Annotated in this window: 60 protein-coding genes, 3 tRNA genes and 1 riboswitch (1 of these 64 cut by a window edge); of the genes, 53 read left to right on the top strand and 10 right to left on the bottom strand. The window is 45.8% G+C overall.

Annotation, left to right across the window (positions count from 1 at the left end; genetic code table 11):
- The 14 genes from INF29_RS03970 to galT form a co-directional block, all read left to right on the top strand.
- Window positions 1-928, top strand: the 3' portion of a protein-coding gene (locus INF29_RS03970; RefSeq protein WP_207728114.1) for a nucleoside hydrolase. The gene continues 17 nt to the left of window position 1, outside the view; the window shows 928 of its 945 coding nt (coding positions 18-945); its start codon lies beyond the left edge, outside the window; it ends in the stop codon at window positions 926-928.
- 198 nt (window positions 929-1,126) lie between these two features.
- Window positions 1,127-2,464 (top strand): acetyl-CoA hydrolase/transferase family protein, encoded by a 1,338-nt coding sequence (locus INF29_RS03965; protein ID WP_193484795.1) that lies wholly within the window; start codon window positions 1,127-1,129, stop codon window positions 2,462-2,464.
- Window positions 2,465-2,570: 106 nt separating this feature from the next.
- Complete coding sequence (locus INF29_RS03960) at window positions 2,571-2,732, top strand: hypothetical protein (RefSeq protein ID WP_159432887.1); 162 nt, start codon at window positions 2,571-2,573, stop codon at window positions 2,730-2,732.
- Between the two features lie 147 nt (window positions 2,733-2,879).
- Window positions 2,880-4,472 carry a response regulator gene (locus INF29_RS03955; RefSeq protein ID WP_193484793.1) on the top strand — a complete coding sequence of 531 codons (1,593 nt, stop codon included), beginning with the start codon at window positions 2,880-2,882 and terminating at the stop codon, window positions 4,470-4,472.
- Between the two features lie 8 nt (window positions 4,473-4,480).
- Window positions 4,481-6,289: a sensor histidine kinase gene (locus INF29_RS03950; RefSeq protein WP_084730651.1), complete on the top strand. Its 1,809-nt coding sequence runs from the start codon at window positions 4,481-4,483 to the stop codon at window positions 6,287-6,289.
- The gene (locus tag INF29_RS03945) at window positions 6,286-7,245 is read left to right on the top strand and encodes a substrate-binding domain-containing protein (RefSeq protein WP_193484791.1); all 960 of its coding nucleotides are present in this window, start codon (window positions 6,286-6,288) and stop codon (window positions 7,243-7,245) included. Before INF29_RS03950 ends, INF29_RS03945 begins: the two co-directional genes overlap by 4 nt.
- An 11-nt stretch (window positions 7,246-7,256) precedes the next feature.
- The gene (locus INF29_RS03940; RefSeq protein ID WP_193484789.1) at window positions 7,257-8,276 is read left to right on the top strand and encodes a galactose ABC transporter substrate-binding protein; all 1,020 of its coding nucleotides are present in this window, start codon (window positions 7,257-7,259) and stop codon (window positions 8,274-8,276) included.
- A 195-nt stretch (window positions 8,277-8,471) separates the two neighbouring features.
- On the top strand, window positions 8,472-9,509 hold the full coding sequence (locus INF29_RS03935; protein WP_087988982.1) for a galactose ABC transporter substrate-binding protein: 1,038 nt from the start codon (window positions 8,472-8,474) through the stop codon (window positions 9,507-9,509).
- 206 nt (window positions 9,510-9,715) lie between these two features.
- Window positions 9,716-11,215, top strand: coding sequence for a galactose/methyl galactoside ABC transporter ATP-binding protein MglA (mglA, locus tag INF29_RS03930; RefSeq protein ID WP_072851658.1), 1,500 nt, complete (start codon window positions 9,716-9,718; stop codon window positions 11,213-11,215).
- 17 nt (window positions 11,216-11,232) lie between these two features.
- On the top strand, window positions 11,233-12,252 hold the full coding sequence (gene mglC / locus INF29_RS03925) for a galactose/methyl galactoside ABC transporter permease MglC (protein WP_087988981.1): 1,020 nt from the start codon (window positions 11,233-11,235) through the stop codon (window positions 12,250-12,252).
- A gap of 91 nt (window positions 12,253-12,343) precedes the next feature.
- Window positions 12,344-12,589, top strand: coding sequence for a hypothetical protein (locus INF29_RS03920; protein ID WP_072851605.1), 246 nt, complete (start codon window positions 12,344-12,346; stop codon window positions 12,587-12,589).
- Window positions 12,590-12,604: 15 nt separating this feature from the next.
- Window positions 12,605-13,864, top strand: a complete 1,260-nt coding sequence (locus tag INF29_RS03915) for a galactokinase (RefSeq protein ID WP_193484787.1) — start codon at window positions 12,605-12,607, stop codon at window positions 13,862-13,864.
- A gap of 21 nt (window positions 13,865-13,885) precedes the next feature.
- Window positions 13,886-14,869, top strand: coding sequence for a UDP-glucose 4-epimerase GalE (gene galE, locus INF29_RS03910; RefSeq protein ID WP_072851600.1), 984 nt, complete (start codon window positions 13,886-13,888; stop codon window positions 14,867-14,869).
- A 14-nt stretch (window positions 14,870-14,883) separates the two neighbouring features.
- Window positions 14,884-16,383 carry a UDP-glucose--hexose-1-phosphate uridylyltransferase gene (galT, locus tag INF29_RS03905; protein ID WP_193484785.1) on the top strand — a complete coding sequence of 500 codons (1,500 nt, stop codon included), beginning with the start codon at window positions 14,884-14,886 and terminating at the stop codon, window positions 16,381-16,383.
- 109 nt (window positions 16,384-16,492) lie between these two features.
- Here galT and INF29_RS03900 read toward each other — a convergent pair whose 3' ends face one another.
- From INF29_RS03900 to thiS, 5 genes are read right to left on the bottom strand one after another with little or no spacing between them, the layout of a single operon-like run.
- A complete protein-coding gene (locus tag INF29_RS03900; protein ID WP_193484783.1) occupies window positions 16,493-17,071 on the bottom strand; it encodes a thiamine phosphate synthase in 579 nt (192 codons plus the stop codon).
- The gene (thiH, locus tag INF29_RS03895; protein ID WP_193484781.1) at window positions 17,064-18,278 is read right to left on the bottom strand and encodes a 2-iminoacetate synthase ThiH; all 1,215 of its coding nucleotides are present in this window, start codon (window positions 18,276-18,278) and stop codon (window positions 17,064-17,066) included. The genes INF29_RS03900 and thiH overlap by 8 nt, the downstream gene beginning before the upstream one ends.
- Before the next feature lie 13 nt (window positions 18,279-18,291).
- On the bottom strand, window positions 18,292-19,065 hold the full coding sequence (locus tag INF29_RS03890; protein WP_087988977.1) for a thiazole synthase: 774 nt from the start codon (window positions 19,063-19,065) through the stop codon (window positions 18,292-18,294).
- Window positions 19,066-19,098: 33 nt separating this feature from the next.
- Window positions 19,099-19,737, bottom strand: a complete 639-nt coding sequence (thiF, locus tag INF29_RS03885) for a sulfur carrier protein ThiS adenylyltransferase ThiF (protein WP_193484779.1) — start codon at window positions 19,735-19,737, stop codon at window positions 19,099-19,101.
- A gap of 2 nt (window positions 19,738-19,739) precedes the next feature.
- On the bottom strand, window positions 19,740-19,937 hold the full coding sequence (gene thiS / locus INF29_RS03880; RefSeq protein WP_072853801.1) for a sulfur carrier protein ThiS: 198 nt from the start codon (window positions 19,935-19,937) through the stop codon (window positions 19,740-19,742).
- Between the two features lie 183 nt (window positions 19,938-20,120).
- Window positions 20,121-20,226: riboswitch (TPP riboswitch) on the bottom strand.
- 140 nt (window positions 20,227-20,366) lie between these two features.
- Here thiS and INF29_RS03875 point away from each other — a divergent pair.
- The 6 genes from INF29_RS03875 (at window position 20,367) to hydF (ending at window position 27,272) form a co-directional block, all read left to right on the top strand.
- On the top strand, window positions 20,367-21,284 hold the full coding sequence (locus INF29_RS03875) for an AAA family ATPase (RefSeq protein WP_072853804.1): 918 nt from the start codon (window positions 20,367-20,369) through the stop codon (window positions 21,282-21,284).
- Window positions 21,284-23,002, top strand: coding sequence for a vWA domain-containing protein (locus INF29_RS03870; RefSeq protein ID WP_193484776.1), 1,719 nt, complete (start codon window positions 21,284-21,286; stop codon window positions 23,000-23,002). The genes INF29_RS03875 and INF29_RS03870 overlap by 1 nt, the downstream gene beginning before the upstream one ends.
- A 272-nt stretch (window positions 23,003-23,274) precedes the next feature.
- A complete protein-coding gene (locus INF29_RS03865; protein ID WP_072850641.1) occupies window positions 23,275-23,541 on the top strand; it encodes a TM1266 family iron-only hydrogenase system putative regulator in 267 nt (88 codons plus the stop codon).
- Window positions 23,538-24,599 carry a [FeFe] hydrogenase H-cluster radical SAM maturase HydE gene (gene hydE / locus INF29_RS03860; RefSeq protein ID WP_193484773.1) on the top strand — a complete coding sequence of 354 codons (1,062 nt, stop codon included), beginning with the start codon at window positions 23,538-23,540 and terminating at the stop codon, window positions 24,597-24,599. The genes INF29_RS03865 and hydE overlap by 4 nt, the downstream gene beginning before the upstream one ends.
- 42 nt (window positions 24,600-24,641) lie before the next feature.
- On the top strand, window positions 24,642-26,060 hold the full coding sequence (gene hydG, locus INF29_RS03855; protein ID WP_193484770.1) for a [FeFe] hydrogenase H-cluster radical SAM maturase HydG: 1,419 nt from the start codon (window positions 24,642-24,644) through the stop codon (window positions 26,058-26,060).
- A 15-nt stretch (window positions 26,061-26,075) separates the two neighbouring features.
- The gene (hydF, locus tag INF29_RS03850; protein WP_193484767.1) at window positions 26,076-27,272 is read left to right on the top strand and encodes a [FeFe] hydrogenase H-cluster maturation GTPase HydF; all 1,197 of its coding nucleotides are present in this window, start codon (window positions 26,076-26,078) and stop codon (window positions 27,270-27,272) included.
- Between the two features lie 40 nt (window positions 27,273-27,312).
- Here the strand turns inward: hydF and INF29_RS03845 are convergent, their stop codons facing one another.
- Window positions 27,313-27,843, bottom strand: a complete 531-nt coding sequence (locus INF29_RS03845) for an ECF transporter S component (RefSeq protein WP_191344885.1) — start codon at window positions 27,841-27,843, stop codon at window positions 27,313-27,315.
- Between the two features lie 161 nt (window positions 27,844-28,004).
- Here INF29_RS03845 and rbr point away from each other — a divergent pair, with 161 nt between their 5' ends.
- The 3 genes from rbr to INF29_RS03830 all read left to right on the top strand — a co-directional run bounded on the left by rbr (window position 28,005) and on the right by INF29_RS03830 (window position 30,506).
- Window positions 28,005-28,538 carry a rubrerythrin gene (rbr, locus tag INF29_RS03840; protein ID WP_072850722.1) on the top strand — a complete coding sequence of 178 codons (534 nt, stop codon included), beginning with the start codon at window positions 28,005-28,007 and terminating at the stop codon, window positions 28,536-28,538.
- Between the two features lie 37 nt (window positions 28,539-28,575).
- Window positions 28,576-29,265 carry a DNA/RNA nuclease SfsA gene (sfsA, locus tag INF29_RS03835; protein WP_193484765.1) on the top strand — a complete coding sequence of 230 codons (690 nt, stop codon included), beginning with the start codon at window positions 28,576-28,578 and terminating at the stop codon, window positions 29,263-29,265.
- A 65-nt stretch (window positions 29,266-29,330) separates the two neighbouring features.
- Window positions 29,331-30,506: a D-alanyl-D-alanine carboxypeptidase family protein gene (locus tag INF29_RS03830; protein WP_087988968.1), complete on the top strand. Its 1,176-nt coding sequence runs from the start codon at window positions 29,331-29,333 to the stop codon at window positions 30,504-30,506.
- A 56-nt stretch (window positions 30,507-30,562) separates the two neighbouring features.
- Here the strand turns inward: INF29_RS03830 and INF29_RS03825 are convergent, their stop codons facing one another.
- From INF29_RS03825 to INF29_RS03815, 3 genes are read right to left on the bottom strand one after another with little or no spacing between them, the layout of a single operon-like run.
- Complete coding sequence (locus tag INF29_RS03825) at window positions 30,563-30,985, bottom strand: hypothetical protein (RefSeq protein WP_087988967.1); 423 nt, start codon at window positions 30,983-30,985, stop codon at window positions 30,563-30,565.
- A 14-nt stretch (window positions 30,986-30,999) separates the two neighbouring features.
- Complete coding sequence (locus INF29_RS03820) at window positions 31,000-31,434, bottom strand: hypothetical protein (RefSeq protein WP_191344880.1); 435 nt, start codon at window positions 31,432-31,434, stop codon at window positions 31,000-31,002.
- Window positions 31,431-31,637, bottom strand: a complete 207-nt coding sequence (locus INF29_RS03815) for a helix-turn-helix transcriptional regulator (RefSeq protein WP_054329906.1) — start codon at window positions 31,635-31,637, stop codon at window positions 31,431-31,433. The genes INF29_RS03820 and INF29_RS03815 overlap by 4 nt, the downstream gene beginning before the upstream one ends.
- 188 nt (window positions 31,638-31,825) lie before the next feature.
- Between INF29_RS03815 and INF29_RS03810 the strand changes: the two genes are divergently transcribed.
- The 14 genes from INF29_RS03810 to INF29_RS03745 all read left to right on the top strand — a co-directional run bounded on the left by INF29_RS03810 (window position 31,826) and on the right by INF29_RS03745 (window position 43,725).
- Entirely contained in the window at window positions 31,826-32,440 is a 615-nt protein-coding gene (locus tag INF29_RS03810; protein ID WP_072850694.1) for a site-2 protease family protein, read from the top strand.
- Window positions 32,441-32,452: 12 nt separating this feature from the next.
- Window positions 32,453-33,217: a segregation and condensation protein A gene (locus tag INF29_RS03805; protein WP_147569710.1), complete on the top strand. Its 765-nt coding sequence runs from the start codon at window positions 32,453-32,455 to the stop codon at window positions 33,215-33,217.
- Window positions 33,214-33,771, top strand: a complete 558-nt coding sequence (gene scpB / locus INF29_RS03800) for an SMC-Scp complex subunit ScpB (protein WP_193484762.1) — start codon at window positions 33,214-33,216, stop codon at window positions 33,769-33,771. Before INF29_RS03805 ends, scpB begins: the two co-directional genes overlap by 4 nt.
- Before the next feature lie 113 nt (window positions 33,772-33,884).
- Entirely contained in the window at window positions 33,885-34,040 is a 156-nt protein-coding gene (locus INF29_RS03795) for a hypothetical protein (protein ID WP_193484759.1), read from the top strand.
- 271 nt (window positions 34,041-34,311) lie between these two features.
- Window positions 34,312-35,478 carry a D-alanyl-D-alanine carboxypeptidase family protein gene (locus INF29_RS03790; protein ID WP_193484756.1) on the top strand — a complete coding sequence of 389 codons (1,167 nt, stop codon included), beginning with the start codon at window positions 34,312-34,314 and terminating at the stop codon, window positions 35,476-35,478.
- A 65-nt stretch (window positions 35,479-35,543) separates the two neighbouring features.
- Window positions 35,544-36,266, top strand: coding sequence for a pseudouridine synthase (locus tag INF29_RS03785; protein ID WP_087988961.1), 723 nt, complete (start codon window positions 35,544-35,546; stop codon window positions 36,264-36,266).
- A gap of 156 nt (window positions 36,267-36,422) precedes the next feature.
- The gene (locus INF29_RS03780) at window positions 36,423-37,070 is read left to right on the top strand and encodes a histidine phosphatase family protein (RefSeq protein ID WP_087988960.1); all 648 of its coding nucleotides are present in this window, start codon (window positions 36,423-36,425) and stop codon (window positions 37,068-37,070) included.
- A 2-nt stretch (window positions 37,071-37,072) separates the two neighbouring features.
- Window positions 37,073-38,311, top strand: a complete 1,239-nt coding sequence (locus INF29_RS03775) for a BaiN/RdsA family NAD(P)/FAD-dependent oxidoreductase (protein ID WP_072850705.1) — start codon at window positions 37,073-37,075, stop codon at window positions 38,309-38,311.
- Window positions 38,312-38,325: 14 nt separating this feature from the next.
- Entirely contained in the window at window positions 38,326-38,997 is a 672-nt protein-coding gene (gene cmk / locus INF29_RS03770) for a (d)CMP kinase (RefSeq protein WP_072850707.1), read from the top strand.
- Window positions 38,998-39,008: 11 nt separating this feature from the next.
- Window positions 39,009-39,596 (top strand): lysophospholipid acyltransferase family protein, encoded by a 588-nt coding sequence (locus INF29_RS03765; RefSeq protein WP_072850709.1) that lies wholly within the window; start codon window positions 39,009-39,011, stop codon window positions 39,594-39,596.
- On the top strand, window positions 39,593-41,560 hold the full coding sequence (locus INF29_RS03760; protein ID WP_193484753.1) for a bifunctional 4-hydroxy-3-methylbut-2-enyl diphosphate reductase/30S ribosomal protein S1: 1,968 nt from the start codon (window positions 39,593-39,595) through the stop codon (window positions 41,558-41,560). Before INF29_RS03765 ends, INF29_RS03760 begins: the two co-directional genes overlap by 4 nt.
- A 149-nt stretch (window positions 41,561-41,709) precedes the next feature.
- The gene (locus INF29_RS03755; RefSeq protein WP_193484751.1) at window positions 41,710-42,147 is read left to right on the top strand and encodes a DUF3788 domain-containing protein; all 438 of its coding nucleotides are present in this window, start codon (window positions 41,710-41,712) and stop codon (window positions 42,145-42,147) included.
- 18 nt (window positions 42,148-42,165) lie between these two features.
- A complete protein-coding gene (locus INF29_RS03750) occupies window positions 42,166-43,206 on the top strand; it encodes a threonine aldolase family protein (RefSeq protein WP_193484749.1) in 1,041 nt (346 codons plus the stop codon).
- A 69-nt stretch (window positions 43,207-43,275) separates the two neighbouring features.
- Window positions 43,276-43,725: a zinc ribbon domain-containing protein gene (locus INF29_RS03745; protein WP_193484747.1), complete on the top strand. Its 450-nt coding sequence runs from the start codon at window positions 43,276-43,278 to the stop codon at window positions 43,723-43,725.
- Window positions 43,726-43,769: 44 nt separating this feature from the next.
- Here the strand turns inward: INF29_RS03745 and INF29_RS03740 are convergent, their stop codons facing one another.
- Window positions 43,770-45,359, bottom strand: a complete 1,590-nt coding sequence (locus tag INF29_RS03740; RefSeq protein ID WP_022364173.1) for a peptide chain release factor 3 — start codon at window positions 45,357-45,359, stop codon at window positions 43,770-43,772.
- Window positions 45,360-45,587: 228 nt separating this feature from the next.
- On the opposite strand from INF29_RS03740, the gene INF29_RS03735 reads away from it, so the two are divergent.
- From INF29_RS03735 to INF29_RS03660, 16 genes are all read left to right on the top strand, one after another.
- Complete coding sequence (locus INF29_RS03735) at window positions 45,588-45,968, top strand: RidA family protein (RefSeq protein WP_022254595.1); 381 nt, start codon at window positions 45,588-45,590, stop codon at window positions 45,966-45,968.
- A gap of 124 nt (window positions 45,969-46,092) precedes the next feature.
- A tRNA-Pro gene (locus INF29_RS03730) sits at window positions 46,093-46,166 on the top strand.
- A gap of 136 nt (window positions 46,167-46,302) precedes the next feature.
- Window positions 46,303-46,376: transfer RNA gene (locus INF29_RS03725), tRNA-Pro, on the top strand.
- Between the two features lie 135 nt (window positions 46,377-46,511).
- Window positions 46,512-46,585 (top strand) — tRNA-Pro (locus INF29_RS03720).
- A gap of 127 nt (window positions 46,586-46,712) precedes the next feature.
- Window positions 46,713-47,348 carry a sigma-70 family RNA polymerase sigma factor gene (locus INF29_RS03715; RefSeq protein ID WP_193484744.1) on the top strand — a complete coding sequence of 212 codons (636 nt, stop codon included), beginning with the start codon at window positions 46,713-46,715 and terminating at the stop codon, window positions 47,346-47,348.
- Window positions 47,345-48,442 carry an anti-sigma factor family protein gene (locus INF29_RS03710; RefSeq protein ID WP_193484743.1) on the top strand — a complete coding sequence of 366 codons (1,098 nt, stop codon included), beginning with the start codon at window positions 47,345-47,347 and terminating at the stop codon, window positions 48,440-48,442. The genes INF29_RS03715 and INF29_RS03710 overlap by 4 nt, the downstream gene beginning before the upstream one ends.
- A gap of 228 nt (window positions 48,443-48,670) precedes the next feature.
- Complete coding sequence (locus INF29_RS03705; protein WP_193484741.1) at window positions 48,671-49,789, top strand: ATP phosphoribosyltransferase regulatory subunit; 1,119 nt, start codon at window positions 48,671-48,673, stop codon at window positions 49,787-49,789.
- A complete protein-coding gene (gene hisG, locus INF29_RS03700) occupies window positions 49,782-50,420 on the top strand; it encodes an ATP phosphoribosyltransferase (protein WP_191344923.1) in 639 nt (212 codons plus the stop codon). Before INF29_RS03705 ends, hisG begins: the two co-directional genes overlap by 8 nt.
- 10 nt (window positions 50,421-50,430) lie before the next feature.
- Entirely contained in the window at window positions 50,431-51,714 is a 1,284-nt protein-coding gene (gene hisD, locus INF29_RS03695; protein ID WP_193484737.1) for a histidinol dehydrogenase, read from the top strand.
- On the top strand, window positions 51,711-52,784 hold the full coding sequence (gene hisC / locus INF29_RS03690; protein ID WP_193484734.1) for a histidinol-phosphate transaminase: 1,074 nt from the start codon (window positions 51,711-51,713) through the stop codon (window positions 52,782-52,784). Before hisD ends, hisC begins: the two co-directional genes overlap by 4 nt.
- Entirely contained in the window at window positions 52,781-53,368 is a 588-nt protein-coding gene (gene hisB / locus INF29_RS03685) for an imidazoleglycerol-phosphate dehydratase HisB (protein ID WP_087988950.1), read from the top strand. The genes hisC and hisB overlap by 4 nt, the downstream gene beginning before the upstream one ends.
- Entirely contained in the window at window positions 53,368-53,985 is a 618-nt protein-coding gene (gene hisH / locus INF29_RS03680; RefSeq protein ID WP_193484732.1) for an imidazole glycerol phosphate synthase subunit HisH, read from the top strand. Before hisB ends, hisH begins: the two co-directional genes overlap by 1 nt.
- Window positions 53,986-53,999: 14 nt before the next feature.
- Window positions 54,000-54,725, top strand: coding sequence for a 1-(5-phosphoribosyl)-5-[(5-phosphoribosylamino)methylideneamino]imidazole-4-carboxamide isomerase (hisA, locus tag INF29_RS03675; RefSeq protein WP_193484730.1), 726 nt, complete (start codon window positions 54,000-54,002; stop codon window positions 54,723-54,725).
- On the top strand, window positions 54,722-55,480 hold the full coding sequence (gene hisF, locus INF29_RS03670; RefSeq protein ID WP_193484728.1) for an imidazole glycerol phosphate synthase subunit HisF: 759 nt from the start codon (window positions 54,722-54,724) through the stop codon (window positions 55,478-55,480). Before hisA ends, hisF begins: the two co-directional genes overlap by 4 nt.
- A 15-nt stretch (window positions 55,481-55,495) precedes the next feature.
- Window positions 55,496-56,146, top strand: a complete 651-nt coding sequence (gene hisIE / locus INF29_RS03665) for a bifunctional phosphoribosyl-AMP cyclohydrolase/phosphoribosyl-ATP diphosphatase HisIE (protein WP_087988946.1) — start codon at window positions 55,496-55,498, stop codon at window positions 56,144-56,146.
- Window positions 56,143-56,961, top strand: a complete 819-nt coding sequence (locus tag INF29_RS03660; protein ID WP_193484726.1) for a histidinol-phosphatase — start codon at window positions 56,143-56,145, stop codon at window positions 56,959-56,961. Before hisIE ends, INF29_RS03660 begins: the two co-directional genes overlap by 4 nt.
- Window positions 56,962-57,112 lie beyond the last annotated feature (151 nt).

The following is a 57,112-nucleotide window of genomic DNA, read 5'->3' as shown; positions in this document are numbered from 1 at the left end:
TTTGGATACAGGCATTGATGACGCTATGGCGCTTGCCTATGCCGTTGGCAGCCCAGACTTGGAACTGATTGGTGTAACAGGTACTTACGGCAATGTGTATACGGAAGTAGGCGTACAAAATGTACTGAACCTGCTGGAAATGATGGGCAAACCGGAAGTTCCCGTTTTTCTGGGAGAGAAAAAAGCACTGACACAGGATGTTTTTGTCCGTCATGAAGTCAGCGCCAGAATCCATGGGGAAAATGGTGTGGGACAGGTGGAACTGCCTGTAGCTGCGGAACATGCGTCTAAAATGGATGCTGTGGATTTTATTATTGAATCTGTGAAAAAGTACGGAAAAGAACTGGTTATTGTGGCAACCGGCCCTCAGACCAATCTGGCGGCGGCACTGAATAAAGCCCCGGAAATCAAAGAAATCATGGGGAAAATCGTTATTATGGGCGGTGCGCTGACCGTTCCCGGCAATGTAAGTCCTTATGCGGAAGCCAATATTTCCAAAGACCCTCTGGCTGCAAAAATCCTTTTTGAAAGTGGTCTGGATGTGACCATGGTTGGTCTGGATGTAACACAGCGTTCTCAGCTGACATTGGAGGATTTGCAGGCTTGGAAAAACTGCGGTACATTGGCAGGGGAAAAATATGCGGATATGGTGGCATACTATATCAGTCAGCATGAACACAGCGGCGGTACTGCATGTTATCTCCATGATCCTTCCGCTGCTGTCTGCGCTGTACATCCCGAATGGTTTACCATGCTTCCCATGCATATGACCGTTGTCACAGAAGGCGAAGCAGCAGGATGTACCATTGGTGATCCCATGAAACTGCGGGAAGCAAACCCCAATGTGAAGGTTTGTATCGGTGTGGACTCTCCAAAATTGGAGGCACATTTGAAAGAAATCCTCATGCGTGCTTTTCTGGGCAACTGAAGGGAATGCTTTTGCAAGAAAAGAAATGTTAGCTTAAAAAATATATAGCCGGAATCCTTGAATAATAAAAAGGATTCCAGCTATCATTTTTGAATAGCAGTGCTATCCTAAAGAAATTTATGTAAGGATTCTATTTTTTGCTTTAACTTCGTGCATCATGCGTGAAATATGTTTCAGTATCAAGATGGGAGTGAAAGAATGAATTTTGCAGAAGAATATAAAAGAAAACTGAAAACACCGGAAGAAGCGGTGAAACTGGTGAAGGACGGCGACTGGGTGGATTATAGTGTGGGTATCGGTTTCCCTGTGCTGCTGGATGCAGCACTGGCAAAACGCAAAGATGAATTGAGAGACATCAAGATTCGCGGTTCCCTTGCTATGCAGCCCATTCAGGCAGTAGAACAGGATAGAGAACGGAGAACATTTACCTATAACAGCTGGCATTGCTCCGGTTATGAACGGAAATTGTGCGATGAAGGTCTTTGCAACTATATTCCTATGATTTTCCGTAATATGGCGTCTTATTACAGACGGTATCTGACCGTAAATGTGGCTATGATTTCCGTGGCACCCATGGACAACAAGGGATTTTTCAATTTCTCCATGGTAAACTGTACCACCAGAGCCATTCTGGATGCGGCAGACCTGATTATTTTGGAAGTTAACGAACATATGCCCCATGTTTATGGCGGACAGGAAGACTGCATCCATATTTCTGAAGTAGATGTGGTGGTAGAAGGGGAACATAAACCTCTGGCACAGCTGCCTGTTCCTCCAGCAACAGAAATTGATGAGAAAATTGCATCACTGCTTTTGCCTCATATTCCCGATGGCGCTACTATTCAGCTAGGTATTGGCGGTATGCCCAACTCCGTGGGCAAACTCATGGCAGAATCCGATCTGAAGGATTTGGGCATGCACACAGAGCTCCTTTCCGATGGTTTTGTAGACTTGTACGAAGCTGGTAAACTGACAAACAGCCGCAAAACACTCCATCGCGGGAAAGGTGTATTCGGCATTGCATTGGGTTCCCAGCGGCTTTATGATTGGGTAGGAGAAAATCAAGGACTTCTTTCTTTCCCTATGGACTATGTGAATCAGCCCAGCGTTATGGCACAGATGGAAAATATGATTTCCATTAACAACTGTATCGCCATTGACCTGTATGGACAGGTTTCCTCTGAAAGCGCAGGCACACGCCATATTTCTGGTACTGGTGGACAGCTGGACTTTTCCACAGGGGCTTATGATGCGCCTGGCGGCAAAGGCTTTATCTGCATGACATCTTCTTATCGGGATAAGACCGGTAATCTGAAATCCAGAATCCTGCCCAAATTTACAGAAGGGGATATCATCACAACCCCCAGAACACAGGCGTTCTATATCGTAACAGAATATGGCATTGTGAATCTGGCAGGCAGAAGCACATGGGAAAGAGCGGAATTGCTTATTTCTTTGGCACATCCTGATTTCAGGGATGAACTCATTGCAGCAGCGGATAAGCAGAAAATCTGGCGAAACTCCAATAGAATCTAATTTGTATACAAAACAGGGATTTCTGATGTTTTCAGAGATTCCTGTTTTTTGTTGCCAGACACATAAGGGAAAAAAGTGCATACAATAGAAGTAGGGGGTGACGCCTGTGGGCAGAAAATGTGTGAACCAATGGAGAAAACGATGGATCGGTTCTCTGATGATTGCGTTGGGAACTGGTGTGTTTTTGGCTTTGCTGCTGCCGGGGTGCATGTTTCTGGTGGCTGTCCTGCTCATTTGCGGTGGCGCTTGTCTACTCTATAAAAGTTAAGATAATTCACGCATGTTGTTCTTTGGATTGAAAAGAGTGACATGCGTTTTTTGTTGTATTACAAAATATGTTTTGCAGGCTTTTCCGTTTTTCCCCTTTTTGTTATAATTTAATGAGAGAAAGATTAAATACGCAGGGGATGAAAATATGAATGAACCATATAAAATTTTGCTGGTGGATGATGAGGCGGAAGTCCGCACCAGCATTATTCGAAAAATAGATTGGTCTGCCGTTGGCTTTCAAGTGGTAGGCGATGCAGAAAACGGCGTGGATGCGCTGGAAAAAATTGAACAGTTGGAGCCGGATGTGGTATTGACGGATATTCGGATGCCTTATATGGATGGTCTGGAAATGGCAGAGAGGTTGCGGGAAATCCATCCTTCCATCAAAGTGGTGCTCTTTTCAGGCTTTGATGATTTTGAATATGCCCAGAAGGCCATTAAACTGAATATCATTGAGTATATCTTAAAGCCTGTCAACGCAGAGGAAATGATGGAAATTTTGCTGCGTATCAAGGGCACATTGGATGAGGAAATCCAGCGTTTGCGGGATTTGACAAACTTACAGGAAAGTTTCCGGAAAAATCTGCCCATCCTGCGAGAGAAATTTTTGAGCAATCTGGTGAAGGGCAATGTGGGCAAGGAGGATATTCCTGTCCTTATGGAGGAATATGGTCTTTCCCTTTTGGAAGGAAATCGCTGGGTAGCGGCAAAGGTTATGGCACAGGAAATGGACAATGCCGCTTGGAACAGTTGGAACCTGTTGGCTGTATCTGTACAGCGTTTGCTGGAGGACAGATTCAAGGGCTTTGGCAATTATAGCTGTTTCCAGCGACCATCTGGCATTTGTGTCATTGCTGCCATGGAAAGTGAAAAAGACCTGATGCAATTGACCACTTTTTTCCGGGAATTGTGCAAAGAAGTCAAAAAGATTTTAAATTGTACCCTGATTGTGGGAATTGGACGCGTGGTGGAGAACATCGAAGATATTTCTCACAGCTATGCGGAGGCAAGGGAAGCCGTTGCCTATAGCCGGACTGCCGGTGAAGTGGTCTTTATCTCCGACGTGGAACCACAGAAGGATACTTTGCTCCATTTGGACGAAAAAGATGAAAAGGAACTGAGTTATGTATTGAAGTTCGGCGATGAAGAAATGATACAATCCTGTGTGGAAAGCATTTCCGGCAGAATGCGACAGACAAAGGCGATACAAAGCAGTTTTCAGGCATATATCATCGATATTTTGAGTGTCATTTTGCGCGTAGTACAGAAAAATGGCTTGGAAGAAAACATCGTCTTTGGTAAATACACTGACTACAACGGTGTGCTCACGGGCATCCGGGACAGCGCGGATATGCAGGACTGGCTTTGTGAAGTCTGCTTTGCCATCAGCGGCAAATTGTATCGGGAACGTGTGGGAACCACCCAGACATTGATTGAAAAGGCAAAGAAATATATTGGGGAAAATTATGCCAATTCTGCCCTTTCACTGGAAATGGTATGCAGTTATCTCCATATCAGTACAGCTTATTTTTCCACCATATTCAAAAAAGAAGTGGGGGAAAGCTATATTTCCTATCTGACGGGCATCCGCATGGAAAAAGCGGCTGCGCTGCTGAAGGAAACCGATGAAAAGACATACCAGATTGCCGCAAAGGTTGGCTATGACGAGCCGAATTATTTCGGCTATGTATTCAAAAAGAAATTTGGGGTTTCTCCGAATAAGTTTCGTGGAAAGTGAGGAAAGCCATGGGTATTTTTCAAAAGGGAAAAGAATATCTGCAGCAGCGGTTTTTGGATGGCAGCAAGCATATTGAACTGCGGAAACTGCTGTGGGTTTCCTTTACGCTGACATCTGTAGTGGCAACGCTTTTGATGGGGATTTCTTTCTATTATCGTTTTGCGGCACAATCTGCCCAAACCACATGGGAAGGAAACGATACTCGCATAGAAGATGCGGCAGAACAGGTGACAGCCCATTTTCGTAATATGATCAAAGTGTCGGATACCTTATATTACCGCGTTATCAAGGGGACAGATTTGCAGCAGGATACCATTTCTGATGATTTTCGGCTGATTTATGAAATGAATAAAGATAATGTGGAAAGCATTGCCCTCTTTTCCATTGACGGCAATTTGATTTGTGCTACACCCAATAGTCATCTGCGACCCAATTTTTCATTGCAGAAAGAAGCTTGGTATGGCAGTGCTTTGGATACAGAGGAAAATATCCGCTTTGGGGCACCGCAGGTTTCCCGGGTATTCCGGGCAGAAGGCGATGGCTATACACGGGTGATTCCTATGAGCCGTATGGTACAGCTGACCATGGGAGATCAGACAAAGCGTGGCGTGCTGCTCATCAATCTGCGATATGATGTATTGCAGGATATGCTGGAAAATGTCATGGTAGGGGAAGAATCCTATGTATATCTGGCAGGAGAAAATGGTAATCTGCTGTATCATCCCATGCAGGACCAGATTGCGGCAGGCACCATGAAAGAGGAAACATTGCCGCTGCTTATGTCCTCTCTGGAAGGAGATGTGCAGGCAAAACCCTATACGTTCCTGCATAAGACCATTGGCTATACGGGCTGGCATATGGTGGGGGTATCCAAAGGGGATACGCCGTCTTTGCATAACTGGAAAACACGAAGTTTCATCCTGTTTTTGCTGGCGTTTTTCCTCAATGCCATGATGCTCATCAACTTTTATGTTTCCAGAAAAGTCACAGAGCCTATGCATCGACTGGAAGGTGCTGTAAAACGAATTCAGGCAGGGGATTTGAATACGAAGATACAGGCTTCCGGTGTGTATGAAATACAGAATCTGTCCAACGCCATTGAGGAAATGGAACGGAATCTGAAACAGCTCATGGAAGATATTGTGCAGGAACATGAAGCCAAGCGAAAAAGCGATTTGATGGTACTGCAAAATCAGATCAACCCCCACTTCCTGTATAATACGCTGGATGTTATTGTGTGGATGATCGAAAATGAAAAAAGCGGCGATGCCGTCAAAGCGGTGACAGCACTAGCACGATTTTTCCGTATCAGTTTGAGCAGGGGTAAGACCGTTATTCCTGTTTCTGATGAAGTGGAGCATGTGCGAAACTATCTGATGATACAGGAAATGCGTTTCAAAAATAAATTTACTTATGCCTTTGATGTAAAAGAAGAAACAAAACAGCTGGGAACTGTGAAGCTGATTTTGCAGCCATTGGTGGAAAATGCCATTTATCATGCCATGGAATTTATGGATGATGATGGAGAATTGACCGTAAAAGGTTATCTGGAAGGGGAAGAACTGATACTTTCTGTAACAGATAACGGCTGCGGCATGACAAAAGAGCGAGCAGAAGCCCTTCTGCGAGGGGATTTTGTCCAGACCGGAAAAGGCTCTGGCGTAGGGCTGCGGAATGTGCAGGAGCGAATCCAGCTTGTCTTTGGGGAGAAATATGGTCTGCGCATCCTTTCGGAACCGGATGAGGGCACTTGTATCGAGATTCACCTGCCAGCCATTCCCTATGAAGAAATGAAAGAAAGGGGGATGGTATCATGACCATAAAACAGAAAATCTTTCTTTTTGTGGACATCCTCATTTTGGTTGTACTGTTTCTGATTTCCTCTACAGATTATATCTGGAAGGAAAGAAAAGTGGATGTGTCCAATATTTCTGTTATTGTAGACATCCCGCAGGACAGCATCAATATGAATCTGCGGGAAGGAGCAAAAAAGGCTGCCCAAGCCTATCATGCAGACATGCATTTTCTCAATCTGCGGGATTATGAAGCACAGCAGATGGATATGCAGACATTGGTGCAGCGAGAATTGGATGCGGGTTGTGAAGGTATTGTGCTCCAATGTGGAAGCAGCAGAGTTACGGAAGAAATTCTGGAACAGATTCCCGTAGGTGTTCCTGTGGTGCTGTGGGATACAGAAGCGGAATCTCCGCGGGTGAAATCTTCGGTATCCTTTGATCGAGAAGCCATTGCAAGATTGCTGGTGGAAAAAGTATCTGAGGCAAGAGATAAAGGACAAAGTGTAACATTGGTGTCTCATAAAGACAGCAGCGATCAGGTGCAGCGTATGCATGATCTGTTGGAAGAATTGTTCCCCCAGGCAGGCATTATGGTACGGCGTGTGGAACTTGCGGATTATGCAGAAGCAAAAGCGCTTGTCAGTGGTCTTGCAGCACAGGGGGGCAATATGGTTGTTTCCTGTGATACACAGGCACTGGAAGCCATGGCGCAGGTCTGCGAAAATAATGGATGCGAGTTACCTTTGTTTGGTATGGGTTGGAGTGGAATGATCCGAGAACAGCTTGAAAAAGAAAATATTGCTGGCGTGGCTGTGATAGATGCTTATGGCGCAGGATACTTTGGTGTGCAGAAGCTGACCATGATTATGACTGGAGAAGATCAGAATGAAGAAGAAAGGATTTTTCAGACAATCTGGGTGACCGGTGAAAATATGTATGATCGAAGTCGGGAAGCAATATTGTTTCCTTTTGCGTGAGGTGAGAACAGATGCAGATAAGAAAACAAGCAATCGGTATTTTTTTAGGTGTGATTTGTGTGGTCCTGGCAGTGGCTTGGCTATGGATGCCTCGCACAAAGGAAAAAAAGGAATTGAAAATCGGTGTTTCTCTTTATTCGGAAAGTGACACATTTGTAGACAGCATTGTATCTTCTATGCAGGAACAGGCAGCTGCTTATGAAGCGGAAACGGGCTGCCCTGTAACTTTAAATATTTCCCGTGCCAATGGTTCCCAACGGGAACAGTATGATCAGGTGGAGCAGTATGTAGCGCTTGGATATGACGCTGTTTGTGTCAATCTAGTAGATCGAACAAACGCTTCCAGTATGGTGGATCTTGCTCAGTCGGAAGAAGTACCTTTGGTGTTTTTCAACAGAGAACCTGTGCGGGAAGATATCCTGCGTGGGGATCATGTGTATTATGTAGGTACAGATGCCAGAGAAACGGCAAGAATGCAGGGAGAAGCGGTGTTGCAGAGCTATGCTGCTTCTGCGGAAAAAATGGACAAGAATGGTGACGGCATTTTGCAGTATGTGATGCTGGAAGGAGAAATGGGGCATCAGGATACCATTCTCCGTTCTGATTATGTACTCCAAACCATTGAAGATGGCGGTGTGAAACTGCAGAAGCTGGATGCGGAAACAGCTGACTGGATGCGCAGCCGCGCAGATGCCATCATGGAACAATGGATTGCGGAAATGGGCGATGAAATTGAATTGGTATTATGCAACAATGACGATATGGCGTTAGGAGCCGCGGATGCTCTAAAAAGAAAAAATTCTACAGCAGCAGTATTTGGTATTGATGGAACACCGGCAGGGCTTGAGGCACTGGAGCAGAAAGTGCTTTGGGCAACGGTTGACTGTGGTGCAAAAGAACAGGGAAAAGCCGTCTTTGGCATTGCTTCAGCTTTGGGTATGGGCAAGGAACTGCCTGAGGATATGGAACTGAGTGATGGCAGATATGTTCGGGTCCCTGTACAGGCACGGATACATGAGTCCATATTCTGAACAGTTTTTTCGACAAAAAAAGAAAAAAATTATAGGTTTCGCCAAATGAAAAAGAATAAATTCCATGTAGATATAAAAAAATCTCTATTTTTTGCCTGGTATAGATTTGATATAATGTTATTAACAACAGGGAGATTGTTGTGTTACATGTGTTTCGGTCTTGGACTGGACAAAATCTAAAGGAGGGTTTATACAATGAAAAAGAAATTTTTGGCGATGCTGATGGCATCCGTGATGGTGTTGGGCCTTGCAGCCTGCGGCGGCGGCTCCAGTGATGCTGCAACAGAAGGCGACGCAGCAAGCGGCGACCTGCCCACAGTCGGTGTATTGATCTACAAATACGACGATACATACATCTCTACCGTAAGAAATTCCCTGCAGGCAGCTTTGGAAGGCAAAGCAAATGTAGAAATGCAGGACGGTAAAGGCGACCAGGCTACACAGAACGACCAGCTGGACGTTATGATTTCCAAAGGCGTTGACGTACTGTGTGTAAACATGGTTGACGCAAAAGCTGCAAGCGGCGTTGTAGAAAAAGCATCCGCAGCAGGTATTCCTACTATCTTCTTCAACAGAGAACCCGATACAGAAGTAATCAAATCCTATGATAAAGCATGCTTTATCGGTACAAACGCAATTGACGCCGGCAAAATGCAGGGTGACATCATCAAAGAACTGTGGGATGCACATCCTGAATATGACCTGAACGGCGACGGCAAAGTACAGTATGTAATGTTCCAGGGCGAACCTGACAACCCCGAAGCGATCGCTCGTACACAGTACAGTGTTGAACAGGCAACTGCTAACGGTCTGACAATGGAACAGGTTGGCGAAACACAGGTATGTAACTGGGATACAGAAACAGCTCAGAAAGCAATGGAAGCTATGCTGGCTGCTAACGAAGGCAAAATCGAACTGGTTATCGCAAACAACGACGGTATGGCTATCGGTTGTGTAGCTGCTCTGTCCAACATTGGCTACAACACAGGTGCTGAAGGCGCTCCTTTCATCCCTGTAATCGGTGTTGACGCTACAGACGCTGCAAAAGACGCAATCGCAAAAGGTCAGATGAGCGCAACTGTTCTGCAGGATGGTGACGCAATGGGTAAAGCAATCGCAGCTGCAGCTCTGAACGCAGCAAGCGGCGCTGAATTCCTGGATGGCACAGAATATACCTACGATGACACAGGTATTGCAGTTCGTATCCCTTACGCTCCTTACACAGGAGAATAATCTCTGATTTTCAGTAATAGATAGGAACAATTGGTTCGCACAGTGGGGTTTTTCCTCACTGTGCGTTCTTATAAGAAAAGAAAGTCCGTGACTGAGAAACATTTGGAAGCACAGCAGCTTATGTTTTAAGAGAAAAAGCTGTCGTTGGGGAAGTTTTAACAAAGAGAAGTTGGCACAACAGACGATTAGGAAGTGTGGTGAAGGCAGTGAGCCAAGAAAAATATGTACTGGAAATGACAGATATCGAAAAGCAGTTCCCCGGGGTAAAAGCTCTGGATCACGCAATGCTCAAACTGCGTCCCGGTACTGTACATGCGCTGATGGGCGAAAACGGCGCAGGGAAATCAACATTGATGAAATGTCTTTTCGGTATTTATAAACAGGACGGTGGTAAAATCGTCATCGATGGTCAGGAAACAGCGTTTTCCGGACCTAAAAATGCGCTGGACAACGGTGTAGCAATGGTACACCAGGAACTGAATCAGGTATTGAAGCGCAGCGTTATGGAAAATATTTGGCTGGGTCGTTTCCCCAAACAGGGTGGACTGGTCAGCCATAAGAAAATGTATCAGGAAACACAGAAAGTATTCGAGGAACTGGAAATCCCCGTTAACCCTAAGACAATCATCGGCAAACTGAGCGTATCCCAGAGACAGATGGTAGAAATCGCGAAAGCCGTATCATATAATGCAAAAATTCTTGTATTGGACGAACCTACATCCTCATTGACCCATGAAGAAGTAGAGCATCTGTTCCGCATCATCAATAAACTGCGTGACAGAGGCGTTGCAATGGTTTACATCAGCCATAAGATGGAAGAAATTTTGCAGATTTCCGACGAAGTTACCATCATGCGTGACGGTAAGTGGATCGCAACAGAAAATGCAAAAGATCTGACAACAGATAAGATCATTCAGCTTATGGTAGGTCGTGACCTGACAGACCGTTTCCCGCCGAAAACAAACAAACCCGGCGAAGTCCTGCTGGATGTAAAAAATCTGACAGGGAAATATATGCCTACCTGTATGGATGTAAGTTTCCAGCTGCGTAAAGGCGAAATCCTTGGCGTGGCAGGTCTGGTGGGCAGCAGAAGAACAGAACTTTTGGAAACCATTTTCGGTATTGCCCATCATCAGAGCGGCGAAATGTACATGCATGGCAAAAAAGTTGTGAATAAAGACGCAAAGACAGCCATCAAAAATGGCTTTGCGCTGCTGACAGAAGAACGTCGTGCCACAGGTATTTTCGGCGGCATGAGCATTCAGTTTAACTCTGTCATTGCCAATATCAAAAATTATCGGAAGGGTCTTCTGCTTTCCAATGCGAAAATGAAAGAAGACACCAAGTGGGTTATTGACAGTATGCATGTAAAAACCCCTAGCCAGAAAACCCATATCCGTTCACTTTCCGGCGGTAACCAGCAGAAGGTAATTTTGGGCAGATGGCTGCTGACAAAACCGGAAGTACTGCTTCTGGACGAGCCCACCCGCGGTATTGACGTAGGTGCAAAATACGAAATCTATCAGCTGATCATTGATTTGGCGCAGGAAGATAAAGGCGTTATCGTGGTTTCTTCTGAAATGCCGGAGCTGTTGGGGATCTGCGACAGAATCATGGTTATGAGCAATGGTCACTTGGCTGGTATTTTGGATGTCAAGGACGCAACACAGGAAGAAATCATGCGTCTGGCAGCAAAATATGTATAATGGGGAGGTAAAAAAGAATGGAAAAATTAAAGAGTTTCAAAGGGGATAAAACCTGGCAGGAACTGCTGCTGGACTATGCTCTGTACATCATCCTGATCATTATGATCATCGGTGTAATTGCGGCTGACCCTACATTTTTGTCTAAGAATAACTTTTTGAAAATTTTGGCACAGGCTTCCACCAGAGGTATTCTGGCGCTGGGTGTTGCTGGTATGATCGTATTGGCAGGTACTGACTTGTCTGCTGGTCGTATCCTGGGTTGTGGTGCTGCAATCTCCGCATCCTTATTGCAGAGTGTTACATATGCATCCCGTATGTATCCTCAGATTACAGAACCCCTGCCACTGGTTCTGCCTCTGCTGCTGTCCATCGTGGTTTGCGTGGCTTTCTGTCTGCTGAATGGTTTTGGCGTGGCAAAACTGCACATGCATGCATTTATTATTTCGTTAGGTACGCAGCTCATAGCATATGGTGCTCTGTGTCTGTACATCGATAGCCAGAAGGGCGGCGCACAGCCTATTGCCAGCCTGGACCCTAGATATATCGAACTGGTAAACGGCTACTGGCTGGGTATTCCTCATCTGGTTTACTTCATGGTAATTTGTGCGGTAATTATGTGGTTTGTATGGAATAAAACCACTTTGGGTAAAAACATGTTCGCTATCGGCGGTAACCCTGAAGCGGCTGCCGTATCCGGTGTAAACGTAGCGAAAAACATCATGATGATTTATCTGGTAGCTGGTATCCTCTACGGTATCGCAGCTTTCCTGGAAGCTGGTCGTATCCAGAGCGTAACAACAGCTACAGGTACCAACTATGACCTGGACGCGATCTCCGGCTGCGTTATCGGTGGTGTATCCTTCTCCGGTGGTGTTGGTACCATCCCCGGTATCCTGATTGGTGTTATCATCCTGCAGGTAATCAACTACAGCCTGTACTATCTGGGCGTTAACGCATATCTGCAGTACATCATCAAAGGTCTGATCATCATTCTGGCCGTTGCCATCGACGTACGTAAGTATATTGCAAAAAAATAATTTTTTCGGTAAGATGTGATAGGAAAATTCCCCCGTTTGACTACGGGGGAATTGTTGCAATTTGAAGCCATAAAAACAAAGGAGGGATTTTGTGACAGATACACAAAAACCTGTAAACCCGGAGGAACTGGAGCAGCGGATACATGAACTGGAAGAACGGGAAAAAGCTCTGGAAGAAAAAGAAATTGAACTGAAACAAAAAGAAAGTGCTTTTACAGGTGCGAAATATAACCTGTATTCCCATATCAATGTTTCCTTAAAGACCATGAATATTGTGGTGGCAGTCATTGCAGTTGCTTTGGTCGTTGCCATTGCGGCAGGGGTTATTTATCGATAAAACAGGAGGAACACCATGAAACAAACTTGGAACAAAGAAAGCCTTTTGGCAGCTTATCCCCGTTTTGAAGCACAGCCGGATTTTTATCTGGGACGGATGGCAGATGCAGAAAAAGGCTTTGCAGATACATTTGGCAAAGAAGCAGAACGTTTTTTCAGCGCACCCGGCAGAACGGAAATCGGCGGCAACCATACAGACCATCAGCATGGATGTGTATTGGCAGCAGCAGTCGATTTGGATATTTTCGGCGCGGCAGCAAAAAATGACAGCCGCATCATCCGTATTTTCTCCGAAGGCTACGGCATGGAGGAAATTTCTCTGGATGATCTGGAAGTAAAAAAAGAAGAAATCAACACAACAGCTTCTCTCATTCGTGGGGTGGCTTCCAAAATCACACAGATGGGCTATACATTGGGCGGCTTGGATATGTATACCGTTTCCAATGTACTGAAAGGCTCTGGCATTTCTTCTTCTGCGGCTTACGAAGTGCTGGTGGGAACAGTCATCAACGCACTGTATTGTGAAAATAAATTGACACCTGTGGAAATCGCACAGATTGGTCAGTATGCGGAAAATGTGTACTTTGGCAAAATGAGTGGTTTGATGGACCAGACAGCCTCTTCCGTAGGCGGCGTTGTTGCCATTGATTTCCGGGATAACGCAAATCCCATCGTAAGAAAACTGGATTTTGATTTCACAAAAGCAGGCTATGCACTGTGTATTATTGACAGCGGCGCAGACCATGCGGATTTGTCCGATGAATATTCCGCTATTCCCATGGAAATGCGTCAGGTAGCGGCACACTTCGGCAAAGAAGTGCTGCGGGAAGTGGCTCTGGCAGACTTTTTGACAGATATGGCTGCTGTTCGGGAAAAAGCAGGCGACCGGGCAACACTGCGCGCCTACCATTTCCTGAAAGACAATCAGAGAGCCATTGACGAAGCAGCAGCTCTGGAAGCAGGAGATTTTGACAAGTTCTTATCTCTGGTAAAAGAATCCGGCTATTCTTCTTTCATGTATCTGCAGAACGTGTATGTTTCCGGCAGTGTACAGCATCAGGAAGTTGCATATGCTTTGGCAGCTTGTGAAGCGGCATTGGCAGGTAAAGGTGCTTACCGTGTTCATGGCGGTGGTTTTGCCGGCACCATTCAGGCTTTTGTGCCTCAGGAAATGCTGGCAGGTTTTGTGGAACAGATGGAAAAAGCTGTGGGTAAGGGCAGATGCCATGTGCTGTCCATTCGTCCCGCAGGTGGTACAGAATTGATGAAGGTTTGAGAAAAACAGGAGGGATGCTCTATGGCAATTTTGGTATTGGGTGGCGCAGGCTATATCGGTTCTCATACGGTGTATGCTCTGTGTGAAGCAGGCAGAGAAGTAGTAGTTGTGGATAATCTGGAAACAGGACACGCAGAAGCGGTACATCCTGACGCAAAGTTCTACAAAGGCGATATTTCCGACAAACCTTTCTTAAACGATGTATTCCAGAAAGAAAATATCGAAGCGGTTATTCATTTTGCTGCTTATTCTCTGGTAGGGGAAAGCGTGGAAAATCCCCTGAAATATTATGAAAACAACCTGAGCAAAACAAGAGATATGCTGGAAGTTATGGTGGCTAATGGCGTGGATAAATTTGTGTTCTCCTCCACAGCTGCTACATATGGCGAACCTGAACGGGTACCCATTCTGGAAAACGACCGTACAGAACCCACCAACCCTTACGGCGAAACAAAACTGGCAATGGAAAAAATGTTCAAATGGACAGGCAACGCAACAGGTCTGCGTTATGTATCCCTGCGTTACTTCAACGCTTGCGGCGCCCATGTCAGCGGCAATATCGGGGAAGCACATAATCCCGAAAGCCATTTGATTCCCCTGATTTTGCAGGTGCCTAACGGTCAGCGTGAATTTATCAGCATTTTCGGCAATGACTATCCCACACCCGATGGCACATGTATCCGTGACTACATCCATGTAACAGACTTGGCGGATGCGCATATTCTGGCTGTAGATTATCTGCTGAAAGGCGGTCAGAGTGATATCTTCAATCTGGGCAATGGCGTTGGTTTCTCCGTAAGAGAAGTTATCGAAACCGCAAGAAAAGTAACAGGTCATCCCATTCCTGCCAAAGAAGTGGCACGTCGTGCCGGTGACCCCGCACAGCTCATTGCTTCCAGTGAGAAAGCGAAAAAAGTGCTGGGCTGGAACCCTCAGCATGACAGTCTGGAAGAAATCATTTCCACAGCATGGAATTGGCACAAAAATCACCCCAATGGTTTTTGAGAAAGGGGAAAGACATGGTATATAAAGCAATTCGAGATTTGGCGCTCTACGGCGTCAGAACAGGGCTGATTACAGAGGCAGATGTGCCTTATGTCATCAACCGCTTGATAGACGAAATGAAACTGGATGCTTATGAAGAACCCACAGGCGAAGCGGAAACAGATTTGGAAACCATTCTGGCTGTTCTGTTGGAAGATGCCTGCAAACGGAAACTGATTCCTGACAGCATCGTATATAAAGATTTGTTTGATACAAAACTTATGGGTGTCATGACACCTTTCCCCAGAGAAGTCATTGGGAAATTCCGTGAACTTCATGCAGAAAACCCGGAAAAAGCAACAGACTGGTATTATGACTTTAGCTGTAATACAGACTACATCCGCAGATACCGCATCAAAAAGGATATGCGTTGGAAAACCATGACAGAATACGGTGAAATCGACATCACCATTAACCTGTCTAAGCCGGAAAAAGACCCCAAAGCCATTGCGGCAGCGAAACTGGCTCCTCAGAGCGGTTATCCCAAATGTATGCTTTGTCGGGAAAATGAAGGTTATGCTGGTCGGGTGAACCATCCCGCCAGAGAAAACCACCGCATCATTCCTTTGCGGATTGCGGGAAATGACTGGTTTTTCCAGTATTCTCCCTATGTGTATTACAATGAACACTGCATCGTGTTTAATGGACAGCATGTACCTATGAAAATCGACAGAAATGCTTTTGCGAAAATGTTCGATTTCATTAACTTCCTGCCGCATTACTTTGTAGGCTCCAACGCAGACCTGCCTATCGTAGGCGGTTCTATCCTGTCCCATGACCATTTCCAGGGCGGACGTTATACCTTCGCTATGGAACGGGCAGAAGTGGAACGGAAAGCAGTCTGCAAGGGTTTTGAAGATGTGGAAATGGGCGTTGTGAAATGGCCTATGTCCGTTATTCGTATTTCTCATAAAGACCATCATCGTTTGATTGACTGCGCGGATATGATTCTGAAAAATTGGCGTGGTTATACAGACGAAGATGCCTTTATCTTTGCGGAAACAGATGGAGAACCTCATAATACCATCACACCTATTGCAAGAAAACGCGGTGACAAATACGAACTGGATTTGGTACTGCGCAATAACATCACCACAGAAGAACATCCTCTGGGTGTGTACCATCCTCACAGCCATCTGCACCACATCAAGAAAGAAAACATTGGCTTGATTGAGGTTATGGGTCTTGCGGTACTGCCTGCCAGACTGAAAGAAGAAATGCAGTGCCTGAAAGAAGCCATCCTTTCCGGCGCTGATCTGGAAGCAGACGAAAAAACCAGCAGCCATGCCCAGTGGGCACGGGAATTCCTGAAAAAATATGATACTGTGACAGCGGAAAATCTGGACAGTATCATTCAGGAAGAAATCGGTCTGGTATTTGCGCAGGTTTTGGAAGATGCCGGCGTGTATAAGAGAACAGCGGAAGGTCAGGCGGCATTTGACCGTTTCCTGCGTTACTGCGGCGCGGAAATCTGATTCCTTCAGTAAAAATAAAATAACAGATAAAAAACAGAAGAGCAGGGGTGGAGAATCCCTGCTCTTCTGCTGTCTTGGAATATGTTATCAAATATTTGAAAGTAAGCTATTATAACTGCATCATGCCAGACATGATGCAGCCGCCTTTGGCGCCGCAGTCTATGATTTCCCGTAACTGTTTTTCATTGATTTTGATGCCGCCAATGGCATAAACAGGAATGGATACTTTGCGGCAGACTTCTTCCAGAAACATAAGTCCTCTGGGAGCAAGCCCTTTTTTGCAGTCTGTGACGTAAATATGCCCAGCGGTGATGTAAGTTGCCCCCAGTTTTTCCGCTTCTTCTGCCTCTGCTGGTGCGTGAATGGAGGTTCCCACATGAGAGAAACTGGAAAGTTCTTCTTTGTGGGCACGGAGCAGGGGGAGGGGCAGATGAATGGCGTTACAGCCCAGTTCTTTTGCCGCACGGAAATAGGTGTGCAGGATACAGGAAACGTTATGACGCTGACAGATTGCCAATACATCTTTTGCCAGAGCGGTGTATTCTGCTTCTGACAAATCTTTTTCCCGCAGAATCAGACCTTTGGGATGGTGCTTGCAGATTTCTTCTATCTGTTCCAGAAAAGGACGTTTGCTTAAGGTGCGATTTGTCACCGCAAGGACATAGGAAAATAACGCATCATCATACATAGATATAATCGCTCATGACCGGCTGGAGATTGTTTTTCAGCAGTGTGTCATATACTTCCTGGACAGACCTGCTGTCATCGATCTCGAACTGGTCGTCTCCTTTCTTTTCGGTTTCCTCGGAATGTTCGCCGATGCCGGTGCTGACGCCTGCGGAAATTTTGGTGGCAGCAATATTTACCAGATTATCACGGACGCGGGCACATTCTCTGCTGGAAATGGTGATGTTTGCGAAAGGCATGAACAGACGATATGCACATACTACCTGTAAAAGCTGTGTTTCGTGAACATCCATGGGGTTGATGCGGTCATTGTTGATGATGGGACGCAGTCTGGGACAGGAGAACGCGATTTCCGCATGGGGATATTTCCGCTGAAGCAGATAAGCGTGATAGCCTGTAGCAAAAGCGTCCTTGCGGAAGTCATCCAGACCCAGCAATGCAGCAAAACCAACCCCACGCATGCCGCCTTTCAGGGCACGTTCCTGTGCGTTCAAACGATAAGGGAAAATACGTTTGTGTCCTGCCAGATGGAGTGTTTCATATTTATCGGAATTGTATGTTTCCTGGAAAACGGTCACATAGTCGGCGCCGCATTCGTGAAGATATGCGTATTCGTCGGAGTTGACAGGATAAATTTCCAGACCGATGACTTTGAAATATTTCTTTGCGATTTTGCAGGCTTCCCCAATGTATTGTACTGTGGATTTGCTGCGGCTTTCCCCAGTGAGAATCAGGATTTCCTGCAATCCTGTTTTGGCAATGGCAGCCATTTCCTTGTCGATTTCTTCTTCGTTCAGCTGGGCACGGTTGATTTTGTTGTGGCAGTTGAAACCGCAGTAAATGCAGTAGTTTTCGCAGTAGTTAGCAATATAAATGGGTGTGAACATATATACACTGTTGCCGAAATGCTTTCTGGTTTCCACACGGGCTGCCTGGGCGATGTCCTCCAGCAAAGGCAGTGCGGCAGGGGAAAGAAGTGCTGCGAAATCCTCAGGGGTACGGCTGTCATGGACCAAAGCCCGGCGCACGTCTGCTTCTGTGTACTTGTCGTAATCATAAGCTTCTATGGCTGCAACAACCTGATCCATTACATCGGATTCCAGCACTTCCATGCCGGGCAGATAAGTCATATGGTCGATGCGGTTTTTCTTCTGGTCTTCCAGAATTTCTTCACTTAAAATACTTTCGTTCAAATGTTCCTGACTCATGTTCTCTCACCTCTCAATCCTGCAAAAAGCCTGTCAGTGGAGAAGATGCACTAGCGCCTTTTTCCAGGGTTCTGCCAAGACCTGCCAGATAAGCGCTGCGTCCTGCTTCAATGGCTTTTTTGAATGCTTCTGCCATCAATTCCACATTTCCGGCGGTGGCGACAGCAGTGTTTGCCATGATGGCAGCAGCGCCCATTTCCATGGCTTCGCAAGCCTGAGAAGGTCTGCCGATCCCTGCGTCTACGATGATAGGCAGGCTCATTTCGTCAATGAGGATCTGAATAAATTCTTTGGTGCACAGACCTTTGTTGGAACCAATGGGGGCACCCAAAGGCATGATGCAGGCAGCACCGGCATTTTCCAGATCTCTTGCCACATTCAGATCGGGATACATGTAAGGCATTACGATAAAGCCGTCTTTTGCCAGCATTTCTGTGGCACGGATGGTTTCCTGGTTATCAGGCAGCAGATATTTGGAGTCACGCATGATTTCTACTTTGACAAAGTTCCCGCAGCCCAGTTCTCTGGAAAGTTTGGCAATGCGCACAGCTTCTTCCGCGTTTCTTGCGCCGGAAGTGTTGGGCAGCAGGGTAACGGTATCGGGAATATAGTCCAGAATGTTGGCCAGACCGCCTTCGTTGGCACGGCGTACAGCCAGTGTGATGATCTGTGCTTCTGCTTTTTCCACACAAGCCTTTACCAGATCCAGAGAAAACTTCCCGGAACCAAGGATGAAACGAGATGTAAATTCGTGTCCGCCTAAAATGAGTTTGTCATTGTTCTGCATGATAAAATTCCTTCTTTCTTCCAAAATCAGATATTATACGGTTTCTTCGCCCAGAAGCAGACGGGCGATCATATTGGATTCATGGGCAGCGCAGAGTGCGGCTCTGGGCGCCATGAGGCATTGTCCATGGGCAATATCGGTGGTTTCGTCGCCGCAGAGATAAAAATTGCTGCCAATCTTTCGGGTATGGATGGTGTTGCTGCTGCCGAAGCCTGCCATGCCGGAAGCACAGACCAGTTTTTTCTGGGGAAACCATTCCAGTATGCCGTTGACAAACATGGCTTTTGTTTCTGCGTTGTCAAAAGCTTCGCAGATGATGTCCGCATCGGCAAAAAGGGTTTTCAGATTTTCACTGGTTACCTTTACGCAGTCTGTGGTGATGTCCAGATAAGGATTGATCTGGAGCAGCTGTTCTTTCAGAGCATCTGTTTTATACATGCCCACATGGCGCAGCAGATATTGCTGGCGATTCAGATTGGTCAGGTCTACACGGTCAAAATCAATGAGGTGTAGATGTCCCACACCAAGGCGTGCCAGTGCGAAGGCAACATTGGAACCAAGTCCGCCTAGTCCTGCAATGGCAACATGCCCGGCATCCAGCTTTTCCTGATAGGCTGCTGTGTGGCGTTCCACCAATGCTTCATAGATTTCTTTTTTCGTAAATGGGTGCATGATCAGCCGCCTCCTACAAAACTGACAATTTCGATTTTATCGCCGTCATTGAGATATGTGGTGTCGTATTCGCTTTTAGGCAGGATTTCTCCGTTTTTTTCCACTGCGATATAAGTGCGGCGGTAGTTGTTTTCGTCAAGATACGCACCCAGAGTCATAGGTGCGGACAGGGTCAATGTTTTCCCGTTAATGGTGATCATTCAGAAGCCTCCTTTCCAGCAGCGACAAGAAAAAAGAGCTCACAAAGAAATACACCCGTGGTGGTGCACCCCTTCATGAACTCTTGTTCACTCTCAACGCTGCCAATATTCTGTTTCCGTAAAAAGTTCTGGCTTTGGTCTGTCTGTACGCAATAAAAATAGGGAGATGCAACGCATCTCCCGAAAATTCATTCTGTCGATTCCTACGTTGGCATTATCCAAATCAGGTGTAAGGGTCGAAGCAAAACTTCCTCTCAGCCCAATCCATTGAGCTCCCCTGTTTTCTTTTTACGAGAACAGTATATACACGGATTCTGAAAATGTCAACAGGCAAAATGACAAAAAGTATAAAATTTTCGGAAATATGCACATAACTTTACATGTTACAATGAGTCCATAACCAAAGAGGAGGAATTTTTTATGTGGCACATGGAAGAAGAATTACAGACAGAAGGGGTCAGCGTCAGCCTGCTGAAGGAAATCCAGAAGTTCCGCGAAAGTCATGAAGTGGATGCTTCTGTGGCAGGTCGTGTACCGGTGCCCCGTTTTTTATATTATGGCAAGGAAATCTGGGAAGAAGCGGCAGCAGCGTTGTTATGTGGGGAAAATTTGCTGCTGTCCGGTCCGAAGGCAACTGGCAAAAACGTATTGGCGGAAAATCTGGCAGCAGCATTCGGCAGACCGTCTTGGGATATTTCTTTTTATGTGAATGTGGATGCCGCTTCCCTCATTGGAACAGACACATTCCGGGATAATCAGGTAGTATTCCGTGAAGGACCCATCAGCCGCTGTGCCCATATGGGTGGTTTCGGCGTGCTGGATGAAATCAATATGGCGAAAAACGAGTCTTTGGCAGTGCTCCATGCAACATTGGACTTCCGTCGCTCCATTGATGTGCCGGGGTATGACAGAATTCCTCTGCATGAAGCGACCCGCTTCATTGCTACCATGAACTATGGCTATGCCGGTACCAGAGAACTGAATGAAGCGCTGGCGTCCCGTTTTGTAGTCATCAATATGCCGGTTATTTCCGAGGAAAACCTGCGGAAGCTGTTGAAACGGGAATTCCCTACACTGAAAGATAAATGGGCAGAACAGTTTGCCGCGTTGTTTCGAGAATTGGAAACAAAATGCGATAACGCAGAAATTTCCACAAAGGCTCTTGATCTGCGTGGGCTTATGGCATCCATTCATTTGATGGAAAAAGGTCTGAAAGCGGTTCGTGCACTGGAAATGGGTATCATCAACAAAGCATTCGATCCCTTTGAACGGCAGTTGGTGGCAGATGCCATTGCCGCAAGAATTCCGCAGGATCTGGACTATGGAAAGCTGTTTGGTGATCGCTGATGAAAAACAGAGAGATTGCGGAGCGTCGTGCCGTCAATCAGATTTGGAACGCCGCACAGGATTATTCCCTGCAGCCGGTGTATGTTGCCTTTGATGAGGACGGCGACGCGGATTTTTATTTCAATACGGTCATTGGTGCCGTATATCATTATTTTCAGTTTGAAATATTGGATAAAATGTTTACCTATCTCCAACGTAAACAGGATGGGGAACTGTATGTGGAACTGCTGTGGCTGGGGCTGGAAAACTGTGTGTTCGGCAAAGCCAAAGATGAACGTCCTGCTATGGCAGAACTGCGGCGGGCTTATGCGGAAAAATTTCTGGCAAGACCCAAAGATCATGTGGTGGAATCTTTGCTGTGGGATTTGAAGCGTGCTCATTGCCAGCGTATATTGGGTCAGGCAGATGATCTGGACGAAGAAAAACGAAAAATACTGGATGCTTTGGAATTTCCCGCGGACTGTAACACAGAACAGGTGACAGACCGTATGGACCGTCTGCTGAATCAGTATTTTTTCAAAGGGCATTTCAAAGAGTTTGAAGAACTGGGCGGTCATATCAGTGATTCTCCGTTTTTCTGGCCAAAAGGCTGGGGAAGACGGGCAGGCAGTGCTTTGCGGCGTATTGACTGGGAAGGCAAAACCACAGAGGAGAAGGATTCCCTCATGGGCAAAGCGAGAAAGCTGTATCAACGTCTGACATTTTCCAGACCTAGTGCCAAGGTGGTGCGTGCTTATGTGGAAAGCTGTTTTGGAAAATCCATGTTTTCCACAGCGGAAATGGAAGAAATCGAAAAGAAACTCTGTACAGAAGCCCATCGGGAATGTCTGCTGCATTTTACCCGTGGTGAATTTACAGAAACAGGAGAACTGACCAGAGAAGCGGCAGAACAGCGGGAATTTGCTGAGAAACAGCGAGAAGCCAATGAAGCTTATTTTCAGGCAAACGAAAGCCAGACCATGCTGGCAGTCAATAAACTGACAGAACGCATACGCAATGCCATATTATTGCAGCTGGAACCCACGGTGTACCGCACTCGTGCCGGAAATCTGCTGGCAGGGAAGGTATGGCGGAATGTATATCTTCATGATGAGCGGATATTTGAGAAAACATCGGACAGCCAGCTGGATACTCTGACGGTAGATATTTTATTGGATGGTTCTGCTTCCCAGCGAGAACAGCAGGCGAAAGTGGCAACACAGGGCTTTATCATTGCGGAAAGCCTCACACGGTGTAATATCCCTGTGCGGGTAAGCGCTTTCAGCAGTGTCAGTGGCTGTACGGTCATGCAGGTTCTGAGGGATTACCATGACACTTCCAGAAATAAAGATATTCTTCATTTTCTGGCGGCTGGCTGGAACCGGGATGGTTTGGCATTGCGGGCGGCAGACTACCTCATGGAACAGGAGAGAAGCGAACACAAAATGCTCATCATCCTTTCTGATGCCCATCCAAATGACGATCAGCCCATGCCGTCAAAAGAAGGACTCCATCTGCCCAAAGATTACGGCGGAGAAGCCGGTGTGCAGGATGTGGCAGAGGAAGTGAGCCGCCTCAGAAGAAAAGGCGTTTGGGTCATTTCTGTCTTTACGGGAAATGATCGGGACTTGCCGGCAGCCCATAAGATTTATGGCAGAGAATTGGCAAGAATCCGCTCTGTCAGCTGGTTTGCCGATACGGTAGGGCGGCTGATACAGGAGAGAATCAGAGAAATGTAAAAGTATAAAAGACTGGACAATATGGTTCAGTCTTTTTGTATTTCCGTATATTTTGTGGGCATGATAAAATCATTGTATTACAGGGGCGGTTATGGTAGAATCAATGTGCAGTATATGATTTTTCATAACATATCGAACCCATGGGTTCCTGACACCAAAAAGAAATTTGCGGCGGAAGGTACAGTATGGAAATACAGGGCAGCTATGCCCTTTTTCCCGTACCTTTCGTGGTACGGTTTTTCTTTTATCAAACCAATAGGAGGTATGGAAATATGGAAACAAAAAATGAAGAAAGCAGAATTGCGGTCATTGGCATCGTTGTGGAACAGGAAGCGTCTGTAGATGTGCTCAACGAAACACTCCACGAATACCGGGAATACATCATCGGCAGAATGGGCATTCCCTATCGTGAGAAAAAAGTGAACATTATCAGTATTGCCATTGATGCTCCTCAGGATGTGATTTCCGCTTTGTCCGGCAAAATCGGCAACCTGCCCGGCATCCAGTCCAAGACTGTATATTCTGGCGTGAAGGCATGAGTTTTGCGGCAAATTTAGCCGAAAAACTGGTCACGGAACACGATCTTTCGGAAGAAGAACTGCTCTATCTTCTGGAACATCGGCAGGAAGTGGCGTCTTTTGTGCAGGAAGAAGCCCAAAAACTTTGTCAGGAGGTTTTTGGCAAAGAAATCTATATCCGCGGATTGCTGGAAATTTCCAACATCTGCAAAAATGATTGCTATTATTGCGGTATCCGCAAAAGCAACCGAAAGGCGGAGAGATACCGCCTGACGGAAGAAGAAATTCTGGAGGCGTGCCAGGCTGGTTATGCCTTGGGATTTCGCACATTTGTGCTCCAAGGCGGCGAGGATATGTGGTATGACGATGAACGTCTGTGCCATTTGGTATCTGCCATCCGAAAAAATCATCCCGACTGCGCCATCACCCTTTCCGTAGGGGAACGCAGTCGGGAAAGCTATGAAAAGCTTTTTGCCGCTGGTACCAATCGGTATCTGCTGCGCCATGAAACAGCAACAGCATCCCATTATGCTATGCTCCATCCATCTGATATGGATTTTGCAAACCGTATGCGGTGCTTGCGGGATTTGAAGGAAATTGGCTATCAGGTGGGATGTGGCTTTATGGTGGGCTCGCCCCATCAGACATTGGAGTATCTGGTGAAAGACCTTCGGTTTTTGAAGGAATTTCAACCCCATATGGTAGGCATTGGTCCTTTTCTTTCTCAGAAAGATACGCCTTTTGCCCAATATGAAAACGGTTCGGGAGAGCTGACGTTGTTTTTGCTTGCTGTCATACGTCTGCTTTTGCCGAAGGTGCTGCTGCCCTCTACAACGGCATTGCGGACGCTTTTGCCGCCGGGAAAGGAATGGGGCATTGTCTGTGGTGCAAATGTCATTATGCCAAACCTTTCCCCCATGGAAGCCAGGAAAAAGTATACCCTTTATGACAACAAGCGTATCATGGGGACGGAAGCGGCAGAGCAGATTGAATGGCTGAAAAAAGAACTGGCGGATATGGGCTATACTGTTGCCATCGCCAGAGGTGACAGCCCTATGTTAAAAAAACAAAATCACTGACAGGAAAGAGAAATCTGACCTAGAAGAAAGGAAGAAAAGAATATGTATGATCCCAAATCAATGAAAGCGGAGGAATTTATCTCCCACGAAGAAATTCTGGACACTTTGGCTTATGCCCAGGAAAACAAGAACAATGAAAAACTCATCGACACAATTTTGGAAAAGGCAAAACTGCGCAAAGGTCTTACCCACAGAGAAGCTTCTGTACTGCTGGCATGTGAAATGCCCGATAAAATCCAGCAGATTTACACTTTGGCAGAACAGTTGAAAAAAGATTTTTATGGCAATCGTATTGTCATGTTTGCGCCTTTGTATTTGTCTAATTACTGTATCAATGGCTGTGTGTACTGCCCTTATCATGCCAAAAACAAACATATTGCCCGGAAAAAACTGACACAAGAAGAAATTGTCAAAGAAGTCATGGCTTTGCAGGATATGGGGCATAAACGTTTGGCGCTGGAAGCAGGGGAAGACCCAGTTAACAACCCCATTGAATACATTCTGGAATGTATCAAGACTATTTATTCCATTCAGCATAAAAATGGTGCTATCCGTCGTGTGAATGTGAACATTGCGGCAACTACTGTGGAAGAATATCGGATGCTGAAAGAAGCAGGCATCGGTACATACATCTTGTTCCAGGAAACTTATCATAAAGAAAGCTATGAACAGCTTCATCCCACAGGTCCGAAACATAACTACGCTTATCACACTGAAGCCATGGACAGAGCCATGGAGGGCGGCATTGACGATGTAGGTCTGGGGGTATTGTTCGGTCTGGAACGGTATGCTTATGAATTTGCGGGACTTTTGATGCACGCGGAACATCTGGAAGCCGTACATGGTGTGGGTCCTCATACCATCAGTGTGCCTCGTGTGAAACGTGCTGACGATATCGACCCCGATGCTTTTGACAATGGCATTGATGATGAAATTTTTGCAAAAATCATTGCATGTATCCGCATTGCGGTGCCTTACACAGGCATGATCATTTCCACAAGAGAAAGCAAGGAAGTCCGGGAACGGGCACTGCATCTGGGCGTTTCTCAGATCAGCGGCGGCTCTCGTACCAGCGTAGGCGGTTATTGTGAAGAAGAACCGGAGGATGAAAATTCCGAACAGTTTGATGTGAGTGATAAACGTACATTGGACGAAGTGGTACATTGGCTTATGGATTTGGGCTATATTCCCAGTTTCTGTACCGCATGCTATCGGGAAGGTCGTACCGGTGACCGCTTCATGAGTCTGTGTAAGAGCGGGCAGATTCAGAACTGCTGCCATCCCAACGCCCTTATGACCCTGAAAGAATATCTGGAGGATTATGCTTCACCAGATACAAAGAAAATCGGGGAAGCCTTGATTCAGAAAGAACTGGGGAATATTCCCAAAGAAAAAGTCAGAGAAATTACTGTGCATCATTTGCAGGAAATCGAAAAAGGAAATCGGGATTTCCGATTCTAAAGGCAGGAGGTTTTTATGGGTTTACAGGATACACCATCTTCAGAACGGGTGCAAATCGGTTTTTTTGGCTGCCGCAACGCAGGCAAATCCAGCTTAGTCAACGCGGTAACCAATCAGGAAATGGCAGTGGTTTCACCAGTGAAAGGCACCACCACAGACCCTGTGACAAAAGCCATGGAACTGCTGCCCCTTGGTCCTGTTCTCATCATTGATACCCCTGGTATTGATGACGAAGGTGGACTGGGAGAGCAGCGTGTGAAACGGACAAAGCAGATTCTCAATCGCATTGACTGTGCTGTTCTGGTGGTAGATAGTGTGGCAGGGAAAACGAAAGCCGATGAAGAACTTTTGGACTTATTTCAGGAAAAGCAGATTCCTTTCCTCGTTGCTTATAACAAAAGTGACCTGCAACTGCCCATTTTATCGGGAAAAAATGAAGTGGCAGTCAGTGCCCTTCAGAAAACAGGCATTGAAGAATTGAAAGAACGCATTGCCGCATTGGGAAAAGAAAACCAGAAGGAACGAATGCTGGTAAAAGACTTGGTAAAGGCAGAAGATTTGGTGGTACTGGTGACTCCTATCGACAGCTCTGCCCCCAAAGGACGGCTCATTCTGCCTCAACAGCAGACCATTCGGGATTTGCTGGAAGCGGATGCCATTCCTGTGGTAACGAAAGAAAATACACTGAAAACCACATTGGAAAGTCTGGCGAAAAAGCCGGCTATGGTCATTACGGACAGTCAGGCATTTGCACAAGTCAGCAAAGATACGCCGTTAGATATTCCTCTGACATCCTTTTCCATTCTCATGGCGAGGTACAAAGGATTTCTGGAAGGCGCCGTGCAGGGTGTGGCAGCCATAGAAACATTGCAGGATGGGGATAAAGTCCTGATTTGTGAGGGCTGCACCCATCACAGACAATGTGAAGACATCGGAACTGTGAAGATTCCTCGTTGGCTGCGGCAGCATACAGGAAAAGAGCTGGAATTGGTGCATACTTCCGGTAAGGATTTCCCTGAGGATTTATCGCCATACCGTTTGGTGATTCATTGCGGCGGATGCATGCTCAATGAGCGGGAAGTGGCGTATCGCCAGAAATGTGCCGCTGACGCAGGGATTCCCTTTACCAATTATGGCATTGCCATTGCATATATGACAGGCATTTTGAAACGGAGTATCGAAATTTTTCCGAAGCTGTATACATTGATTTAATATAAAAAAGACCATAGGTTCCTATGGTCTTTTTGTATGTTCAAAGCGGAAAATGTCCGCTGCGGCGCAATGCCACCAGAATACCGGGAATCAGGATCAATTGCAGTATGATACCGGGGATAGCTTCCAGTAAGGCACCGGAAAGGAACATCTGCCAAGTGAAGGCGTTTTCGCCAATGCCAAGCAGCAGAACTTCTACAATGCCCCATACCACGCGTCCAAGAATCATGGCGGAAATCAGGGCGATGTACAGAGAAGCTGTGGATTTTTGTTTGGAACGTCCATAAATCAGCCCTGCAATGAGTCCATAGGCTGCCAGTTCAAATGCCATGGCAATGGCAACAGGGAACATATGGGGCATGCCGAAAATCATGCTGCGGCAAATGGGCAGCAGAAAGCCTAAAAACAGCGCATATTGCCATCCGCAAAGAAATGCACAGAGAAAAACTGGAAAGTGCATGGGCAGCAGCATGTTGCCAATCTGCGGAACCTGTCCTGTCAAAAAGGGCAGTACCAGTCCCAGCGCAAACAGCAGAGCACTGACGGTCAGTTGTTTTGTAGATTGCTTCATAAAAACCTCCTGATTGTTTCTGTTAAAATTTCGATTTTTATCATATCACACTGTTTTGCAAGAAAACAGCTTTTTTTCAAAACCATGTGGGAAAATGTATGTTTTGGAAAAATGGGGACAAACTGAGAAAGAAGGACTTGACAGAAAGGAGTTTTTACGGTATGAACTTGAGTGGTACAAGAACAGAACAAAATCTGCTTGCCGCATTCGCGGGGGAATCCATGGCTGCCAATAAATACGATTTTTACAGCAGTCAGGCGAAAAAAGAAGGCTATGAACAGATCGGCGCCATTTTTAAGGAAACAGCAGATAATGAACGGCAGCATGCCAAACAGATTTTCCGTTTCTTAAACGGCATTGGCACCACAGAAGCCAATCTGACCGCAGGCGTTGCGGGGGAACATGAGGAATGGACTTCCATTTATCAGGACATGAGCACCATCGCCAAAGATGAAGGCTATCCGGAAATCGCTATGTTTTTCCAGAATCTGGCGTCTGTGGAAAAAGAGCATGAGGCAAGATACGCTATGCTGCTGGAAAGAATCAAAAATGATCAGGTGTTCAAGGATAACGCCAAGACAGTATGGGTATGCCGCAACTGCGGACACGTCCATGTTGGGGAAGTGCCGCCGGAAGCCTGTCCTGTCTGCAAACATCCCAAAGCATATTTTGAGCGGAAAGCGACCAATTATTGAGAGGGAAACCTCTCATTACATAGAAAAGAGGAACCAAATGGAATATCAGAATCAAATCAGAGAAGCTGTATTTTACAAACGCCCCAATCGTTTTCTGGCGGAAGTGGAACTGGATGGAAAAAGAGAACTGGTGCATGTGAAAAATACAGGGAGATGCCGGGAATTGTTGCAGGAAGGGGCAAGGGTATTTCTGGAGGAAAGCGGCAATGCAAACCGGAAAACAAAACATTCCCTTATTGCTGTCTACAAAGGGGATATGCTGGTGAATATGGATTCACAGGCACCCAATGCGGTGGCAGCAGAGGCTTTAGCAGAAGGAAAGATACGAGAAATTGGCGAAGTGACCTTTGTAAAACGGGAAGTGAAATTCGGTGGTTCCCGTTTCGACGTGTATTATGAAGCGGGAGAGCGGAAAGGCTTTCTGGAAGTGAAAGGGGTGACACTGGAGGATGATGGTGTTGCCATGTTTCCAGACGCTCCCACAGAGAGAGGCGCAAAACATTTGCTGGAACTGGCAGGAGCGGTGGAAAAAGGCTACGAGAGTGCGGTGCTGTTTCTGGTGCAGATGAAAGGCGTTTCCGTTTTCTGTCCCCATGAAGCTCGTGACCCAAAATTTGCGGAAGCACTGCGAAAGGCAGCGAGGGCAGGCGTAAAAGTATTGGCTTATGACTGCAAGGTATGGGAAACAGGATTTTGCTTAGATGCGCCTGTGCCTGTGGAATTGTAAAACAGACATATCCCGAAGGATTCGGACATAAAGTTTAGTAATGACGAATATGGAGGGAAAAATACATGAGGCATAGAGTTTTGACAGCAGTCCTCACGCTGCTTTTTAGTGTTGGCTGCTGTTTGCCTGCATTGGCGGCAGAAAAGCAGTATGAAAACCTGACAGACCTTGGGCTGACTTCCAAAAGCGCCCTGCTCATGGAAGAAGATACGGGCACCATTTTGTATGAACAGAATAGCCATGAAGCTCTGCCACCTGCCAGTGTTACGAAAGTTATGACACTGCTGCTCATTTATGAAGGAGAACGAGATGGAAAGTTTGACTGGACAGACACGGTACAGGTCAGTGAGCATGCGGCATCCATGGGCGGTTCTCAGGTATTTCTGGAAGAAGGGGAAACCCAGACAGCGGCAGACATGACAAAATCCATTGCCATTGCTTCTGCCAACGATGCGGCTGTTGCCATGGCGGAATTTCTGGCAGGCAGCGAGGAAGCCTTTGTCCAGAAAATGAATGAACGGGCAAAGGAATTGGGCATGGAGGATACGAACTTTGTCAATGCCTGCGGGTTGGATACAGAAGGGCATGTGTCCAGCGCCTACGACATCGCACTCATGAGCCGGGAATTGATGGAAAATTTCCCGGAAATCAAGGAATATACCACCACATGGCAGGATAGCATCGTACATAAAACAAGGCGCGGGGAAGAAACCTTTGGTTTGACCAATACCAACAAACTGATTCAGTGGTATGATGGTGCAACGGGACTGAAAACTGGCTCCACAGGCAATGCGCTGTACTGTCTGTCAGGAACAGCAGAACGGGACGGCATGGGGCTCATTGCTGTTGTTATGGCTGCACCGGATTATAAAGTCCGTTTCCGGGAAGTGATGCAGCTTTTGGACTATGGTTTTGCCAATTACGCTATTGAAAAAGGGCGAGAAAAAGGCTATGCCATGGGAGAAGTGCCAGTGGAGAAAGGCATGACGGATACGGTGGAAGCGGTAGTAGCGGAAGAAATTTCCGTATTGGTGCCAAAAGGAAAAGAAGCCCAATGGGAAACCAAAACAGAACTTTTACCGGCGGTTTCCGCACCTGTGGAAGCAGGTACAAAGGTTGGTGAACTGGTATATCTTCGTGATGGAGAAGAAGTAGGGCGAGTGGAACTGACCGCAGGAGAAAATGTAGAAAAGGCAAATGTGGATACCATGCTGCGGCGGATGTTGGCAGGGTGGTGTTAAGGTAAAAAGAAAGGCTTTGGAGTGCAGGACTTCAAAGCCTTTTTCTGATGATGGAATTAGTATTTTTTAGAATAGTAGAAGATACATCCTACGATAATCACAGCGTTCCCAGCCAGTACCCAGATGAGGATTTCTGCAATTTGAGGTGCTATAATGCCGCAGACAAGAATGGCAGCAAATAGGCAAACAAGAGAAAGCATGGTATAAGCGCTGTATGCCTGTTTTTCGATGAAGATATTTCGTTCATCCATAACGGCAACTTCGGCTTTTGCCCATTTTTCCTTGTTGTGAAAGAGTGTTTTATTGCGGATAAATGTGACAATACAACAGATGGCGCCGGAAATGCCCAGAGAAGAAAAAGGGGAATCATTGAGGACACCCATTTTTGCAAGGATATAAACAGCAGAAAAGATTACAAACATTACGCCAGAAGCAATAAGATTCTGTTTCACGGTTTGTTCAAATTTTTTATTTTTCATGGAAATGACCTCCTTTACTCACAGGAATTGCGAATGTTGCAGTAAATGGCTGCCAAAAACAGCAGTGCCACATCTGCCAGCATCAGCAGAAGGAAAGGAATCAAAAGTTCTGGTTTTTGCAAAGCAGCCCAAAGGGTTGCCACATAAAGCAGAACCAATGAAAACAGACTATGCAGGCTGTAAATCTGCTTTTGAATGAAAATATTTCGTTCGTCATAGATGCGGATTTCTTCTTTTTTCCGCAGGGATTCATTTTTTAGAAGCCGGATGGACTTGATAATATGGATAAAGCCAATGGCAATGAGTCCGCCGCCGGTGCCTGCACAGTAGGTGAGGGGATAACCGGAAGAAACTTTACCGCTAAAAGCAGCTACGCAAGCCAATATGCCTAAACAAATCCAGAGAAAGCCGCAGGTAAGCTGTATTTTGAGTTTCTTTTCAAATTTCATGATTCATCCTCCTCCTCGAACAAAAAGACTTCTTCAATGGTCATGCCAAAAAACTTGGCGATTTTATGGGCAAGGAGGAGAGAGGCGGTGTATTTTCCCACTTCCAGAGAAGTGATAGTCTGGCGCGTAACGCCTACGTGGTTTGCCAGTTCCTCCTGTGATAATTTGCGCTGTTTTCTCAGCTCTTGGATGCGTGTTTTCATAGGTACCTCCTTTGCAAAGTTTGCTTTGCAATTTTAGTATAGTTTACTTTGCAAAAAATGTCAAGCGAGCTTTGCAAAAAACAATGGGGATTTTTTGCAAAAAACGGGCAAACCCTGATTTGACTTGCCGCGGAAAGTCTGGTATCATACCATAGGGAAGGAATCCGATACAGAAAGGAATTGAATACATGAATAACTATTTATTGGCATTTCTTTGGAGCATTCCGGGGCTGTTGGTGGCCACTACCATGCATGAATTTGTCAGAGCGTTGGCATCTTCCGCCATGGGGGACAACTTACCCAAAAGTCAGGGAAGACTGACACTGAATCCTTTGAAACATTTTGAACCTATCGGGTTTTTGCTGCTGTTTTACACAGGCGGCTTCGGCTGGGGGAAACCTGTGGAAACCAGTGGGCTGTACTACAAAAACAGAAAGCGGGACACCCTGCTGGTAGCTATTTTGCCTTCTGTGGTGAATCTGCTGCTGGGTATGGTATTTTTGGGCGTATATGTGAATTTTGGCGGCAATGTCAATCATCACGTGGCAAATATCCTGAATTATCTTTGCTTTTACAATGTAGGTATTGCGGTATACAACATTCTGCCCGTATCTCCCATGGACTGCGTGAAGGTGCTTTCTGTGGTATTGCCCGCAAATAAATATTTCAGCTATTTGCAGTATGAAAAAATGATTCAGATGATTTTCCTGTTCCTGCTGTTTTTGGGCTTCTTCGGAAACATTTTCGGAAACATCACTTATGGTGTCATTCAGTTTTTGGGGCATCTGTTCTTTATTCTGTAAGGAAGTGAAGCTATGGAGCAAGTGACCATACGGCTGGATGCCTTTGAAGGTCCTATGGACCTTTTGTATCATCTGATTGAGAAAAATGAAATTGATATTTATGATATTCCCATTGCTTCTTTGACAGACCAGTATCTTGCCTATCTGGATGCGGCAGAGGACCGCAACATGGATGGCATGAGTGAATTTTTGGTGATGGCGGCAACTCTTTTGGAAATCAAAAGCAAGCTGTTGTTGCCGAAACCTAAGAAAGAAGCAGAGGAAGAAGGACCAGACCCCCGTGCGGAACTGGTGGAACGTCTGCTGGAATATAAGAAGATCAAGGGCGTAACGGCAGAATGGAAGGCAAGGGCGGAAGAAGCTGCCAGACTGCTGTATAAGCCTGCGGATAAGGCAATTGCCAAACTGCGCCGGGAAGAAGATCAGCCCTTGGAAGACTTTCTCATGGGTGTGACCATGGAGGATTTGTATCTGGCTTTTCAGGAAGTCATGCAGCGAAAGGAGTCTAAGGTTGACCATGTCCGCAGCTCTTTCCGTGCGGTGGAACGGGATTTGTTCACCATTCAGGATAAAATGGACTATATTCGGGACTTGCTGATTTTGCAGCCACAGATTACGTTTTTCGGCATATTCCGCAGAAAATCCAGAAAAATGGAAAAAGTCGTAACATTTTTGGCATTGCTGGAACTGATCAAACGGAAAGAAGTGCAGATTACCCAGCAGGGAACATTTTCGGAAATTTACATCCGCAGTTATGAGGAAAGGGATGCAGTATGAGATTGGCACAGTTGGAAGCTGTGGTGGAATCCCTCCTGTTTATTTCGGGAGAAGCGGTGCCCCTGACAGCCATTGCCCAGACAATTGAAATGGATAAAGCCACTGCCAGAGCCATTGTGCAGTCTTTGGCAGATAAATACGAGGCGGAACAGCGAGGCATCCGCATTGTAGAAATCAACGGCTCTTACCAGATGTGTACAGCGGCGGAATGTTTCACCTATATCCGCAGCATGTATAAAAGCCCCCAGCGGCAGGGATTGACACAGTCTTTGTTGGAAACGCTGGCGATCATTGCCTATAAACAGCCCATTACCAAAGGGCAGATTGAGGAAATTCGCGGCGTTAGTGCGGAACATGCGGTCAGCAAGCTGGTGGAAAAAAAGCTGGTCTGCGAGGTGGGGAGATTGGATGCGCCGGGCAAACCCATCCTCTTTGGCACCACAGAGGACTTCCTGCGGTATTTTGGCTTTAAGTCTGTATCAGAACTGCCGCCGCTGGAAGATGACACCGGGCTGGCAGAGCAGGAAGAAACAGAAGAACAAACGGAAAATTAAAAAGAGAACCGACAGAGAGGAATCTGTCGGTTTTTTGATTGTAAAAGCAGGAAGTATTTGCTAATCTGAAGGTAGGAGGCATAGTTTTCTATACAAAAAAGGGGGAAGAAAAGATGAAAAGTATCAAATGGATGTTATTTGGAATTACGTTATTGTTGGTTACTTTTTTGATTCGTTGTATGCTGGAGGATGTGCTGTATACAGATTTTATTGGCATTTTTGGGGCAATCATTGTGATTTATGGCATGTGTAAAAATGAAAAACAGTAACGAAAAACAAAAGGAGCCTGATTTTAGGGGCATCTTCATAAGAAAACAAAGAAAACTAAAATCTTTATCATAACAAAGGATTTTAGTTTTCTTATTTTTTATTAAGATTTTTTGTTATGTTTTCTTATGAAGACAGCCGTCGCAATTCCCCTTAAGAAATCAGGGAAAAGAAAAAACAATGTTTTCTTAAGGGGAAGTTGCTTTTGCAAGGTTCCTTTTTCTATGGATACCCTTTTCCCAAAAAGCATACAATGATGGGGGAGGGGTACACATGAAAAAATTTTTGAGTTTTTGTGTGGTGCTGCTGTTGTGTGGGCAAACAGTATTGGCGGCAGAGCCAAATGTGGCAGCACAGGGAGCGGCGCTCATTGACGGAGAAACAGGACGGCTATTGTGGGGAAAAAATGCAGAAAGTCCTATGGAAATGGCAAGCACCACAAAAATTATGACTGCCATACTGGTATTGGAAAAAGCAGACCCAAAAGAAGTGGTGACCATCAGCGCAAATGCCGCTAAACAGCCGGATGTGCAAATGGGATTGAAAGAAGGAGAACAGTGGTATGTGGGGGATTTGCTGCGTGCCATGATGCTGAAATCTTATAACGATGCGGCGGTGGCATTGGCGGAGCATGTCAGCGGTTCTGTGGAAGCCTTTTGTATGGAAATGACGGCAAAAGCGGCGTCCATTGGAGCAACGGATACGGTTTTTGGCTCACCCAATGGTCTGGATAGCCATTTAACCAGAGAACAGCACCATTCCACACCTTTGGATATGGGAATCATCACTGCTTACGCCCTGCAAAATCCTGTGTTTCGAGAAATTGCTGTGTTGCCCAGTCATACCTTTGCGGATGTTTCCGGCAAGAACGTACATACGGCAGTGAATACAGACCGCTTTTTGCAGATGTATGCTGGTGCTCTTGGGGTGAAAACGGGCTATACCAATAAAGCCGGGCATTGTTTTGTAGGGGCGGCAGAGCAGGAGGATATGATTCTTGTCAGTGTGGTATTGGCAAGTGGATGGGGTAATACAGGCAAGGAAGCCAAGTGGACAGATACAAAAAAACTCATGGATTATGGCTTTGCTACCTATGAGAAACAGGAAATCGCACAAGCTGGAGAAAATATGGGAGAGATTGCGGTGACCCGCTCTCCGGTGAAGGAAATCACGGCAGGTCTTGCGGAAGGATACAGTGGGGTGTTTTCAGAAGATGAGGTTTCCCGTTTGCAGTGGCAGGCGGAATTGCCAGAAACATTGGAAGCACCCATAGAACAGGGAGAACAGATTGGGACAGCTACTTTGAAATTGGATGGAGAAACCATTGTGGAAATTCCATTGACAGCACAATCAGAGGCACCAGCCTATACACTTTCACAGCAGTACCGCAGATTGCTTTCTGTTTGGTTTGACTGGATAGAATTTTTGCCGGAAATGTGATTTTTCTTTGACTTTCCGCTCTTTCTCCTGTATACTGATGGGACGAAAAGGACGGAGGAGAAGCCATGGAAGAAAGATTGCAGAAATTTTTGGCGGAAGCTGGCATTGCTTCCCGCAGAAAATCAGAAGAACTCATTGCCGCAGGTCGTGTGCAGGTAAACGGACAGGTGGTACGGGAACTGGGCGTCAAAATCGACCCGGCAAAAGATAAAGTATTATTTGATAATAAGCCTGTAAAAGCGCAGGAAACAAAGAAAGTATATATCATGCTCCATAAGCCGGAAGGCTATGTGACAACAGCGAAAGAACAGTTTGGACGTCCGGCGGTGCTGGACTTAGTGCAGGGCGTAAAGGAACGTATCTTCCCTGTAGGACGACTGGACTATGATACATCTGGTCTGCTGCTTTTGACAAACGACGGCGATCTGACTTATAAGCTGACACATCCTAAACACGATGTAGATAAAACATATATTGCAAAGCTTTATGGTGTGCCTGATGAAGGGGCTTTGCAGAAATTCCGCAGAGGTGTTGTCATCGACGGCAGAAAGACCAGACCCGCAAAAATTCAGATTCTGGAAAAGGAAAAAGATATGCGGTTCTGCACAGCGGAAATTATCATCCACGAAGGCAAAAACCGTCAGGTCAGAAAAATGTGCGAAGCCATCAAACATCCCGTTGCACAGCTGAAACGTGTGGCAACAGGGGAGCTGACACTGGGTGATCTGCCTAAAGGCAAATATCGCTATCTGACAGAAAGAGAAATCAAATATTTGAAAAAACTGTAAGTAAACAGCCTCGGTTTTGGAAAATGACCGGGGCTATTTTTATCAGGATTTGTTTTTTATTTTGAAATCATAGGGATTCTTGGCTTTATGCTTGAAAGTCCAGCGATTTTCCCATATAATTTAAGTTTAGAGTACATCATAAAGGAAGGCTGAATTATGAGCGAACAGAAAACAAGATTTTATCTGATCCGTCACGGGGAAACATTGTGGAACCGTCAGGGACGGTATCAGGGTTCTACAGATATTGAATTGTCCGAAGAAGGTCTGGCACAGGCAGAACTGGTGGCAAAGCGTTTCCGTTATCTGCCTTTGGACAAGATTTACGCTTCTCCCCTGAAGCGCGCATTGGTCACAGCCCAGACCATCGGCAGAGAAACAGGCATTACACCCATTGTGGATGAACATTTTAAAGAAATCAACTTTGGTGCGTGGGAAGGCATGAGCATTCCTGAACTGAAGGAAGCTTATGGACAGGCATATATGGATTTCTATGAAAATCCCTTTGCACATCCGTTCCCCGGTGAAGGCTCTTTTGCCAATGTAACAAAACGTGCTGTGGAAGGCTTTGAAGCGGTTCTGGAAGAAAACAGAGGCAAACATGTTGCCATTGTGTCCCACGGCGGTCTGCTTCGTGTTATGTTGGTAGCCATTATGGGCATGGATGTGAATTTCTACCGCAAAACTTGGATGACAAATACATCCATCACCACAGTGGATGTCATGGAAGACGGCAGACGTATCCTCATGACACTCAATGACAAAGCCCATCTGGAAATGGCAGATTTATTCAAAAAAGGGGAATGATTATGGCAAAGATCGCAGTCATTGGCGGCGGCGCTGCTGGTATGCTGGCAGCAGGCCGTGCAGCACAGCGGGGGCATGAAGTCCATTTGTTTGAAAAGAATAATCGTTTAGGCAAGAAAATACTCATTACCGGCAAAGGTCGCTGTAATGTAACAAATGACGGGGATCTGGATGCCTTTCTGGATAACATCCCCGGCAATCCTTATTTCATGTACAGCGCATTTTATCGTTTTGACAATCAGGCACTGCGTCAGCTTTTGCTGGACATGGGACTGGAAACAAAAGTGGAACGGGGCAACCGGGTATTTCCTGTGACAGACCGTTCTTTGGACGTGGTACAGGCTTTGGAAAAATATATGCGGCAGAATAAAGTTGCCCTTCATCTGGAAAGTCAGGTGGAACATGTGGTCATGAAAGAGGGCAAAGTCACAGGGATTCGTCTGAAAAACCAGAAAGAATTGCCTTTTGACGCTGTTATTGTGACAACAGGGGGACTTTCTTATCCCAATACTGGTTCTACAGGGGATGGTTACCGCATGGCAAAAGCCGCAGGGCATACAGTCACCAAGCTGTATCCTTCTCTGGTTCCTTTGAAAACAGCGGAAAGCTGGTGTCAGGAACTGATGGGTCTGAGCCTCAGAAATATTGCCATTCGTATCTGTAATGAAAAAGGCAAAACCGTTTACGAAGATTTCGGGGAAATGCTCTTTACCCATTTTGGCGTGTCAGGTCCGGTGATTTTGAGTGCCAGCCGCCATATTTTGACAGATACAGAAAAAGGATTCCATCTCTATATTGATTTGAAACCCGCGCTGGATGAAAAACAGCTGGATCATCGTCTGCTGCGGGATTTTGAAAAATACAGCAACAAAGATTTTCGCAACGCTTTAGGGGATTTGCTGCCTCAGAAACTGATTCCGGTCATCATTTCTCTTTCCGGCATTGATCCGGAGAAAAAGGTGAACGGCATCACCAAGGAAGAACGAAAACAGCTTTTGCATTTGCTGAAAGCACTGCCTTTGACCATCATTGGTGTGACAGGGTATAACGAAGCTGTTGTCACCAGCGGCGGTATTTGTGTGGATGAGATTGATCCTTCCACCATGGAAAGCAAACTGGTGAAAAACCTGTATTTTGCAGGGGAAGTGCTGGACGTAGACGCATACACAGGGGGATTTAATCTGCAGATTGCTTTCTCCACAGGCTATACGGCTGGGGACAGCGTTTGTGAGGAAGTATAAGGAGGCAGAACAACATGAAAAAATTTGCAGTGGCAGTAGATGGACCTGCAGGCTCCGGCAAAAGCACTGTAGCAAAGGAAATTGCGAAGGCATTGGGCATTTTATATATCGATACAGGCGCTATGTATCGCACCGTCGGCATGGCTTGTCTGAAAAAAGGCATCAATCCTGCCGATGAAGACGCTGTTGTGGCTTCTCTGGACAGTCTGGATATGAAGATTTTTCCGGAAGCTGGCGGACAGCGTATTTTGCTGGATGGGGAGGACATCACTTCCCGTATCCGTACAGAAGAAATCGGCAAGGCAGCTTCCAGTGTAGCGGCTTATCAGAAAGTCCGTGAAAAACTGGTGGAAATCCAGCAGGGATTGGCAAAGGAACAGTCTGTCATCATGGATGGTCGTGATATTGGCACAAAGGTTCTGCCCGATGCGGAAGTGAAGATTTATCTGGATGCCAGTGTGGAAGAGAGAGCGAAACGCCGTGTGGGGGAACTGGAAGCGCAGGGCAAAACTGCTGACTTGGAAACCATCCGGGAAGAAATCGCCCAGCGGGATTATCAGGACATGCACCGGGAAAACAGCCCTCTTTGCCGGGCAGAAGACGCGGTGAATGTAGATACCACAGGATTGGATATTCCTGCGGTGACAGAGAAACTGCTGGCGCTCATTGCCGAAAAAACAAAATGAGGTGAAAAGATATGTCATTTTATACATTTGCAAGAGGTTTGGTAAAAATCTATTATAAATTTATGTTCCGTATGGACATTCAGGGGGAAGAACATATCCCAACAGAAGGCGGCGTGGTTCTTTGCTGTAACCACATGAGCAATCTGGACCCCACTACCATGGCGGCATTTGTGAAACGTCCCGTGCGGTATATTGCCAAAAAAGAACTGTTTGAAAAAAGATGGTCTGCAAAACTGCTGTCCTCTCTGGGCGCTTTTCCTGTAGACCGTCAGACTACAGATATGAAGGCTCTGAAAACAGCGATCAAATTGCTGAAAAACGGGGAAGCACTGGGGATTTTTGCAGAAGGCACCCGCGTGAAAGAAGGGGAAGCCAAGGCGGCAAAAGCTGGTGTTGCTTTGTTTGCGCTGAAAGGGGAAGCACCTATTGTTCCTATCTGCATCAGCAGTAAGTATAAATTCCGTTCCATCGTCCATATCCGTTATGGCGAGCCCATTTATCTGGATGAATACAAGGGGCAGAAAGTGACAACGGAAATGATGGAAGAAATCACGGAAAAAGTCATGGAAAAAGTAAGAGAAATGAGGGTGGAAGTATGAGCAACATTCGTGTGGCAGAATCCGCAGGTTTTTGTTTTGGCGTAAAACGTGCCATTGAAATGGCATATGAAGCCATTGGCGTGGAACCAAAGCTATATTCCTATGGACAGCTGATTCATAATAAAACCGTAACAGACGACTTGGCATCCAAAGGATTGCAAATTGTAGAAAATCTGGATGGGCTGACAGAAGGCACTCTTTTGATTCGTTCCCATGGCGTTGGCAAAGCTTTGTATGATGAAACGGAAGTAAAGGGGCTGAAAATTCTGGATGGTACCTGTCCTTTTGTGAAAAAAATCCATAATATCGTTCATGATAAACTGGCAGAAGGCCTGGGCATCATCATCGTTGGTGACGGCACTCATCCTGAAGTTATCGGCATCAATGGCTGGTGTGAAAATGCAGCTGTGATTCTGGAAGATGAAGAAGCGGCAAAAACAAAGGAAATCCCTGAAAAAGAAAAATACGCCGTTGTGGTGCAGACCACATTCCGTCAGGCAAAATTCGACAAGATTCTGGAAATTTTGCAGGACAGAGGTGTAAATATGGAAGTCCATAACACCATCTGTTCCGCAACGGAAAAACGGCAGACAGAAGCAGAAGAACTGTCCAAAACCGTAGATAAGATGATTGTCATTGGCGGCAAAAACAGTTCTAACACTCAGAAGCTTGTGGAAATTTGTGCAAAAAATTGTGGAAATACCGTACATATTGAAACAATTTGTGATTTGGTGTTGAATAATTTCGGAAAAGATGATAAAATAGGTATAACTGCAGGTGCGTCTACACCGCCTGCAATAATTAAGGAGGTAGTTGTTACTATGAGCGAAGCATTAGAAAATGCAGTACAAAATTTAGGAGGAAGTGAGGAAGCGACATTCGAACAGATGTTAGAAGAATCCCTCGTTACCCTGCACACAGGTGACGTGGTAAAAGGCACTGTTATTCAGGTTGTAAACGAAGAAGTATCCGTGAACCTGGGCTTCAAATCCGATGGTATCATCGCAAGAGGCGAATTCAGCAGTGACCCTACAGTGATTCCCAGCAAAACAGTTCAGCCTGGAGATGAAATCGAAGTATTCGTAGTACGCGTAAACGATGGCGACGGCAATGTTATGCTTTCCAGAAAACGTATCGAAGCTCAGAAGGGCATCGAAGAAATCGAAGCTGCTTACAACGACAAAGCAGTTGTAACAGGTACAGTTACAAACGTTGTAAAAGGCGGTCTGATCGCAGTTGTCAACGGCGTAAACGTATTCATTCCTTCTTCTCAGGTTTCTAATAGATTTATCGAAGACCTGAGCGTATTCAATGGTCAGGAATTGGAATTCAACATTATCGAAGTTGACAGAGTAAAACGTCGTTTCATCGGCGGCAGAAAAGCACTGGTAGAACAGGAAATCGCAGCAAAACGCGCAGCTCTGTTTGAAACAATCCAGGCTGGTTCCAGAGTAAACGGTACAGTAAGCAGACTGACAGATTTCGGCGCATTTGTTGATCTGGGCGGCGTAGACGGTCTGATCCACATTTCCGAAATGAGCTGGGGCAGAATCTCCAACCCCAAAGAAGTTCTGAAAGAAGGTCAGGAAGTAGAAGTATTCGTTCTGGACGTAGATAAAGAAAAAGGCAAAATCAGCCTGTCCCTGAAAGATGCAGACAAGAACCCTTGGAAACTGGCTGCTGAAAAATATGCAGTTGGCTCCATCGTTGAAGGTAAAGTTGTACGTATGGTACCTTTCGGTGCATTCGTTGAACTGGAACCCGGCGTAGACGGTCTGGTACACATCTCTCAGATTGCGAACAAACACGTTGTAAAACCTGAAGATGAACTGAAGGTTGGCGAAATCATCAACGTGAAAGTTCTGGAAGTGAACCCCGAACAGAAGAAAATCAGCCTTTCCAAGAGACAGGCAGATGCTCCTGTAGAAGAAGCTCCCGCAGAAGAAGCAGCTACAGAAGAATAATTTCTGTTTTCTAACCTAAAGACTAGGTCATTTATACAGAATCATTCAAATGGATAGAACATTGTAGTTGCTACAAGGTTTTATCCATTTGTTTTTGCATAGAATTGTGAAAGGAAAGACAAAGGTACATACCCAAAGGAGGAAACCACATGGACTGGAGAGCGGCATTTAGCAGAGAGCATCAGCCGCAGCCTGCAGAAATGGCAGCATTCATCAACAGCCCACATTGGCAGACGTTGCGCAGCTATATTGAAGAGACTTTTCATATCCAGCCGCAATACGATTACAGCACATGCAGCATGCAGGAAGGTTGGAGCATTAGATATCGCAAAGGCGTGCGTGCCATTTGTTCCATGTATCCCATGGAAGGATATTTTATGTGTATGGTCAGCATCGGACATAAGGAGCTGGCAGAAGCGGAAGAACTGATGAAAGATTGCAGCGAGTATATTCAGCATCTTTTTGAAAAAACTGATTTGTTTAACGGCGGAAAATTGTTGTTGGCAAAGGTACAGGACGAAGAAGTGCTGGAAGATGTGAAGAATTTGATCGAACTGCGTTGCAGAGGAAAGAAAAAGAAAGCATAAAGGAAGGAAAGATGTATTGTGATACGTTTTGAATGTGATTATGCGGAAGGGGCACATCAGAAGATTTTGGAAAATATGATGCGTACCAATCTGGAACAGACAGCAGGCTACAGCGAAGACGTTTACAGCGATCATGCCCGTGAACTCATTCGTCAGGCTTGTGGAAACGATGACCTGGATGTACATTTTTTGGTGGGCGGCACTCAGACAAACTTGACTGTGATTGCGTCCGTACTGCGTCCCCATCAGGGCGTGCTTTGCGCTGTTTCCGGTCATGTGAATGTACATGAAACTGGCGCCATTGAAGCCACAGGACACAAAGTGTTGGCAATGCCTAGTGCAGATGGCAAGATCACTGCGGAACAGGTGCAGGAAGCTTATGATGCCCATTGGCGTGATGAATCCAGAGAACATATTGTGCAGCCCGGTATGGTATATATTTCCCAGCCTACAGAGAATGGGACTCTGTATTCCAAGGCAGAGCTGACAGCACTGCATGAAACATGTCTGAAATGCGGACTGCCTTTGTATGTGGACGGTGCAAGACTGGGCTATGGCATGGCAGCACCTACCAATGATGTGACACTGAAAGACTTGGCAGAACTGAGTGATATTTTCTATATTGGCGGCACAAAAGTAGGGGCACTTTTTGGCGAAGCAGTTGTGATTGCAAATCCTGCGTATCGTCAGGATTTCCGTTATATCATCAAACAGCGCGGCGGTATGCTGGCAAAAGGCAGATTGCTGGGTATCCAGTTCGAAACCCTTTTCACAGACGGTCTTTATTTCGAAATTTCCAAACACGCTGTGGATCTGGCTATGAAGATTCGCAAGGCGTGCGAGGAAAAAGGTTTTGCAATGCAGTATGAGTCCTATACCAATCAGCAGTTCCCTATTCTGCCGAACGAATTGGTAGTTGAACTGCGGAAGAAATATGCTTTCTATACATGGCAGAAAGTGGATGAAGATCATACCTCTGTTCGTTTCTGCACCAGCTGGGCGACAGATGCGGAAAATGTAGAACAGCTTTTGGCAGATATCCGTGCTTTTGGCGCATAAGCAACAGCAAGTTGCTTTCCAAAGACAGCAAAATCGGGTACAATCAAGTCACAGAAAGGATGTGGCTGGATGGAAACGAAAGAAGTATTGCTGCAATTACGAAAAGTCCATGAGCTGACCCAGGAAGAAATGGCAAAGCGTCTGCTGGTTACCAGACAGGCAGTGAGTCGCTGGGAAACGGGAGAAACCATTCCAAATGCGGAAACATTGAAACTCATTTCCAAAGAATTTCATGTGTCCATCAACACACTTTTAGGGATGCCCCAAAGACTGTTTTGTCAGTGCTGCGGTATGCCTTTGGATGATGATGGATTGCTCAGTCAGGAAAAGGACGGCAGTTTCAATGAAGACTACTGCAAATGGTGTTATACGGACGGAAAGTTTACCTATACTTCCATGGAGGAACTCATGGATCGCTGTGTCCCTATATTGCAGGAACAGTTTCCGGAAACAACGGAACAGCAGCTAAGGGACATGATGCAAAAACAATTACCTCAACTGAAACATTGGAAAAAATAAAAAAACCAGAGAGAATCTTTTCGATTCTTTCTGGTTTTTTGTGTTTAACCCTGATATTCTGTATCGTCTACGTCCAGCGCTTCTACTAGTTTCACTTCGGGGTTCTTCTGCATGAAGTTGTTCAGTGTGTACTGGTTTGCAAAGAGCAGGATAGGACGTTCAAAGTGGTCATATACCAGTGTGCTTCTGGCTACCACATAATCTTTGACATCCTTAGGGGAACCGGGTGCTACCCAACGGGCTACGCTGTAGTCCAGAGGTTCCATACGGATTTCGGAGTTGTATTCGTTTTTCAGACGATATTCGAATACTTCAAACTGCAGCTGACCAACAGCACCCAGAATAACGTCGTTGAATTCGTTGTGGTATACCTGGATAGCACCTTCCTGTGCCAGCTGCTGTACGCCTTTCTGGAACTGTTTTGCTTTCAGAGAGTTCACAGGATGCACACGGCAGAACAGTTCGGGAGGGAAGGTAGGCAGTGGTTCAAAGAACAGTTTTTCTTTACGGTCGGTGATGGTATCGCCGATCTGATAGTTACCGCTGTCGTAAATACCGATGATGTCCCCTGCAATGGCTGTTTCTACGGTTTCACGGTCGTTTGCCATCAGATGAGTGGACTGGCTCAGTTTCATCTGTTTGCCTGTACGGGACAGGGTAACATTCATACCACGGTTGAAGGTACCGGAGCAGATACGCAGGAACGCCAGTCTGTCACGATGGGCAGGGTTCATGTTTGCCTGAATTTTGAAAATAAAACCACTGAAGAATTCGTCTGTGGGTTTTACTTCGCCGGTTGTGGTTTTTCTGGGACCGGGAGCGGGAGACCATTCCAGGAAGTGTTTCAGGAATGGTGTGATACCGAAGTCAGCCAGCGCGGAACCGAAGAATACGGGAGAAAGCTTCCCTTCTTTGATTGCCTGCAGGTCAAAGGGGTTGCCTGCGCCGTCCAGCAGTTCCATTTCACCTCTTAAAATATCCAGGTTGGCATCGGAAATAACGCCTTCCAGTGTATCGCCGAATACACCGTTGGCACCCAATTCTACAACGCCGTCTTTCTGTTTGTAGAGATATACTTTGTTTTCCAGACGGTCATAGATGCCTTCAAATGTCAAACCGTTGCCGATGGGCCATGTCACGGCTGTGGAGGGCAGTCCCAGCGCGTCTTCCAGGTCAGCCATACAATCCAAGGGATCTTTGGACTGACGGTCTAATTTGTTGATGAATGTAAAGATGGGAATTTCACGCATGCTGCAAACTTTGAACAGCTTTACAGTCTGTGCTTCCACACCTTTTGCCGCGTCGATAACCATGACAGCACTGTCTACAGATGTCAGAATACGATAAGTGTCTTCGCCGAAGTCATTATGACCGGGTGTATCCATGATGGATACCACTTTACCGTCATACTCGAACTGCATAACGGAAGAAGTAACAGAAATCCCTCTCTGTTTTTCGATTTCCATCCAGTCACTTTTCGCGAATTTTGCGTTTCTTCTTGCTTTTACGGTGCCGGCTTCTCGAATAGCGCCGCCGTGAAGCAGCAGTTTTTCTGTCAGTGTGGTCTTACCTGCGTCGGGGTGAGAGATGATACCGAAAATACGCCGTTTTTGAATGGCTTCCAGATTACTCATGTTCATTTTCCTTTCTGTCCAAAATCTATATTGAAAAGTTGTTGCTTTTTGTATCCATAACATTTCTATTTTAACCGAAACCAGACAAAAAGGGAATAAAAAATTGCAGAATTTCATACAAAAAGTAAAAAATGCTGTATCTGATACGAAATACATTGACTGTATAATGTCTTTGGACTACAATAAAGATAAATAAAATACTATGCAAAAATATGGAGGTTATCTATTATGTTCAAAGTAACAAGCACAGACAAAGCACCCGCAGCTATCGGCCCTTACTCTCAGGCTATCGAAGTAAATGGTTTCCTGTTCGCTTCCGGTCAGGTTCCCATCAACCCTGAAGTAGGCGATGTTGTAGCAGAAGGCATCGTTGATCAGACAGAACAGGTTATGAAAAACATTGGCGCTATTCTGGAAGTAAACGGTCTGACATATACAGACGTTGTTAAAACAACATGCTTCCTGGCTGACATGGGCGACTTCGCTACATTCAACGAAGTATACGCTAAATACTTCACAGGCAAACCCGCTCGTTCTTGCGTAGCAGTAAAAACACTGCCTAAGAACGTTCTGTGTGAAGTAGAAATCCTGGCTGTAACAAAGAAATAATTGTTGCATCTGATTTTTGCAAGTGAAAGTGGGACAGGCTTTCCAGTCTGTCCCAACTTTTTTCAAAAAAATTGCAAAAAATTGTTGACATATGTAAAAAATGTAGTAAGATAGAAAAGGTCGTCGAGGCGTGGCTCAGCTTGGTAGAGCGCTACATTAGGGATGTAGAGGTCGCAAGTTCAAATCTTGTCGCCTCGATTAGACAGAACCGAAAATGTCAGAAACGATATTTTCGGTTCTTTTTTCCAAAACAGCTTCAAAGAAATTGTTTCCAAAAAGAAACAAAAAAAGAAGTTGACAAACGAAATGAAATATAGTAAGATAGAGAAGTCGTCGAGGCGTGGCTCAGCTTGGTAGAGCGCTACATTAGGGATGTAGAGGTCGCAAGTTCAAATCTTGTCGCCTCGATTGGACAGACCGGAAATGTCGGAAACGGCATTTTCGGTTCTTTTTTCCAAAGCAGCTTCAAAGGAAATGTTTCCCAAAAGAAACGAAAAAAGAAGTTGACAAATGAAACAAAATATAGTAAGATAAACAAGTCGTCGAGGCGTGGCTCAGCTTGGTAGAGCGCTACATTAGGGATGTAGAGGTCGCAAGTTCAAATCTTGTCGCCTCGACTTTTTGAAACTCGTTAAAACGTTGTCTGCAATGTTTTGGCGAGTTTTTTTCTTTTCAAAAAAGAATTTTCACGGTACAATGGAGAAAGAATATTTTAAGGTAACAACCACGAATTGGGGTGAGTATGTGGAGAAAAAGAACGATGCCGTAGAAAGCAGCGCATTGGTATCCCGCGCGAAAAATGGGGATATGCAGGCATTTGAACAGTTGCTTTTGCAGCATGAGAAAATCGTTTTTAACATCGTCCTTCGTATGATGGGTCCTGGTGAAGATGTGAAAGACCTTTCCCAGGAAGTTTTTTTGAAGGTTTATCGCAATCTGTCAAAATTCGACGAAAAATCTGCTTTTTCCACCTGGATTTATCGCATTGCCGTCAATACCTGCATTGATGAAATGCGTCGCCGGAAAGGAAAACAAACCTATTCTTTGGAAGCGGAAATCGAGGATACGGAAGGCAGCTATCAAAAACAGTTTGCCGATACAGGAGAAACACCGGAAGAAAGCCTGATGCGTAAGGAAGGGCAGAGTGAAGTCCTTCGGGCGCTGGGAACTTTGTCGCCAGAACATAAAACAGCCATTGTGCTGCGGGATATCCGTGGCTTTTCTTATGAAGAAATTGCAGAAATGACAGATACAGCGCTGGGAACCGTAAAATCACGCATTTCCCGAGCCAGAATACAATTAAAGGAAGAAATTTTAAAAATTAGGGAACGAAAATCAAATGACTTACGTCAAAAAAGCAGAAAGGAGGGAAGGACATGATGAAATGTAGCCAGTATCAGGAGAAATTCTGGGATTATTACGACGGCACACTTACTGCGGAAGAAGCGGCAGAACTGGAAAAACATCTGGAAAGCTGCCCGGAATGCGCAGCCGAAGCAAAAATGGTCAAACAAATGCTGGAAAGCCTGCATACCCTTCCCGAAGCTGCTTTGCCGGAAGGCTATCATGAAGAATTAATGGGAAAAATCGCAAAAGAAAACTTGGCGAAAGTTTCAGATGCTTCTATAGATCAGACAGAAAAACAGGAAACAGGTAAGGTGGTACCGTTCCCTCAAAAACGTCGGAAAAACTGGAAGAATTTCGGTCTGGTTGCCGCAGCGGTGGTACTGGTGGCAGCGGCAGGCGGAATCCAGGGCATTCAGCAGCTGCGGGCACCGCAGGAAGCCATCATTCAGGAGGCAAAAAATACACCGGAGGCATCCGGTTATGGAACAGAAGAAACAATCACAGCAGACAACAGTACGGCTGACGAAACAACAGAAACATTGCAGGATGCAGTGGTGGAAGAAACTACAGGCACTGTATCCGCAGAACCCAAACAGACGACAGTTCAGCCGAAAATCTCTACGACGACACCAAAAACAACAACCACTACAGAAACGACAAAACCGGCAGACAGCGAACAGAAAGCACCTGTACAGAGTGTGCAGGAAGAAGCCGCTGTGCCAGAATCTACAGCAAATCAGCCACAGGCAGAGGCAGCAGATCAGCCTTTGGTGGGAGCATATTCCATGAATACCATGTCAGACGACGCAGCAGGCGCTGGAACAGCAGAATCTGGTCAGCCAGTTGTTGTACGTGCCAGCGATATGCAGATGCCGGAACAGGTTTCCTTGCAGGTAAATGATGTCAAGGAAGCTATGGATGGCATCCGTACCATTATCACAGAAATGGAATTGACAGAAAAAGAAGCAACAGAATCTTCCATCACAGTGACCATGAAAGAAAATCAGAAGCAGACATTTTTGGATGAATTATCCGAAATCGGTACACTGCCTGAAACAGAAGTCAGCGAAAGCACCGCGGAAACAAAGATTGATGTGAAGGTTGTTTGTGTAGAAACCAAAAAATAAGCGGATCAGAAAAACCGGAACCAACAGATGTGTTGGATTCCGGTTTTTTTTATTGTCTATTATTTTGTTTCAATAGAGAAAGAAAGGATTGTACAAAATCTTATACAATTTGTATAAATATCTGAATAAAAACTTAGCAATTTGTATATACATACCAAACTTTAATAATCTACTTGACTAAAGTGCTAAACTGGCTTAATATGAAGAAAAGCATATGGGAGGTGCCTTATGACTGATTGGGATGGATTATTGAAAAAAGAAGAACAGACGGTGTTTCGTCTGCGGGCGCTCTTTGAACAGTACGGCTATCGTAAATTCAAAATGAGCAAGTTTGAAGAATATGATTTTTATGCAGAAAACAGAAGTTTTTTAACAACGAAAAATATCATCACGTTTCAGGGGTTACAGGGGCATTTGCTTGCATTGAAACCTGACGTGACATTATCTATTGTAAAGCATACAAAGGGCAATTACGACTGCCCTGAGAGAGTATATTACAACGAAAATGTATACCGTGCCAGAAAAGACGACGGAGAATATAAAGAAATTATGCAGGTGGGACTGGAATATATTGGCGAAGTGGATGATTACGCTGTCAGTGAAGTGGTGCTGCTGGCAAAGAAAAGTTTGGACAGCATTTCCAGCCGCAGTGTGCTGAATATTTCTCACATGGGCTTTGTACAGGGATTATTGGAAGAAACAGCCCTTCCGCCTTCCCAGCAGGAGAAAATTCTGGTCTGCATCGGTGAAAAAAATGCCCATGGCATTGCACAGATTTGCAAGGAAAACGGTGTTTCTGAAGAACTTACAAGGCGTTTGCAGACATTGGCATCCCTCCATGGCAGTCTGGCAGAAATCCTGCCAAAAGCAAAAGCCCTTTGCGGCAATGAAAAAGTAGAACAAGCCATTGGAGAACTGGAACGGCTCTATGCAAACTTGAAAGCCTGCGTGTATGACCATGGCATCCATCTGGATTTCTCCATTGTCAACGATATGGATTATTACAACGGCATTATCTTCCAAGGATTTGTGGATGGTATCCCTACAGGGGTGCTTTCCGGCGGCAGATATGACAATTTGGTGCATAAATGCGGTAAGAATGCCGACGCACTGGGATTTGCTGTTTATATGGATATGCTGGAACGTTATGGGGAAGAAGAAAAGTCTTATGACGTAGATGCATTGCTGTTGTGTGACGAAAATACCGATACCATTGGAAAGCTGCGGGCAGTGCAGATGCTTCAGAGCATGGGGCTTTCTGTGGCAGTGCAGAAACAGGATGACGGCAGACTGAAATACAAACAGCTATGCCGGTTGAGTGAAAGTGGGGTGGAAGTCATTGGCTGAGTATTTGAATATTGCGTTGCCCAAAGGCAGGTTGGGGGAAAAAGCCTATGATATTTTGGAAGGCATTGGCTTTGGCTGCCCCTCCATTCGGGAACAGAACCGAAAATTGATTTTTGAAAATGAGGAAAACCATGTGCGGTATTTCTGGGTAAAGCCTTCTGACGTTGCTGTGTATGTGGAACGGGGCGCTGCTGATGTGGGTATAGTAGGCAAAGATATTTTGCTGGAACAAGGGTCTGATGTTTATGAACTGTTGGATTTGGGTATTGGCAAATGCCGTATGGCAGTGGCAGGCATCAAAGGCACAAGACTTACCACAGACAAGACCCTCCGTGTCGCAACGAAATTCCCCAATATCGCAAGGGAGTATTTCCGCAGACAGAGTATGGAAATTGAAATCATCAAGCTTCATGGCTCCATCGAAATTGCACCGATTCTCCATATGTCAGATGTGATTGTGGATATTGTGGAAACGGGCACGACGCTAAAAGAAAATAATCTGGAGCCTTTGGAGGATATCGTGCCCATTAGTGCAAGGCTTATTGCCAATAAAGCCAGCTACCAGTTCAATTATGAACGGGTACGGAAAATGTGTGAAAAAATAGAAGAACTTCGAGAGAAAGCAAAATGAGGTGGTACAAATGATTAAACAGTATCGTTATGCAGAAATATCTATTGACGATATTTTTCATAGAACAGAAGAAAAAACAGATGTGGCAGATGCGGTAGCGGAAATTTTGGCAGATGTAAGAAAAAATGGCGATGAAGCCCTGCGGCGTTACTGTGAACGCTTTGACGGTGCAAAACTGGATGTGCTGGAAGTGTCCGCAGAAGAACGAGCGGCTGCGATGGCAGCAGTAGACCCAGAACTCATTGCCATTTTGAAAGAAGCGGCAGCAAACATTCGTGCTTTCCATGAAAAACAGAAACGGACAGACTTTGTGATCACGGAAAAAGACGGCGTAGTGCTGGGACAGAAAATCATTCCCTTGGACAGAGCCGGTATTTACGTACCTGGCGGTACAGCATGCTACCCGTCTACGGTTTTGATGGACACCATTCCGGCAAAAATTGCAGGTGTAAGAGAAATCATCATGACCACTCCAGCTAAAGGCGGTAAAATCAACCCGGTGATTTTAGTTGCAGCAGAAATTGCTGGCGTAGACCGTATCTTTAAAATCGGCGGCGCACAGGCTGTTGGTGCATTGGCTTATGGTACAGAAAGTGTGCCTCGTGTGGATAAGATTGTAGGACCTGGCAATGCCTTTGTGGCAGAAGCCAAAAAACAGGTTTTTGGTCGGGTTTCCATTGATATGATTGCAGGTCCCAGCGAAATCCTGATTCTGGGGGATGATACCTGTGATGCGGAGATTGTTGCGGCGGATATGCTTTCTCAGGCAGAACATGACACCATGGCAAGCGCTGTACTGGTAACAGACAGTACAAGATTGGCAGATGCCGTTTCTGCGGAACTGGAACGGCAGATTCCTCTGCTTCCTCGGGCAGAAATCGCCAGAGCATCCATTGATAATTGCAGCAAAATCATTTTGGCGGAATCCATGACACAGGCAGTGGAAATTTCTAATGAAATCGCTCCTGAACATCTGGAAGTCTGTGTGGATAATCCTTTTGCCTATCTGGCACAGATTCGCCATGCTGGTTCTATTTTCCTTGGGAAACACGCACCGGAAGCCTTGGGGGACTATTTTGCAGGACCAAACCATACCCTGCCTACCAGCGGTACAGCTCGTTTTTCTTCCCCTTTGTCCGTAGATGATTTTATCAAGAAATCCTCTTTTACATACTATACCCAACAGGCGCTGGAACAGGTGGGCGAAAAAATCGTGCGTTTTGCAGAAGAAGAGGGTTTGCAGGCACACGGAAAATCTGTTTCGGTACGCCTGGAAAAAGGAGGAACGTTATGAGCAGATTTTTAAGCGCCCGTTTTGCGGGTTTGGAAGCATATACCCCTGGGGAACAGCCCCAAGATATGCAGTATGTAAAACTGAATACAAATGAATCTCCGTATCCTCCTTCACCGGAAGTGTTTGCAAGGATAAATGGGGAAGAAATCGGAAAATTACAGCTTTATCCAGACCCGGAAGGAAAAATTCTGCGGCAGAAACTGGCTGACCTTTACGGAGTTACGGCGGAGAATATTTTCCTTTCCAATGGCTCTGATGATATTTTGAATTTTGCTTTCATGGCGTTCTGTGATGAAACCCATGGAGCCATGTTCCCGGAAATCAGTTACGGCTTTTATCCTGTCTATGCTGACCTCTATGGGGTGCAGGCAAAACAGGTGCCCTTACAGGCGGATTTTACCATCTCTGCGGCGGATTACTGTAAGAATGAGGCAATGGTAGTCATTGCCAATCCAAACGCTCCTACGGGGCTGGAATTGCCTCAGAACGACATCGAAAAAATCATCCAGTCCAATCCCAACCATGTGGTGATCATTGATGAGGCATATATTGATTTCGGCGGTACCAGCTGTGTGGATTTGATTCATAAATACGATAACTTGCTGGTGGTGCAGACCTTTTCCAAATCCCGCTCCATGGCTGGGGCAAGATTGGGCTTTGCCATTGCTTCCAAAGGCATCATTGAGGACTTGAATAAAATCAAATACTCCACAAACCCCTATAACATCAACCGCATCACATTGGCTGCAGGGGAAGCGGCTGTGGACAGCAATGATTATTATATGGAAAACTGCAAGAAAATTGCCGCAACCAGAGAAAGAACCACAAAAGAACTGCGGGAAATGGGCTTTATGGTGCTGGACTCTGTGGCAAACTTTATTTTCGCTAAGTCTGACGCCATCAGCGGCGCAGATTTGTATGCTGGTTTGAAGAAAAAAGGCGTTCTGGTACGGTATTTCGGCAAAGAAAAAATCAAAGACTTTGTGCGCATCACCATCGGTACCGATGAACAGATGGATGTTTTATTGGAAAAAACAAAAGAACTGCTGGCGGAAGGAGGAAAAGCATGAGAAGAAGTGAAATCGAACGGAAAACAGCGGAAACGGATATTTCCCTTGCCCTGAATCTGGATGGCACAGGTAAAAGTAACGTGGATACAGGCTGCGGCTTTCTCAATCATATGCTGACCCTTTTTGCCAGACATGGTCGTTTTGATTTGGATGTGACCTGTCATGGGGATGTGGACGTGGACGACCATCATTCTGTGGAAGATATCGGCATTTGTCTGGGTATGGCTTTTGCAGAAGCCTTGGGCAATGGTGCAGGCATCCGCCGTTATGGACATATCATCCTGCCTATGGATGAAACATTGATTTTGTGTGCCGTAGACCTTTCCGGTCGTGCCCATCTGGAATATGGGCTGGAAATCCCCACAGAAAAAGTGGGCACCTTCGATACGGAACTGACAGAGGAATTTCTCATTGCTTTTGTGCGGAAGGCAAATATGACGCTCCATGTGAAACAGCTTTCCGGCAGAAACAGCCATCACATCATCGAAGGCACATTCAAAGCCCTTGCCAGAACGCTGGCACAGGCAGTTTCCATTGACGAAAAATATCGGGACGAGATCCCGTCAACAAAAGGGGTGCTGTAATGGTAGGAATCATTGATTATGGCGTAGGGAATCTCTTTTCCCTGAAAAGCTCATTGGCATATATCGGAGAAGAAGCAGTGGTGACAAATGACCCTGCTGTATTGCAGAAATGCGACCACATTATCCTGCCGGGCGTTGGCGCTTTTGGGGACGCGGCGGAAAAACTGCGGCAAAGCGGTATGGCGGAAGTGGTGCTGAAAGAAGCGGCGGCAGGCAAGCCTTTGCTGGGCATTTGTCTGGGGATGCAGCTGCTTTTTGAAAAAAGTTATGAATATGGCGAATATGCAGGTCTGGAGCTCATTCCCGGCGTGGTGCGACCCATTGCGCCTATGATTGGTGAAGGGCTGAAAGTGCCGCACATCGGCTGGAATGGACTGCATTTTCCAAAAGAGAAAGAAAAATCCCCTATTTTTGCGGACTTGGCAGAAAATGACTGTGTGTACTTCGTACATTCTTTTGCGGCAGTTGACTGCACAGATTTTGTGACAGCCACAGCGGAATATGGCGCTGAACTGACAGCGGCAGTGGCAAGAGGCAATGTATATGGCTGTCAGTTCCATCCGGAAAAAAGCGGAGAAGTGGGACTGAAGATACTGAAAGCATTTTGTAACCTGTGAGAGGAGGAAGGCACATGTTTATTTTTCCTGCCATTGATCTGATCGAAGGCTGTGCGGTGCGGCTGGTCCGTGGGGACTATGCCCAGAAAACCGTTTACAGCGATAACCCTGCGGCAGTGGCACAGTCTTTTGCCAAAGCAGGTGCGGAATATTTGCATCTGGTGGATCTGGAAGGGGCAAAAGACGGCACCACACCCAATCTGGAAACCATTCGGGATATTGTGGCAAAAAGCGGCTTGAAAACAGAAGTGGGCGGCGGCATCCGCTCTGAAGAAACCATTCAGAAATATCTGGATGCGGGCGTATACCGTGTGATTTTAGGTACAGCGGCTATCACGCAGCCGGATTTTCTGGAAAATATGGTGGCAAAATACGGTGAAAAAATCGCTGTTGGTGTAGACATCAAAGATGGTATGGTTGCCATCAAAGGCTGGACAGAAGTTTCCGCTTTGACCTGTGACGCTTTTTGTGAGAAGCTGGAAAAGATGGGCGTGAAAACCATCATTTGCACAGATATTTCTAAAGACGGGCTTCTTTCCGGCACCAATCTGGAATTGTACCGTCACTTAGGCGAAACATACCACATGGATATTGTGGCATCTGGCGGCGTTTCTTCTTTAGAGGATGTGGCGGCTCTGGAAAAAATGGGGCTGTACGGCGCTATTTTGGGCAAAGCCTTGTATACAGGGCATATTGATTTGGCGGAAGCCGTAAAACTGGCAAAGGGGGAAGGCAAATGATTACAAAACGCATCATTCCCTGTCTGGATGTAAAGGACGGACGGGTGGTAAAAGGCGTCAATTTTCAAGGGCTGAATGACGTTTCTTCTCCCATTGAACTGGGGAAATATTACAGCGATAACGGCGCCGATGAACTGGTGTTTTACGATATTACAGCGTCAGCGGAAGGACGTGCTCTTTTTACAGATATTCTGAAAAAAGTAGCAGAAACCATTTTCATTCCCCTGACTGTTGGCGGCGGCATCAATACGCTGGAGGATTTTGACCGTGTACTGAAATGCGGCGCCGATAAAGTCAGCGTCAATTCTGGTGCCATCAAAAATCCTGACCTCATCGCACAAGCGGCACAGAAATATGGTGACCAGTGCGTTGTTCTTTCTGTGGATGTGAAACGGGTAGATGGTAAATTTACGGTCTTTGCCAAAGGCGGACGGGAAAACACCGGTATGGACGCCATCGAGTGGATTAAAAAATGCGTGGCATTGGGTGCAGGGGAAGTGGTGGTCAACAGTATTGACACCGATGGCGTGAAAAAAGGCTTTGATTTGGAAATGCTGGAAGCAGTATGTGATGCCGTTTCCGTTCCTGTCATCGCGTCCGGCGGCGCAGGGTCTATGGAGGATTTTGTGACACTGTTCAAAGAACTGCCCAAAGTGGATGCAGGTCTGGCGGCATCTATTTTCCATTTTGGCGAAGTGAATATCAAGGAATTGAAGGAACGTCTGGCGAAAGAAAACATTCCCATGCGGTTATAAAAGGAGATTGGACGTATGTTTGATTTGAATACATTGAAGTTTGACGAAAAAGGGCTGATTCCTGCTGTTGTGGTGGATGCCCTCAGCAAAAAAGTCCTGACAGTGGCTTATATGAATCGGGAAAGTCTGGAAATCAGCATGAAAGAAGGCAAAACCTGCTTCTGGTCCCGTTCCCGTCAGGAATTGTGGCGGAAAGGAGAAACTTCCGGCAATTATCAGCATATTGTCAGCATCACCGCCGACTGTGACAGAGATGCCCTGACAGTGGAAGTGCTGAAGGATGGTCCTGCCTGTCATTTGGGTACAGAATCCTGTTTCAATGAAACAGTGTACCAGAGTGAAGAAAACCATGGTTTTTCCATTGACGGGCTCATGGAACTGCTGGAAGGCAGAAAAGCCGATAAACCTGAAGGTTCCTACACCACATATCTTTTTGAAAAAGGTCTGGACAAGATTTTGAAAAAAGTAGGGGAAGAATCCACAGAAGTCATCATTGCTGCAAAGGCAGAAGATAAAAAAGAAACCATTTACGAAATTGCGGATCTGGCGTATCATGTACTTGTACTGATGGTGGAAGCGGGAATTTCTCTGGAAGATGTGCGGAAAGAACTGGCCTCCCGTCATATCATCGACCATAAAGTAAAACAGGAGAAGATGACAAAATGATACCAAAAGCCAATTATCATACCCATACAAAATATTGTGATGGCAAAAATACGGTGGCGGAAATGACAAAAGCCGCTTTTGACAAAGGATTTACCCATCTGGGATTTTCCGGTCATGGTTATACGGATTTTGACGAAAGCTACTGCATGTCCAGAGAGAATATCCAGAAGTATCTGCGGGATGTGGCTGCTGTGAAAGCGGAATATGCCGGAAAAATGGAAGTTTACGCCGGTGTAGAACAGGATTGTTTTTCCACAGAACCTACAGACATTTATGATTATGTCATTGGTTCCACTCACTATGTGTACAAAGATGGGCTGTACCACACTGTAGACGAATCCGAAGAAAAAACAAACGCCATTGTGCGGGAGTTTTTCGGTGGGGATTTTCTGAAATATGCCGCTGCTTACTTTGAAGGGGAAGCCCAGGTGGCAGCGAAAACAAAACCGGACATTATCGGGCATTTCGACTTGATTTCCAAGTTCAACGAAGGAAACAAGTATTTTGATATGGACGAAAAGGCCTACCGTTTTCTGGCATTGGAAGCTATGGAGGAATTGCTGCGGACAGGAGTGCCTTTCGAAATCAACACAGGCGCCATGTATCGAGGACTTCGGACAGAACCATATCCCTCCTATGGACTTCTGAAAGAATTGCAGAAACGGGGCGGGGAGATTGTTCTCTCCAGCGATAGCCACGACTGTAATTCCATTGGTTTTGCCTTTGGAGAGGTGGCACAGGCTTGTCGGGAACTTGGTTTCCGCTATGCGAAAATCTGGACACCGGAAGGCATGAAGGAAATCCCTTTGGATTGACAAAATAGAAAAGCACAAAATTTCTGAACTGAACCAGTAAAAACGGACAATGACAAAAAGCCCCCTTATGTAGGATAATAGAACTACATGAGGGGGCTTTTATTATGGCAAAAAGAAAATACACACATATCAAAATAATTGAACCAAAACT

This window comes from Anaerotignum lactatifermentans (assembly GCF_014982935.1).
Lineage (GTDB): Bacteria > Bacillota > Clostridia > Lachnospirales > Anaerotignaceae > Anaerotignum > Anaerotignum lactatifermentans.
The sequence above is the reverse complement of the archived record's forward strand: the minus strand, read 5'-3'. Positions and strand labels throughout refer to the sequence as shown.

Bases quoted from the DNA above. Each gene is read 5' to 3' on its own strand.
- INF29_RS03965 (WP_193484795.1), top strand. From the start codon at position 1,127: ATGAATTTTGCAGAAGAATATAAAAGAAAACTGAAAACACCGGAAGAA.
- INF29_RS03955 (WP_193484793.1), top strand. From the start codon at position 2,880: ATGAATGAACCATATAAAATTTTGCTGGTGGATGATGAGGCGGAAGTC.
- INF29_RS03950 (WP_084730651.1), top strand. From the start codon at position 4,481: ATGGGTATTTTTCAAAAGGGAAAAGAATATCTGCAGCAGCGGTTTTTG.
- INF29_RS03945 (WP_193484791.1), top strand. From the start codon at position 6,286: ATGACCATAAAACAGAAAATCTTTCTTTTTGTGGACATCCTCATTTTG.
- INF29_RS03940 (WP_193484789.1), top strand. From the start codon at position 7,257: ATGCAGATAAGAAAACAAGCAATCGGTATTTTTTTAGGTGTGATTTGT.
- INF29_RS03935 (WP_087988982.1), top strand. From the start codon at position 8,472: ATGAAAAAGAAATTTTTGGCGATGCTGATGGCATCCGTGATGGTGTTG.
- mglC (WP_087988981.1), top strand. From the start codon at position 11,233: ATGGAAAAATTAAAGAGTTTCAAAGGGGATAAAACCTGGCAGGAACTG.
- INF29_RS03915 (WP_193484787.1), top strand. From the start codon at position 12,605: ATGAAACAAACTTGGAACAAAGAAAGCCTTTTGGCAGCTTATCCCCGT.
- galE (WP_072851600.1), top strand. From the start codon at position 13,886: ATGGCAATTTTGGTATTGGGTGGCGCAGGCTATATCGGTTCTCATACG.
- galT (WP_193484785.1), top strand. From the start codon at position 14,884: ATGGTATATAAAGCAATTCGAGATTTGGCGCTCTACGGCGTCAGAACA.
- INF29_RS03900 (WP_193484783.1), bottom strand. From the start codon at position 17,071: ATGTATGATGATGCGTTATTTTCCTATGTCCTTGCGGTGACAAATCGC.
- thiH (WP_193484781.1), bottom strand. From the start codon at position 18,278: ATGAGTCAGGAACATTTGAACGAAAGTATTTTAAGTGAAGAAATTCTG.
- INF29_RS03890 (WP_087988977.1), bottom strand. From the start codon at position 19,065: ATGCAGAACAATGACAAACTCATTTTAGGCGGACACGAATTTACATCT.
- thiF (WP_193484779.1), bottom strand. From the start codon at position 19,737: ATGCACCCATTTACGAAAAAAGAAATCTATGAAGCATTGGTGGAACGC.
- thiS (WP_072853801.1), bottom strand. From the start codon at position 19,937: ATGATCACCATTAACGGGAAAACATTGACCCTGTCCGCACCTATGACT.
- INF29_RS03875 (WP_072853804.1), top strand. From the start codon at position 20,367: ATGGAAGAAGAATTACAGACAGAAGGGGTCAGCGTCAGCCTGCTGAAG.
- INF29_RS03870 (WP_193484776.1), top strand. From the start codon at position 21,284: ATGAAAAACAGAGAGATTGCGGAGCGTCGTGCCGTCAATCAGATTTGG.
- INF29_RS03865 (WP_072850641.1), top strand. From the start codon at position 23,275: ATGGAAACAAAAAATGAAGAAAGCAGAATTGCGGTCATTGGCATCGTT.
- hydE (WP_193484773.1), top strand. From the start codon at position 23,538: ATGAGTTTTGCGGCAAATTTAGCCGAAAAACTGGTCACGGAACACGAT.
- hydG (WP_193484770.1), top strand. From the start codon at position 24,642: ATGTATGATCCCAAATCAATGAAAGCGGAGGAATTTATCTCCCACGAA.
- hydF (WP_193484767.1), top strand. From the start codon at position 26,076: ATGGGTTTACAGGATACACCATCTTCAGAACGGGTGCAAATCGGTTTT.
- INF29_RS03845 (WP_191344885.1), bottom strand. From the start codon at position 27,843: ATGAAGCAATCTACAAAACAACTGACCGTCAGTGCTCTGCTGTTTGCG.
- rbr (WP_072850722.1), top strand. From the start codon at position 28,005: ATGAACTTGAGTGGTACAAGAACAGAACAAAATCTGCTTGCCGCATTC.
- sfsA (WP_193484765.1), top strand. From the start codon at position 28,576: ATGGAATATCAGAATCAAATCAGAGAAGCTGTATTTTACAAACGCCCC.
- INF29_RS03830 (WP_087988968.1), top strand. From the start codon at position 29,331: ATGAGGCATAGAGTTTTGACAGCAGTCCTCACGCTGCTTTTTAGTGTT.
- INF29_RS03825 (WP_087988967.1), bottom strand. From the start codon at position 30,985: ATGAAAAATAAAAAATTTGAACAAACCGTGAAACAGAATCTTATTGCT.
- INF29_RS03820 (WP_191344880.1), bottom strand. From the start codon at position 31,434: ATGAAATTTGAAAAGAAACTCAAAATACAGCTTACCTGCGGCTTTCTC.
- INF29_RS03815 (WP_054329906.1), bottom strand. From the start codon at position 31,637: ATGAAAACACGCATCCAAGAGCTGAGAAAACAGCGCAAATTATCACAG.
- INF29_RS03810 (WP_072850694.1), top strand. From the start codon at position 31,826: ATGAATAACTATTTATTGGCATTTCTTTGGAGCATTCCGGGGCTGTTG.
- INF29_RS03805 (WP_147569710.1), top strand. From the start codon at position 32,453: ATGGAGCAAGTGACCATACGGCTGGATGCCTTTGAAGGTCCTATGGAC.
- scpB (WP_193484762.1), top strand. From the start codon at position 33,214: ATGAGATTGGCACAGTTGGAAGCTGTGGTGGAATCCCTCCTGTTTATT.
- INF29_RS03795 (WP_193484759.1), top strand. From the start codon at position 33,885: ATGAAAAGTATCAAATGGATGTTATTTGGAATTACGTTATTGTTGGTT.
- INF29_RS03790 (WP_193484756.1), top strand. From the start codon at position 34,312: ATGAAAAAATTTTTGAGTTTTTGTGTGGTGCTGCTGTTGTGTGGGCAA.
- INF29_RS03785 (WP_087988961.1), top strand. From the start codon at position 35,544: ATGGAAGAAAGATTGCAGAAATTTTTGGCGGAAGCTGGCATTGCTTCC.
- INF29_RS03780 (WP_087988960.1), top strand. From the start codon at position 36,423: ATGAGCGAACAGAAAACAAGATTTTATCTGATCCGTCACGGGGAAACA.
- INF29_RS03775 (WP_072850705.1), top strand. From the start codon at position 37,073: ATGGCAAAGATCGCAGTCATTGGCGGCGGCGCTGCTGGTATGCTGGCA.
- cmk (WP_072850707.1), top strand. From the start codon at position 38,326: ATGAAAAAATTTGCAGTGGCAGTAGATGGACCTGCAGGCTCCGGCAAA.
- INF29_RS03765 (WP_072850709.1), top strand. From the start codon at position 39,009: ATGTCATTTTATACATTTGCAAGAGGTTTGGTAAAAATCTATTATAAA.
- INF29_RS03760 (WP_193484753.1), top strand. From the start codon at position 39,593: ATGAGCAACATTCGTGTGGCAGAATCCGCAGGTTTTTGTTTTGGCGTA.
- INF29_RS03755 (WP_193484751.1), top strand. From the start codon at position 41,710: ATGGACTGGAGAGCGGCATTTAGCAGAGAGCATCAGCCGCAGCCTGCA.
- INF29_RS03745 (WP_193484747.1), top strand. From the start codon at position 43,276: ATGGAAACGAAAGAAGTATTGCTGCAATTACGAAAAGTCCATGAGCTG.
- INF29_RS03740 (WP_022364173.1), bottom strand. From the start codon at position 45,359: ATGAGTAATCTGGAAGCCATTCAAAAACGGCGTATTTTCGGTATCATC.
- INF29_RS03735 (WP_022254595.1), top strand. From the start codon at position 45,588: ATGTTCAAAGTAACAAGCACAGACAAAGCACCCGCAGCTATCGGCCCT.
- INF29_RS03710 (WP_193484743.1), top strand. From the start codon at position 47,345: ATGATGAAATGTAGCCAGTATCAGGAGAAATTCTGGGATTATTACGAC.
- INF29_RS03705 (WP_193484741.1), top strand. From the start codon at position 48,671: ATGACTGATTGGGATGGATTATTGAAAAAAGAAGAACAGACGGTGTTT.
- hisD (WP_193484737.1), top strand. From the start codon at position 50,431: ATGATTAAACAGTATCGTTATGCAGAAATATCTATTGACGATATTTTT.
- hisC (WP_193484734.1), top strand. From the start codon at position 51,711: ATGAGCAGATTTTTAAGCGCCCGTTTTGCGGGTTTGGAAGCATATACC.
- hisB (WP_087988950.1), top strand. From the start codon at position 52,781: ATGAGAAGAAGTGAAATCGAACGGAAAACAGCGGAAACGGATATTTCC.
- hisH (WP_193484732.1), top strand. From the start codon at position 53,368: ATGGTAGGAATCATTGATTATGGCGTAGGGAATCTCTTTTCCCTGAAA.
- hisA (WP_193484730.1), top strand. From the start codon at position 54,000: ATGTTTATTTTTCCTGCCATTGATCTGATCGAAGGCTGTGCGGTGCGG.
- hisF (WP_193484728.1), top strand. From the start codon at position 54,722: ATGATTACAAAACGCATCATTCCCTGTCTGGATGTAAAGGACGGACGG.
- hisIE (WP_087988946.1), top strand. From the start codon at position 55,496: ATGTTTGATTTGAATACATTGAAGTTTGACGAAAAAGGGCTGATTCCT.
- INF29_RS03660 (WP_193484726.1), top strand. From the start codon at position 56,143: ATGATACCAAAAGCCAATTATCATACCCATACAAAATATTGTGATGGC.